Origin of the sequence: Streptomyces blastmyceticus (assembly GCF_039521185.1) — a bacterium.
In the GTDB taxonomy this organism is placed as follows: Bacteria; Actinomycetota; Actinomycetes; order Streptomycetales; family Streptomycetaceae; genus Streptomyces; species Streptomyces blastmyceticus.
Window position 1 is genome coordinate 1 of record NZ_BAAABW010000036.1, and the last position, 57,033, is coordinate 57,033.

Sequence of the window (57,033 nt, forward strand, 5' to 3'; positions counted from 1 at the left end):
AGGACAGCGCGCGGAGCGTGCTTCGGGGGTCTGGGGGCTTGCCCCCAGTTTCGGGAAGGGGCGGGGTGGGGAACAAAGCCCGCCGCAGGCGGCAACGCACCCGCACCCTCGCACTCAGAACAGCGTCGATTCCTCCGGCGCCTCCAGCTCGCGCAAAAGCTCCGGCGCGTTGTTGCGGACGTCGCTGACCGCCGTCGACACCGGATACGCGCGCACCAGCGAAGACGGCGGCGGCGCCAGCAGCGACCGCAGGTCGGAAGGGTCCGTGCGGGAGGGGTCGAGCCAGGCGGCCCACCGGTCCGGCGGCAGGATCAGCGGCATGCGCGGATGGATCTCCGCCAGGGACCGCGGCCCCTCGCCGCCCGCCAGGGCGAACGGTTCCGGGGACGCCTCCGTCGTGATCACGGTGCAGGTCGCCCACCACGCCTGCGGATGGTCGGCGGGCAGCGTCGGATCGCGCCAGAACTCGTACAGCCCGGCCATGGCCATGACCGAGCCGTCCACCGGGGTCACGAAGTACGGCTGCTTGCGGGAGCGCTTCTTGCGGCCGCGCTCCTCCAGCTCGCGCTCGGCCGCGCCGGTGACCCACTCGTAGTAGCCGTCGGCGGGTATCAGGCAGCGGCGCGCCTCGAAGGCCCGCCGGTAGGACGGCTTCTCGTGGACGGTCTCCGCCCGCGCGTTGATCATCTTCGCGGCGCCCTCGGGCGATTTCGCCCAGGACGGAACCAATCCCCACCGCAGCGAGCGCAGCTGGCGAACCGGACCGCGCTCCCTGGCGTCTTTCAGAGGACGTTCGAGCACCACGGGCACGCTCTTCGTCGGCGCCACGTTCCAGTCCGGAGCGAGCGTCTCCTCCGGTTCCCACTTCTCGACGCCGAAGAGCCCCACGAGATCCTCGGGACTCCGGCTCGCCGCATATCGACCACACATGTTCGCCACCCTGCCACGGACCCCTGAGGAGCCGCGCACAAATGGACAGCACCAACGCCACCGCCCTGTGGGACCGGGTGGTCGGGACCCAGCCCGACCCCACGCTGTGGCTGGTGGTCGCCACCGGGGTCGTCGCGCTCGCCGCGGTCCTCCCGCGCCGGGTCTGGCTGGTCACCCGCAACGCCATCACGATCGCCCACGAGGGTGGCCACGGTCTCGTGGCCCTGCTCAGCGGCCGCCGCCTGGACGGCATCCGGCTGCACTCGGACACCTCGGGACTGACCGTCTCCCGGGGCAGGCCCACCGGCCTCGGCATGATCCTGACCGCGGCGGCGGGCTACACCGCCCCCTCGCTACTGGGCCTCGGCGGGGCCTGGCTGCTCGCGGCCGGGCACATCACGGCCCTGCTGTGGGGTGCCACGGCGCTGCTCGCCGCGCTGCTGGTGATGGTCCGCAACGCCTTCGGCGTGCTGACCGTGGTGCTCACCGGCGCCGCCTTCGTCCTGGTGTCCTGGCTGGCGGGCCCGGCGGTGCAGGCGCTGTTCGCGTACGGGGTCGTCTGGTTCATGCTGCTGGGCGGCGTCCGGCCGGCCTTCGAGCTCCAGGCGAAGCGGCGGCACGGCCGGTCCGGGGACTCCGACGCCGATCAGCTCGCCCGGCTCACGAACGTGCCCCCGGTGGTCTGGCTGCTGTTCTTCCACGTGGTCTCGCTGTGCTCGCTGACCGGCGGGGGCCGCTGGCTGCTCGGGCTGTGACCCGGTACGAGCCACTAAGGTAAAGACATGACCGAGAGCCCTGCGCCCACCGACCTCTGGCCTGCCCCCCTCGCGAGCGGGGCCGTCGACGCGACCGTCACCGTGCCGGGATCGAAATCGGTCACCAACCGCGCGCTGGTCCTGGCGGCCCTGGCCGCCGAGCCCGGCTGGGTCCGCCGACCGCTGCGCTCGCGTGACACGCTGCTGATGGCCGAGGCGCTGCGCGCCATGGGCGTGGGCATCGAGGAGACCGTCTCGTCGAGCTCCACGGGCGCCGGTTCCGGCGAGGCGTGGCGGGTGATCCCCGCGCGGCTGCACGGCCCGGCCACGGTCGACGTCGGCAACGCCGGCACGGTCATGCGCTTCCTGCCGCCCGTCGCCGCGCTGGCCGACGGCCCGATCCGCTTCGACGGCGACCCCCGCAGCTACGAGCGTCCGCTGCACGGCGTGATCGACGCGCTGCGCGCCCTGGGCGCGCGTATAGACGACAACGAGCGGGGCGCGCTGCCGCTGACCGTGCACGGCGGCGGGGCGCTGGACGGCGGGACGGTCGAGATCGACGCGTCCTCGTCCTCGCAGTTCGTGAGCGCCCTGCTGCTGTCCGCGCCGCGCTTCAACCAGGGCGTCGAGGTGCGTCACACCGGCGCCGTCCTGCCGTCGATGCCGCACATCCGGATGACCGTGGACATGCTGCGCATGGCGGGCGCCCAGGTCGACACCCCGGAGTCGGGCGGCGAGCCCAATGTGTGGCGGGTCTCCTCCAGCGCCCTCCTCGGCCGCGACATCGTCGTGGAGCCCGACCTGTCCAACGCCGCGCCGTTCCTGGCGGCGGCCCTGGTCACCGGCGGCCGGGTCACCATCCCCGACTGGCCCGAGCGCACCACCCAGCCGGGCGACGCGCTGCGGGAGATCTTCACCGCCATGGGCGGCACCTGCGAGCTGTCCGACGCGGGGCTGACCTTCACCGGCACGGGCCGGATCACCGGCATCGAGGCCGACCTGCACGAGGTCGGCGAGCTGACCCCGGTGATCGCGGCGGTCGCCGCGCTCGCCGACTCCGAGTCCGTGCTGAGCGGCATCGCGCACCTGCGGCTGCACGAGACGGACCGGCTGGCCGCGCTCGCCAAGGAGATCAACGAGCTCGGCGGCGACGTCACCGAGACCGAGGACGGCCTGCGCATCCGCCCGCGTCCGCTGCACGGCGGCGTCTTCCACACCTACGAGGACCACCGGCTGGCCACCGCGGCGGCCGTGATCGGCCTCGCGGTCGACGGCGTCCAGGTGGAGAACGTGGCGACGACCGCCAAGACCCTGCCGGACTTCCCGGAGCTGTGGACCGGGATGCTGGGGCCCGTCGCGGGGGCGACGACGGTGTCGAGAGCCTGAGAAGAGCGGAAGAGCACCATGCGCCGCTACGGCAAGAACCCCGACGAGGACGACATCCGCGTCCGCCCCAACCGCAAGGGCAACCGGCCCCGCACCAACATCCGCCCGAAGCACGAGGACGCCGCCGAGGGCTTCGTCCTCACCGTCGACCGGGGCCGGCTCCACGTCCTCGTCGAGGACCGCACCATCATCGCGATGAAGGCGCGTGAGCTGGGGCGCAAGGGAGCGGTGGTCGGGGACCGGGTCGCGGTGGTCGGCGACCTCAGCGGCGCCAAGGACACCCTGGCGCGGATCGTCCGGGTCGAGGAGCGCTCCTCCGTGCTGCGCCGTACGGCCGACGACGACGACCCCTTCGAGCGAGTCGTCGTCGCCAACGCCGACCAGCTCGCGATCGTCACCGCCCTCGCCGACCCCGAGCCGCGCCCCCGGCTGATCGACCGCTGTCTGGTCGCGGCGTACGACGCGGGCCTGGAGCCGCTGCTCGTGCTGACCAAGTCGGACCTGGCCTCGCCGGACAAGCTGCTGGAGTCGTACGGCGCGCTGGGCGTGCCCCATGTGGTCACCAGCCGTGAGGAGCTGGCGAGCGGCGGGGCCGCCGACCGGGTCCGGGAGCGGCTGACGGACCGCGTCACGGCCTTCGTCGGGCACTCCGGCGTCGGCAAGACCACGCTGGTCAACGCCCTCGTCGAACGGCAGCGGGCCACCGGCCACGTCAACGCCGTGACGGGCCGCGGGCGGCACACCACGACCTCGGCGCTGGCCCTGCCGCTGCCCGGCGACTCGGGCTGGGTCATCGACACCCCGGGCGTGCGCTCCTTCGGCCTGCACCATGTGGACCCCTCCCGCGTCATCCTCGCCTTCCCCGACCTGGTGCCGGGCACCGAGGACTGCCCGCGCGCGTGCAGCCACGACGAGCCGGACTGCGCGCTGGACCAGTGGGTCGAGGACGGTCACGCAGATCCCCAGCGGCTGTACTCCCTGCGGCGGCTGCTTGCCACGAGGGAGCGGCGCGAAGGCGATTGATCGCCTACGTTTGCGAGTGACCGCCTGCGACAAGTGCAACAAACACACCGGACGGAACGGCGGTCACCGAGACACGGGAGGCAAACTGATGGCGTGGCTGCTGGTCGTGGTCGCCGGTCTGCTGGAGACCGGCTTCGCCGTCTGTCTCAAGCTCTCGCACGGTTTCACCCGGCTGTGGCCGACGATTGCGTTCGCGTGCTTCGCCCTCGGCAGCTTCGGCCTGCTGACGATGTCCCTGAAGAAGCTCGACGTGGGCCCGGCGTACGCGGTGTGGACGGGCATCGGCGCGGCGGGCACGGCGATCTACGGCATGATCTTCCTGGGCGACCTGGTCTCGACCCTGAAGCTCGTCTCGATCGGCTTGGTGATCCTGGGCGTGATGGGCCTCCAGCTGTCGGGCTCGGCGCACTGAGGGCAGGGGTCCAGCCCGTCCGGCGTTTGAGGACGCGCCCGCAGGGCGCTCCGCCGCAGGCGGCAACGGACCCGCAGCCGGGGGTCTGGGGCACGAGCTCCAGTTACGGGAAGGGGCGGGGCTGGGGAAAATGACAGGCCACCTCCCCCACCGGCCGCTCCCGCTCGCAGCGGGCCTGCTCGTCACCCCCCAGCGCCGCAAACACAGCGCACCGCCCGACAAACCCGCACCCCTCCGCCCGCACCACGGCGCTCGGCGGATCCCCCGCCAGCAGGACGCGCGAGCGGGACCGCTCCGCCACAGGATCCGGCACCGGCACCGCCGACAGCAGCGCCTGCGTATAGGGGTGCCGAGGCCGGGCGAAGACCTCGTCGACGGTGCCCGACTCGACCGTACGCCCGAGGTACATGACACTCACCCGGTCCGCGATGTGCCGTACGACGGACAGGTCGTGGGAGACGAAGAGGTAGGCGAGCCCGAGCTCGTCCTTGAGTCTGCGCAGCAGGTTGAGGATGCCCGCCTGCACGGACACGTCCAGCGCGGACACCGGCTCGTCCAGGACCAGCAGCCGCGGTTCCACGGCGAGCGCGCGGGCGATGCCGATGCGCTGCCGCTGTCCGCCGGAGAACTCGTGCGGGAAGCGCGCCGCGTGTGCCGCCTCCAGGCCGACCAGGCGCAGGAGTTCGGGGATCCGGCGGGCCACCGTGCCCCGGTCGGCGCCCTGCGTGCGCAGGGGTTCGGCGACGATCTCGCCGACGGGCTGCCGGGGGTCGAGGCTGGCCATGGGGTCCTGGAAGACGATCTGCACGGAGCCGCGCAGCGCCTTGACCTGACGCTTCGTCAATTCCGAGGTCCGGTGGCCCAGTACCTCCACCTCGCCCGCCTCGGGGGCGGCCAGCCGGAGGATCTCCAGCAGCGTGGTGGACTTGCCTGACCCCGACTCCCCCACCAGGCCCAGCGTCTCGCCGTGCCGGATGTCGAGGTCCACGCCGTCCACCGCGTGGACGCTGCCGACCCGGCGCCTGAACGCGGCGCCCTTGAGGAGGGGGAAGGTCTTGGTGAGGCCCTCGACGCGCAGGACGGCGGGGAGTTCGTCGCGGGGCGTGACGGTGCGTACGGGCACGGGCTCGTCCACCGGATAGACGTCCGTGGCGGCCAGGCCGCGGGCGGCGATCTCCGGTGCCTTCACACAGGCCGTGCGGTGGTCCTCCGGGCCCGCGAGCTCGGGTTCGGCCGTGCGGCAGGTGTCGTCGGCGAGCGGGCAGCGGGGGGCGAACGCGCAGCCCCGCGGCAGGAGTCGGAGTTCGGGCGGCGCGCCCGGCACGGGGGTGAGCACCCGGCTCCCGGGCCGGGGCACGGCGCCGAGGAGGCCCATGGTGTACGGCATGCGGGGCGCGGCGAACAGCTCGGGCGCGGGGGCGCTCTCCACGATCCGGCCCGCGTACATCACCGCGACCCGGTCGGCCATGCCCGCGATCACCCCGAGGTCGTGGCTGACGAGCAGCAGGGCGGCGCCGGTCTCCCGCTGCGCGGTCCGCAGCACCTCCAGGACCTGGGCCTGCACGGTGACGTCGAGGGCCGTGGTGGGCTCGTCGGCGAGGATGACGTCGGGGTCGTTGGCGATGGCCATGGCGATCATCGCGCGCTGGCGCATGCCGCCGGAGAACTCGTGCGGGTAGGCGCGGGAGCGGTGCTCCGGGTCGGGGATGCCGACGAGGTCGAGGAGTTCGACGGCGCGGCGCCGGGCGTGGGCGCGGCCGACGTCCTGGTGGGTCCGTACGGCCTCGGCGATCTGGTCGCCGACGCGGTGGACGGGGGTGAGCGCGGAGAGGGGGTCCTGGAAGACCATGGCCATGCGGCGGCCGCGCAGCCGGGACAGCTCCCGGTCCCCCGCGCCGATCACCTCGGTGCCGCCGGCCCGCACCGAGCCGCGGACCCGTGCCGTACGGGGCAGCAGGCCCATGGCGGCGAGGGCGACGGTGGACTTGCCCGAGCCCGACTCGCCGACCAGGCCGAGGACTTCGCCGCGGCGCAGCGCGAGGTCCACGCCGCGTACGGCGGGGGCTCCGTCGAAGTCGACGTGCAGGCCGGTGATGTCGAGGACGGGCGGGTCCGCGTCAGCGTGCGGCGCGGTCATGGGTGGTTCCCTTCCGGCGCCGGCGGCGCCTGTGCTGTCCCGAGGTGGGGTCCAGTGCGTCGCGCAGGCCGTCGCCGAGGAAGTTCACGGCGAGGACGAAGACCACGAGGAGTCCGGCGGCGAAGAAGAACATCCACGGGTAGGTGACCGCGGCCCCGGAGCCGTCGGCGATGAGCGTGCCGAGGGAGACGTCGGGCGGCTGGACCCCGAACCCGAAGTACGAGAGACCGGTCTCGCTCATCACCGCGCCGCCGACGGCGATGGTGGCGTCGACGATCAGGAACGAGGAGACGTTGGGCAGGATGTGCCGGAAGATGATGCGCAGCGGGTGCACGCCCATGAGTTCGGCGGCGCGGACGAAGTCGCGCTCCTTGAGGGACCGGGTCATCGACCGGACGACGCGGGCGGTGATCATCCAGCCGAAGACGGCGAGCAGTCCGACGAAGGCGAGCCAGCCGGTGTCGCGCAGCCGGGGCGAGACGATGGCGATGATCAGGAACGCGGGGAAGACCAGCAGCAGGTCGATGAAGAAGGTGACGAGCCGGTCGGTCCAGCCGCCGAAGTAGCCCGCGCAGGCGCCGACGACGGAGGCGAGGACGGTCGCGAACAGCGCCACCAGCAGCCCGATCAGCAGGGACTTCTGGAGCCCGTGCAGCACCTGGGCGTAGACGTCCTGCCCGATGCGGTTGGTGCCCCACCAGTGGGTGGCGGAGGGGGCCTGCCGCAGCGCGCTGTAGTCGATGTCCGTGTGGCTCCAGTGGGTGAGGTACGGGCCGCCGAAGGCGAGCAGGAACAGCAGCAGGAGGACGGCGGCGCCGACGACGGCGTTGGTGCTGGCGGCGAAGCGGCGCAGGGCGACGCGGGTCCGCCCGGCGGGCGCGGGCGTCTCCGGGGCGGCGGTTTCAGGCGGGGTGGCGGTGGTCGTCATGGGCGTTCCTAGCTGGTCCGGACGCGGGGGTCGAGCGCGGCGTGGAGCACGTCGGCGAGGAAGCCGGAGAGCAGCACCATCACGGCGGCGAACACGTTCACCGCGACGACGGAGTTGACGTCGCTCTTGCCGATGGCGTCGATGAACCAGGAGCCCATGCCGTGCCAGCCGAAGATCTTCTCCGTGAAGGCTGCGCCGGTGAACAGCGCGAGGAAGCCGTAGGCGAAGAACGTCGACATGGGGACGAGCGCCGTCCGCAGCCCGTGCTTGAGCACCGCCCGGCCGCGCGTCAGCCCCTTGGCGCGGGCGGTGCGCAGGAAGTCGGAGCCGAGGACGTCGAGCATGGTGCCGCGCTGGTAGCGGCTGTACGCGGCGGCGGTGCCCAGCGCGATGGACAGGGTGGGCAGCAGCAGATGGACGGCGCGATCGCCGAGCAGGGTGGCGGTGGAGCCGGTGAGTCCGGGGGTCTTCTCGCCGGTGAAGGCGATGAGTTCGCTGCCCGCGCTCTGGTTGAGCCTCATCGCGCCGATCTTGAGCAGGACGGCGAGGAGAAAGGTGGGCGTGGAGAGCAGCAGGAACGCGAAGAGGGTGACGGCCCGGTCGGAGAAGCGGTACTGCCGTACGGCTCCCCAGGCGCCCGCCAGGATCCCCGCCAGGGTGCCGAGCACCGTGCCCGCGAGGAGCAGCCGCAGGCTGACCCCGATCCGGCGCCCGAACTCCTCGCCCACACTGCCGCTGTCGATGGTGCGCCCGAAGTCGCCGCGCACCGCGTGGGAGGCCCAGGTGGCAAAGCGGTCCATGAGCAGCGTGTGGTCGTTGATGCCGAGCGCGGTCAGCTGTGCCTCCACCGACGAGGCGGGCGGCGGCGGTTGGCGGCCCTCGAAGTAGCCGCGCGGGGACAGCGCGAGGGAGGAGAGGACGTACGACAGGAAGACTGCCACGGCCAGGAGAACGGCGTAGTAGCCCAGCCGTTTGGTCAGGTAGGCGAGCACGTTGCGTGACGCTATCCGGCGCATTCGACAACTTCGTTGCTCTCCATGTCCGCACTGTGTCGGGTGGGATAAATGCACTGGCCCGGGGCTTCGCGGGCCTGTCGGGGGCACGGCGACGTGCTTACGGTGACCGGGCTCCGCCCAGCCGCCGCGCGTGTCGCGCCGTGCGCACCGACGAGAGGAAACCCGCCATGATCAAGGCCGTCAGAGCCGCTGCCGTCGTCGCCACGACCGTCTCCGCCGCCCTGGTGCTCGCCGCCTGTGGCAGCGGCGGTGACGGCTCCTCCGACGACGGCGCGCAGGCGAAGGCGGCCCCCGCGGCCGGTGTGCAGGACCTCAATCCGCACCCGGTGGGCGACTTGAAGCAGGGCGGTGTCCACAAGGTGTCGATCGAGCAGTGGATCAACCAGTACAACTCCAACCAGACGGACGGCACCCAGGGCGACGCCACCGCGATCACCCAGCTGGTGGAGCCCGACCTCTTCACCTTCGACCCCAAGGGCGTGCCACGGGCCAACCCGGACTTCCTGGTCTCGGCCGCGGTGACCCAGGCCGACCCACAGGTCGTGACGTACGAGCTGAACCCGAAGGCCAAGTGGTCCGACGGGAAGCCGCTGGGCGTCGCGGACTTCGAGGCGCAGTGGAAGGCGCTGAACGGCACCGACGACCGCTTCCAGGTGGCGAGCACCAGCGGCTACGACCAGATCGGCAAGGTCGAGCAGGGCAAGGACGCCCACGAGGTGCGCATCACCTTCAAGACCCCGTACGCCGACTGGCAGGGCCTCTTCGACCCGCTGCTGCCCGCCTCCCTCAACGCCACCCCGGACAGCTTCAACAAGGGCTGGACGGGCCGGATCCCGGTGACGGCCAACGCCTGGAAGATCGGTGAGTACGACCGGACCGCGAAGACCGTCACCGCGGTGCCGAACCCGAACTGGTGGGGCGAGAAGCCCCGGCTGGACAAGTACATCTTCTGGGCCATCGACGGCACCGCCAAGGTCGACGCCTATCTCAACAAGGAGATCGACGACACCAGCGCCGCCTCGCCCGAGGCGTACAAGCGGCTGAAGCAGGACAAGGACACCGACTTCCGCATCGGCGCCCGCTGGGACCAGGTCACCCTCAGCCTCAACGGCGGCCGGGGCCCGCTCCAGGACGTGAAGGTCCGCCAGGCGGTCACGCTGGGCGTGGACCGGGAGGCGCTCGCGAACGTCGCGGGCAAGGACCTGCCGTTCCGGCCCAAGGTGGTCGGCAACCACTTCTTCATGCCGAACCAGGAGGGCTATCAGGACAACGCGGGCAGCTTCGCCAAGCGTGACGTGGAGCGAGCGAAGAAGCTGCTGGAGGAGGCGGGCTGGAAGGACGGGGGCGCCGGCAGGCCCCGTACCAAGGACGGCAGGCCGCTCTCCCTGGACTACGTCATGCCGTCGGACACCGCAGGGCTCGCCGAGGACCAGGCCAAGCTCACCCAGCAGATGCTCGGCGAGATCGGCGTCAAGGTCGAACTGCGCAAGGTGCCCGGTGACGACTACTTCGACAAGTACGTCCACCGGAGCAACTACGACCTGACGCAGTTCCGCCAGGTCGACCGGATCTACCGCTCCAGCTCCTACCAGGACTACCGCATGCCGCAGGGCGGGAACGCCTTCGGCAACTACGGCCGGGTCAGCTCGCCGGAGGTCGACAAGCTGCTCGTGGAGGCGTCCCGGACCACCGATTCGAAGCGGCAGATCGCGCTCTACAACGAGGCCGACGCCAAGGTGTGGGAGCTGGGCCACTCGCTGCCGCTCTACCAGCGCCCGCAGATCATGGCCGTCCGCAAGGGCCTGGCCAACACCGGCGCACCGGGCCTCGGTGACGAGAACCCCATCCACATCGGATGGCTCAAATAATGCGGTCGCCCTCCGCCGCGTCCTCCGCGCCGCCCTCCTCGTAGCTCAGAAGGGCGCGGACCAGACGGGCGACTTGTCCGGCCGCCTCCTCGTGCGAGGCGGCCGGGGCGAGCACATAGGACAGCGTCAGCCGGACGGCCGCCTCGCAGGCCCACAGCACCGCGTCCGCGGCGGGCTCCGGGCCCGCGCGCCGCAGGTCCGCCGTGACCGCGCGGGCCGCACGGTCACGGATGCCGTCGGCCAGCGCCCAGGGCGTGGGGGTGCCGCGCGCCGGGGCGGCCCCGGACGGGCCGCGCGGTGCGGGCACGGCGGGCGCCGCGACGGCCGGCAGCCGGTCGCCGCGGCAGCCGGTCAGCGCGGCCCGCACGAGGGGGTTGGCGCGGGCCGCGCGCAGGATCCAGCCGGCCGCCGCGGCGCAGCGGTCACCGGCGTCGGCACCGTCCTCCGCGTCCGCGAGGGCGCGTTCCACACCGGCCAGCAGGCCGTCCGCCTCGCGGCGCACCAGGGCGCGCGCCAGGCCGGCCTTGCTGCCGAACTCGTTGTAGAGCGTCTGCCGGGACACCCCGGCCGCGGCCGCGACGTCGACCATCCGGACCCCGTTCCAGGGCCGTCTGTCGAGCGCCGCGTAGGCCGCGTCCAGCAGGAGCTCTCGTGCCGCGGGCATCGTCGCCTCCCCGGCCGTGCGGCCGCACGGCGGTAGTGGCCACAGAATTGACGTGCGACCGGACGGTGTCAAGAGCCCCGGGCGGGCCGCCGGTGTCCTGAGGGCACCCACAGGTACTGTTCAGCCATGTCCGACTACCACGATGATCTGCGCCTGGCCCACGTCCTGGCGGACGCCGCCGACGCGGCGACCATGGACCGGTTCAAGGCCCTCGACCTGAAGGTCGAGACGAAACCGGACATGACTCCGGTGAGCGAGGCGGACAAGGCCGCCGAGGAGCTGATCCGCGGCCATCTCCAGCGCGCGCGGCCGCGGGACGCCGTGCTGGGCGAGGAGTTCGGCGCCGAGGGCACGGGCCCGCGCCGCTGGGTGATCGACCCCATCGACGGCACCAAGAACTATGTGCGCGGGGTGCCCGTCTGGGCCACCCTGATCTCCCTGACGGTGCAGGTCGAGGGCGGCTTCGAGCCGGTCGTCGGGGTGGTGTCGGCGCCCGCGCTGGGTCGCCGCTGGTGGGCCGCGAAGGGCTCGGGCGCCTTCACCGGGCGCAGCCTGCTCTCGGCGAGCCGCCTTCAGGTGTCGCGGGTCGGCCGGATCGAGGACGCGTCGTTCGCGTACTCCTCGCTGTCCGGCTGGGAGGAGCGGGGCCTGCTGCCCGGCTTCCTCGACCTGACGCGGGACTGCTGGCGGACGCGCGGCTACGGCGACTTCTGGCCGTACATGATGGTGGCCGAGGGCTCGGTGGACATCTGCGCGGAGCCGGAGCTGTCCCTGTGGGACATGGCGGCCAACGTGGTCATCGTCGAGGAGGCGGGCGGCCGCTTCACCGGCCTGGACGGCCGGCCGGGGCCGCACAGCGGTGACGCCGCGGCGTCGAACGGGCTGCTGCACGACGAGCTGCTGGGCTATCTGCGCACGTAGGCGCCCCCCTTGGGCGCGCGTCTGCCTCTGACATTAGGCGCGCGCTCCCGGTTCAAACACGGGCGCGGGAGCGGGAAGAAGCGGAATTCCGGCTCCACGCGCCTCTTGTTGTGTCCGCGCGGACATGTGACGATGAGGAGCCCCACGCTTGTGAACTTGTGAATTCCTTCTCGGAGTTCACTTCCGGTTCACAGTCGCCAAGGAGGTGGCTCCGACCATGCTCGTCCGCGACGCCATGAGCACGGTGGTCCTCACCGTCGGCCCCGCGCACACCCTTCGGCAGGCCGCGCGGCTGATGTCCGCGCGCAGGATCGGCGCAGCAGTCGTGCTCGACCCCGACACCAGCGGGATCGGCATCCTCACCGAGCGCGACATCCTCAACTCCGTCGGCGCGGGCCAGGACCCGGACCGCGAGACCGCCCACGCCCACACCACCACCGACGTCGTCTTCGCCGCACCCGAGTGGACGCTGGACGAGGCCGCGGCCGCCATGTCGCGCGGCGGCTTCCGGCACCTGATCGTCCTCGACGGCCACGGCCCGGTCGGCGTGGTGTCGGTGCGCGACATCATCCGCTGCTGGGCGCCCGCGCGGACCCGGGCGGGCGCGCTGTCGTTCTGACGGGCCGCCGGGCCCGGGACGGAACAGCCGGAGAGGCCGGAGCCCTTTGGCGTCCGGCCTCTCCGGTTCTTACGGCAAGCCGCTGGTGGGACAACCCCCGGCCGGCCCCACCGCCGATGACGGCGGATCAGCCGGCCTGCGGGGTCAGCCGCGCAGGGCCTGGACCGCGGCTTCCAGCCGCTTGCCGTAGTCGGGGTCCGCCTGGCGGAAGTTGTTGATCGCGCGCTCGGCGATGTCGTCGCGCGACACCTTGGCGATGAAGCCGGCGAGGTTGTCGATCAGACGGCCCTTCTCCTCCTCCGACATCAGGCGGTAGAGGTTGCCCGCCTGGACGAAGTCGTTGTCCTCGGCGTGCGAGGGGGCCTCGATGTTGCCCGTGGCGCCGGTGACGGTGACCGGCTGCCACAGCGGACGGCCGGTCTCCTTCGGACCGCCGAAGCTGTTGGGCTCGTAGTTCTTGGCGCGGCCGTGGCGGCCGTCGTACGCATAGCCGTCGCGGCCGTACGTGCGCGCCTCGGTGGCGTGCGGGCGGTTCACCGGCAGGTGGTCGGCGTTGATGCCGACGCGGTAGCGGTGGGCGTCGCCGTAGGCGAAGAGGCGGCCCTGGAGCATCTTGTCGGGCGACGGGCCGATGCCGGGGACGAAGTGCGCCGGGGAGAAGATGGACTGCTCGACCTCGGCGAAGATGTTCTCCGGGTTGCGGTTGAGCTCCAGCCTGCCGATCTCGATCGGCGGGTAGTCCTCGTGCGGCCAGACCTTGGTGAGGTCGAACGGGTTGAAGCGGTAGGTCGCGGCCTCGGCCGCGGGCATGATCTGCACCTGCACGGTCCAGGACGGGAAGTCGCCGCGCTCGATGGCCTCGCGCAGGTCGCGCTGGTGGCTGTCCGGGTCCTCGCCGGCGAGCTTGTTGGCCTCGGCCTGGGTGAGGTTCTTGATGCCCTGGTCGGTCTTGAAGTGGTACTTGACCCAGAAGACCTCGCCGGCCTCGTTGTTCCACTGGTAGGTGTGCGAGCCATAGCCGTTCATGTGGCGCAGCGTCGCGGGGATGCCGCGGTCGCCGAACAGCCAGGTCACCTGGTGCGTGGCCTCCGGCGACAGACCCCAGAAGTCCCAGACGTTGTCCGCCTCCTGCGAGCCGGTGTACGGGTCGCGCTTCTGGGTGTGGATGAAGTCGGGGAACTTGATGGCGTCCTGGATGAAGAACACCGGGGTGTTGTTGCCGACGAGGTCGTAGTTGCCCTCTTCGGTGTAGAACTTCAGCGCGAAGCCACGGGGGTCGCGCACCGCGTCGGCCGAGCCGAGGTTGCCGGCCACGGTGGAGAACCGCAGGAACGTCTCCGTCTGCTTGCCGACCTCGGAGAGGAACTTCGCCCGCGTCCACCGCGACACGTCGCGGGTCAGCGTGAAGGTGCCATACGCGCCGGCGCCACGGGCGTGCACGATGCGCTCCGGGATGCGCTCGCGGTTGAAGTGCGCGAGCTTCTCCAGCAGCAGCTGGTCCTGGACCAGAACCGGGCCGCCGATGCCCGCGGTCTCGCTGTTCTGGTTGTCCGCGACCGGAGCTCCGGACTCCGTGGTCAGCGGGCCCGCATTCGTCCTGGCCTCGTCCTGAACCGACACGTTCGCCTCCGTCTGAATCGTCCTGCCACCTTGGCCTGCGCCGAGATCGATCCTACATTGGACTCTGTCTAAGTCAAGATGCATCCCATGGCGATATCCGATCCAGGGGTGGACGAGGGCCGCTGCTACGCTGGTCCTATCTGACTGATAGGTGAATGGCATGAGTGACCTGCTGGAACGGCTCCGGGGACGCGGCTGGCGGCTGACCGCGCAGCGACGCGTCGTCGCCGAGGTCCTCGACGGGGACCACGTGCACTACACGGCGGACGAGGTGCACGCCAAGGCGACGCACCTGCTGCCGGAGATCTCGCGCGCGACGGTGTACAACACCCTCGGGGAGCTGGTCTCCCTGGGCGAGGTCCTGGAAGTGAGCACGGACGGCCGCGCCAAGCGCTACGACCCGAACGCCCACCACGCGCACCAGCACCTGGTGTGCTCCCGGTGCGGCACGATCCGCGACGTCCACCCCTCCGGCGACCTGCTCGCGGAGCTCCCGGCGGAGGAGCGCTTCGGCTTCCAGGTCGCGGCGGTCGAGGTCACCTACCGCGGCATCTGCCCGAACTGCGTGTCGTGAGCGGGCGCGGCCGCCCGAGTGGGGCCGCGCGAGCACGACAAAGGCCCGGATCCTGAGGATCCGGGCCTGAGCACATGAGTAGCGGGGACAGGATTTGAACCTGCGACCTCTGGGTTATGAGCCCAGCGAGCTACCGAGCTGCTCCACCCCGCGTCGGTAAAGCAACCTTAACCCGCTCGGCCCACAAGAAGCAAACGGCTCCGGCGTCCCCGTACGGGCACGTGCAGCCCCCTTCCGACTGGCGCGCCCCGCAGCCGCGAACCCTAGGCGCTCAGCTCCTGCTGGAGCGCGTCCCGCAGGCGCGCGGCCCGCTCCGAGACCTCCGCGGGACCCAGCTGCACGGCGCAGTCGCACCAGTGCCGCCCCTCGGTCAGGTCGCCGCGCCGCGCCGCCAGCAGGGCGAGCCGCAGCGCCGCGCGCCCGTGCCCGGCCTCCGCCGCCCGCGCCCACCAGAGCGCCGCCTCCGGTTCGCTGCCCTCCCGGGCGAGCAGCAGCCCGAGGTTGAAGGCGCCGTTGCGGCTGCCCGCCTCGGCCGCCTCGCGGTACCAGTGCGCGGCCTCGACCACGTCGCCCCGCTCGGCGACGAGCATGCCGAGCCGCACCTGGGCGCGCCGGTGGCCCTGCCGGGCGGCCCGTCCGTACCACTCCTCGCACTCCTCGTGCGCGTGGTCGTCGCGGTCGAGGAGCGCGCCCAGCCGGAAGGCGGCCTCGGAGCTGCCGCCGCGGACGGCGACCCTCAGGTGCCGCTCCGCGGCCTCCTCGTCGCCGTCCCGCAGGAAGGCGATGGCGACCTGGAGGGCCGCCTCGGTGTGCCCGGCGGCGGCCGCCCGCTCGTACCACTGGAGGGCCATGCGCTCCTCGTCGCGCCCGGCGTAGAGGATGCCCAGGTTGAACGCGGCGTCGACGCTGCCGGCCTCGGCCGCCTTGGAGAACCACGGCTCGGCCCCGGCCGCGTCGCCGCCCTGGAGCAGCAGCACGGCCAGCGCGTTGGCCGCCTCGCGGTGCCCGGCGTAGGCGGCGCGGCGGTACCACTGCTCGGCCTGGGCGGTGCGGCCCTGCTCGGCGCAGAGCAGCCCGAGGTTGTACGCGCCGTTGACGTCGCCGTGGTCGAGGGCCGTGCGGTACCAGCGCTCGGCCTCGCCGGACTCGCCGCGGTCGGCGTGCATGGCGCCCAGGGCGTTGGCGGCGTTGCCGTCGCCGTCCTGGGCCGCGCGGCGCCACCAGACGGCCGCGCTCTCGGAGTCACCGGCGTCGCGCAGCAGGAAGCCGAGCGCGCACGCGGCACGCGACTCGCCGTCCTTGGCGGACGTCAGATACCAGCGCGCGGCCTCCTGGGTCTCGCCGCGCCCCTCCAGCAGCGTGCCGAGGTGCAGGGCGGCGCGGCGGTGGCCGCGCGCGGCGGCCTGCCGGTACCACTGCTCGGCCTCGCGGGCCGGGCCGCCGTCGCGGCCGTCCGCGGCGGCGGCGCGCAGCTCGCGGACGGAGGTCTCCACGCCGCCGGGGCCGAGGCCGCCGGCGAGCCCGCCGGCGCGGGCGCGGGGCGCCCGGCCGTCCAGGATGCGGGCCAGGCGGTACGCGGCCTCGCGGTGCCCGCGCTCGGCGGCGGCCCGGAACCAGCGCTCGGCGCCGACGTCGCTGCGGTGCTCCAGCAGGTCGGCGAGGGCATAGGCCCCGAGTGCGTGCCCGGATTCAGCCGATTGGCGCAGCCAGTACTCGGCGGCGGGCTCGTCGCCGCGCTCGCGGTGGTAGCGGCCGAGCGCGTGCGCGGCGGCGGCGGAGCCGGCCACGGCGGCGATCCGCCACCAGCCCGCGGCCTCGTCGCCGTAGCCGCGCTGGTGCAGCAGCACGCCGAGGTTGTTGGCGGCGGAGCGGTCCCCGTCGGCGGTGGCGGCCCGCAGGTGGCGCTCGGCGCCGTCGAGGTCACCACGGCGCAGCAGGAGCGCGCCGAGCATGCTCAGGGCGGCCGGGTCGCCGGACTCCGCGGCCCGGCGGCGCGCGGTCTCCAACTCGAGGTCGGCGGGGTCGCCCGCGTCGGCGGTCGCCGCCGCCTCCGGCCCGTACGCCGTCAGATCCTGTTCGCTCCCGTCACCGGGAGCCTCTACAAGCCGACGTGTCTCCCACAGCCTCGTCCTGTCCCCCATAAGCCCCATCGTCGCACCACCCGCAACCCGCGTACACCTGGTATGCCGCAGCCAGTGAGGTCACTTCAGCGTTTTGTCGACTTCCCGACTTCCCGACACGACGGGGCTCCAAACTCTCCACAGAAGCCCCGCACACAACCCGCACACACCGCGCCCTCCCGGACACCTTGCGGTACGACCGACCGCCCGGGCCCGGGCACAGAGAAGGCCCGGAGTCCGAGGACTCCGGGCCTTGTCTTTGAGTAGCGGGGACAGGATTTGAACCTGCGACCTCTGGGTTATGAGCCCAGCGAGCTACCGAGCTGCTCCACCCCGCGCCGTTGTGTGACAACCGTACCACGACGGCGCGGGGAAGATCTCCCGAATGGGTGTCAGCTGCCCGGCTTGCCGCTCTTGTCGGAGCTCCCGGCCTCCGCCTTGGCGATCCGGTCGAGGGCGTCCTTCAGGTCCTTCTGCGCCTTGCCGTACGCACCCCAGTCCTTGTCCCCGAGCGCCTTCTGTCCGGCGTCGTAGGCGTCCTGGGCGTCCTTCACGGCCTGCTTCACCGTCTGGTTGGCGGGCGGCTGGTTGGACGGCTCCCCGGGCGGCTGTTTGGTGCCGTTGTCCGGCACCTTCCCGCCGAAGACCTCGTCGAGGGCCTCGTCGAGGGTGTCCTTGAAGGCGATCTTCTCGCCGTAGTTCACCAGGACCTTCTTGAGCAGGGGGTAATTCGTGCCCGCGCCCCGGAGGTAGACCGGCTCGACGTAGAGCAGCCCGCCGTCCAGGGGAACGGTCAGCAGATTGCCGTACTCGACCTCGGAGTCGCCCTTCTTCCAGATGTTGATGGCGTTGGCGACGGCCGCGTCACTGTTGAATTTGCTCTGCGCCTGCTGGGGACCCCAGACCGTGGTCTCGGACGGGAGTTTCAGCACTCTGATGGCGCCGTAGTCCGGGCTCTTCGCGTCGGCGTCGACGGCCATGAAGGCACCGAGGTTCGGCCGGCTCTTGGGCGTGAAGGTCGTCGTCAGCGAGAAGGTCTGCTTCTGCTGGTCCGGCATCTTCATGCTCAGGTAATACGGCGGTACCGCGTTGCCTTCCTTGGTGGTCGGGTCGTCCGGCACCTGCCAGCGCTCGCTGCCCGTGTAGAACGTGCCCGGGTCGGTCACGTGGTAGCGGGTCAGCAGCTCGCGCTGCACCTTGAACAGGTCCTGCGGATAGCGCAGGTGGTCCATCAGCGCGGGGCTGATCTCGCTCTTGGCCTTCACCGTGCCCGGGAACGACTTCATCCAGGTCTTCAGCACCGGGTCCTTGGTGTCCCACTGGTACAGGCTGACCTTGCCGTCATAGGCGTCGACGGTCGCCTTGACGGAATTGCGGATGTAGTTGACCTGGTTCTGCTGGGCCACCACCGCACGCTGTCCGGTCGTCAGCGAATCCGCCGTGGAGTCACCGAGCGTGGTGCGGGAGGCGTACGGATAGCCGTTCGTCGTGGTGTACGCGTCCACGATCCACTGGATCCGGCCGTCCACGACCGCCGGATAGGCGTCACCGTCGATGGTCAGCCAGGGGGCGACCGCCTCGACGCGCTCCTTGGGCGTGCGGTTGTAGAGAATCCGCGAACCCTCGCCGATGGCGCCCGCGTAGAGCATCTTCGGCTCGCCGAAGGCCACGGCGTAGGCGGCGCGGTTGACGGGGTTCGAGAGGTTCACACCGCTCTTGCCCTGATAGCTGTAGCTCTTCTCGCCCTGGTCGCTGGAGTAGTCCAGCTCCTTCTGGGGACCGCCCACGATCGAATACTGGGTGGTCTTCTCGCCGTAGTAGATCCGCTGCTCGTACTTCCCGAGCACGCCCTCGGTGGGCAGGTTCTTCTCCGTGAAGTCCGGCTCGCCCTCACTCGTGATGGACGTGCCCTTCGCGGTGATGGCGCCGTAGCCGTGGGTGTATTTGAAGTGGTCGTTGATCCAGTTGCGCTCGGGAATCCCCTTGATGTTCAGCTCGCGCAGACCGATGACCGTGTCCTGCTCCTTGCCGTCCTTCTTGTAACGGTCGACGTCGAGCGTGGACGGGAACTGGTAATAGCCACGGACCTGTTGCTGCTGCTGGAACGTGGGCGAGACGATATTGGGGTCCAGGAGCCGCAGGCTGGCCGTGGCGTTCACGTCCGCCCGCAGCTTGTCCTTGTCCTTCGGATCGCCCTTGCCCGCGTACTCCTTCACGTCGGTGCCGTCGATCCCGTAGGCCTCGCGGGTCGCCGTGATGTTCTTCTTGATGTACGGCGCTTCCTTGGCCTGCTCATTGGGCTGGACCTGGAACTTCTGCACGATCGCCGGATAGAGGCCGCCGATCAGCACCGCCGAGAGCACCATCAGGCCGAAACCGATGACCGGCAGCTGCCAGGTGCGGCGCCACAGCGTCGCGAAGAACAGCAGGGCGCAGATCAGCGCGATGATGAAGAGAATCGTCTTGGCCGGCAGATAGGCATTGGCGTCGACATAGCGCAGGCCGGTCCAGCCGTCGGTCGACTTCAGCCCGCTGGACTTCACCGCCAGGCCGTAGCGGTCCAGCCAGTACGCGATGGCCTTCAGGCCCACGAAGAGGCCGAGCAGCACGGACAGGTGCCCGGTGGCCGCGGAAGTGGCCCGGCCGCCGGGGCTGGTGAGCCGCAGCCCGCCGTAGAGGTAGTGCACCAGGGCGGCGGCGATCAGCGAGAGGACGACGGCGGCGAAGCCGAAGCTCAGCAGGAAGCGGTACCACGGCAGGTCGAAGGTGTAGAAGGAGATGTCCTTGTGGAACTGCGGGTCCTTCTGCCCGAACGGCACGCCGTTGATCCACAGGAGCCAGGTGCGCCACTGCCCGGCCGCGGACGCGCCCGCCACGAGCCCCACGAGCGTGGCGATCGCGAGCAGCGCCCATTTCTTGTACGGCGCGATGCTCATCCGGTAGCGGTCGAGGTTCTGCTGCTCCATCGACATCGCGCTGAGCGGCGGCCGCAGCCGGTGCGCCAGCCAGATGTTGATCCCCACCGCCAGGGTCATCAGCACCCCGAAGACGGCGAAGAGGCCGATCTTGGTGCCGAGGGTGGTGGTGAAGACCGAGGAGTACCGCACGGAGCGGTACCAGAGCCAGTCCGTCCAGAACCCGGCGAACATCACAAAGAGCATGACCAGCGCGGCCAGTACGCCCAAGGTCATCAGCAGGGTCCGGATCCGCCGGGACGGGCGGCCGACTCTGATCCGTGGCCCTGTCGGGCCTCCGCCGCGGTCCGGCATCTGGAAAGCCAAGGTGCGCACCTCGAAGTTCGCTGTGAGTGGAGCTGTCGATCAGGGCCCAGCGATCCTAGGGCCCAGTGTGGCAACTTACCGAGGCTTTACTCAGTTCCCATTTTTGGTCACTCTCAGGGCACGATATTGAGCATGTCCAGCACTTCCAGCATTCCCGACCCCGCCGACTCCTCCGGGCCCGCGCTGCCCAATACCCCGATGGCGGCCAGCCCGCTCACCCGTGCCGTGCTCGAGATCGACGAGTACGCGTCCACCCTGGGCTGGGATCAGCCCGCCCGGCTCTTCGCCCTGGTCGACACCGCCAAGCTGCGCGCCCAGGAGCCCGGTCTGGCCTCCCAGCTCGGCCTCGACGAGACCGCGCAGTCCGCGCTCACCCCGATCGAGCAGGACGAGGTGCCGGCCGGCACGGCCCTGGACAAGTTCCTCGGCACCATCGCCTGGCCGGACGCGGTCACCGGCTGCGCCCTGACCGTGGAGCGGCTCATGCTGCCGCCGTCCGCGGAGGGCACCGTGCCCAACGGGCTGAACGAGAAGCAGCTCGCCAAGTGGGTCGCGGCGCACCCGGACCGCCAGGAGGTCCGCATGACGGTCGCGGTGCTGCGCGACGGCGCCCGCGAGTCCGCGGTGCGGCTGCGCGAGAAGGACTCCCCCACGGAGGTCCTCACGGGCGCCGATCTCGTCCCGGGTCTCGCGGAGGCCCTGGCCGCCACCTTCGAGGACTAGCCCTCCCGGCTCCTCGACCGCCGGACGGGCTCGGCCCCCGAGCCCGTCCGGGGGGGGGAGGAAACGGCTACTTACCCGCCGTGCACTGCGCCAGCGCGGCCGTGTCGCCCTTGCGGATCTTCTCCAGGGCGCCGAGCGCGTCCTTCATCGTGTCGACCTTCACCAGGGTGAGGCCGGACGGCTTGTCCTTCGCGGCGGCCGCGCAGTTGTCCTTCGGCGTCAGGAAATACTGCGCGCCCTTGGAGCGCGCTCCCACCGTCTTCATCTCGACGCCACCGATCGGCCCGACCTTGCCGCTGTCGTCGATCGTGCCCGTACCGGCGACGAACTTGCCCCCGGTCAGGTCGTCCGGGGTGAGCTTGTCGACTATCCCGAGGGCGAACATCAGCCCGGCGCTCGGCCCGCCGACGTCCGCCAGCTTGATGTTGATCGAGAACGGGAAGGTGTGGTCGGTCCCGGCCTGGATGCCGACCACGGCCCGCTTGTCGTCGGTGGCCTTGGTGGTGGTGAGGGTGACGGTGTCCTCGCCCTTGGGCTGCCGCTTCTCCTTCTCCGCCGCGGCCGCCTCCTTGGCCGGGACGATCAGGAAGGCGACCTTCTCGCCGGGCTGGTGCTTGGTGACCAGCTTGGCGACGTCGCCGGGCTGCTTGATCTCCGTACCGTCGACGGCCTTGATCACGTCGCCCGCGTGCAGCTTGCCCTCCGCGGGGCTGCCCTTGACGACGGACGAGACGACGACACGGGTGCCGACCGGGATGTCCAGCTGCTTGAGGGCCGCGACCTTGGCGCTCTCCTGGGACTGGCTGAACTCCTCGGCCGTCTCCTGGTTGAGCTCGTCGGGGCTCTTGTCGTCGGGATAGAGCGTGCTGTGCGGGACCACGAGATTGTCGTGCCCGATCCAGCCGGCGATCGCCTCGACCAGATTCATGCGGTACTGCGAGCCGGTCACCCTGACCGTCGTCATGTTGAGGTTGCCGGTGGTCGGATAGGTCTTGTGCCCGGAGATCTGGAGCACCGGCTCGCCGCCGTGCTCACCGAGCGTGTTGACGGTCGGCCCCGGGGACATCTCGGAATACGGCACGGGGATCAACACGCCCGCGCAGAGCAGCGCGATCAGCATCAGGAGGGAGGCGAGCATCGTCGCTGTGCGGCGGGGCATGGAACGACAGTACGGGACGGGTCCGACAGTCCACCTTCGGGGCGGTCCGTACGGGGAAGCAGAGGGGGGCGCGCCTTGTGCGCAGGGGCGCCCGGTGGTGTCCGGGCGCGGTTTCGGACGGCGCTAGGAGACGCCGCTGCCCGTGTCCGAGCGCTCCATCGCCTCCCGGAAGCGCGCGTATCCGGCGAGCTCGGCGACGTCGCCCGATTTGCGGTTGCGGGCCGCCCAAGCTGCCCAGCTTCCCCACATGACGGCGACGATGACCGCGGCGACGGGAATGAGCAACCACACGAGCGCTGCCATGCCACCCTCCCGACCCCAGTGCACCACCATGACTGACTGATGAGCAGATTAATCGTCCGTTCCCTCAACGCTCACGTCAGGGGGGCGGTTACGCAACCGGGGGCGGTCCGTGAGGGGTTGACGCAAGTGACTGGAGGGGGCCGTGTGCCGTCAAGCGCGGGGCTTCACGCCCCCACCCACTCATCCGTCCCGTCCGCGAACGTCTGGTGCTTCCAGATGGGCACCTCGCGCTTGAGGTCGTCGATCAGCCGGCGGCAGGCCGCGAACGCCTCCGCACGGTGCGGACACGACACCGCCACCACGACGGCCAGGTCGCCGACGGAGAGCTCGCCGACCCGGTGGACGGCGGCCAGCGCGCGCACCGGGAAGTCCGCGGCGACCTTCTCGGCGATCCGGCGCATCTCCGCCTCCGCGGACGGATGCGCGGAATAGCCGAGTCCGGTGACGTCCGTGCCGCCGTCGTGGTCACGCACGGTACCCACGAACAGCGCGGTGCCGCCCGCGGCGTCGTCACCGGCCGCGGCGAAGACCTCGTCCACGGACAGGGGGGTGTCGCGGATCGCCAGCAGGCGGATCGGGTCCGTCGCGGCGAGCTCGCCGGGGTGCTCGTAGATGGCGTCCATACGGTCCATCGTGCCGCACCGGTGCGGACGTCCGGGCATGGGCGTTCGACAGGCTGTTCGTGCGCCCGTATGGACGCTTCTCCAGCCGTTCCCGGGCCCCCGGGCCGTACGGGCCCCCGGGCCGTACGGGCCCCCGGGCCGTACGGGCCCCCGGGCCGTACGGGCCCCCGGGCCGTACGGGCCCCCGGGCCGTACGGGCGCCTCCACGGCCCGTACAGGGCCGCTACAGCCTGCGGCGTGCCTTGCGGGCGCGGCGGACCAGGGCGGCGGTGCCCAGCAGTGCCACGGTCGCCCCCGCGGCGCCCGCGGCGGTGGCGTCCTTGCGGCCGAGCCGGCGGCCCGCGACCGTGTGCCGCCCGGCGACCTCCTCCAGCAGCTCCGCGAGGACCTCCTCGTTGGTCCAGCGGGGCCGCCAGCCGGCGTCGTGCAGCCTGCTCCCGCTGACGACCCACGGGTGCATCGTGTATTCCAGGTCGCCCGCGGGCGAGGGGGTCAGCCCCAGGCGGTGCAGCCGGGAGGCCGCGCCGAGCGCGACGGCCGAGGGCAGCTCCATGCGCCGGATGCCGGTGAGCTCCTCGACCTCCTCCTGCTCCAGCCAGCCGTCGCAGCCCACTGCCAGCTCGCCCTCGGCCTTCTCCAGGGCGGCGAACTCCAGCGCGCTCACGAGGTCCTCCACGTGGCAGAACTGCCACGTCGGCCGGGACCCGGCGACGACCAGGAGGCGGGGGGATTCGAAGTAACGTGTCAGTGCCGTGTCGGTGCCGCCGACGAGGACGGCGGGACGCAGCACCGTGACGTTCAGCCCGGGGTGCGCGCGAGGCGCCCTCCGGGCGAGCCGCTCTATCTCGAGCAGGTCGCCCACACCCGTGGCCTCCGCGGTCGCCCGCAGCTCCGCGTCCTCGGCGAGCGGCACGTCGTTGTCCGGCAACGCGCCGTAGACCATCGCGGAGGTGCACAGCACCACGCGGTGCACCCCTGCGGCCGCAGCGGCCGTCAGCACGGTCTGGGTGCCCCGCACGTTGTAGGCGGTGCGGGCCGCCGGGTCGCTCTCCAGGTCGAGGTCGAGCGCGAGGTGCACGACGACGTCGGCGCCCCGCAGCTTCTCGGCGATCACCGGGTCCCGTACGTCCAGGACGTGCCACTGCGCCTCGGACACGTCACCGCGGCGCTCGTCGATGGCGACGACCTGCTTGATCTCCTCGGAGGCGGCGAGCCGCTGCGTGAGCAGCGCGCCGACGCCGCGGGCGGCGCCGGTGACCGCGACGACCGGCCGACGGCGGGCATGCGGGCTCGTACTGTCACGCGCGGAACCGTTTCGCGCTGCGCGAACTTCTCGGTCAGGGGAACTCACCGGGCATCTCCAGCGGTTGTCTTCAGTACGTACGGGTCATGACACGTACGTACCAGGTGACGTCCATCCTGCCGCAGGCCCGGGGTCGGCGAAGCACCAAGCCCGGATACGGGCGGGGGTGTCTACGCTGGGTGGTGATGTCGGGCATTCGCCGTCGGTCCTGAAGCCGGCGGCCCTACGAGCCGAGGAAACCCGTGAGTGACAACCCATTCGGATTCGGTCTGCCGCCGGAGGAGCCGGAGAACGGCGGCGACGGCAAGAAGAAGGGCGATGGCCAGGGCGGCCAGGGACCCGCGAATCCGTTCGGGTTCGGCGGCCCCGCGGGCGGTGGGGACAACCCCTTCGCCGCGATGTTCGGTTCCCTGAACCCGAACGACCTGGGCGCGGCCTTCCAGCAGCTCGGGCAGATGCTCTCCTACGAGGGCGGCCCGGTGAACTGGGACATGGCCAAGGACATCGCGCGCCAGACCGTCGCGCAGGGCACCGCCGACGGCTCCAAGGACGCCAGCGTCACGTCCGGCGAGCGGGCCGCGGTCGAGGAGGCCGTGCGCCTGGCGGACCTGTGGCTGGACGGCGTGACGTCGCTGCCGTCGGGCTCGGGCACGGCGGTGGCCTGGAGCCGCGCCGAGTGGGTCGAGGCCACCCTGCCGGTGTGGAAGGACCTGGTCGACCCGGTCGCCGAGCGCGTCGGCGCGGCCATGGGCGATGTGCTGCCCGAGGAGATGCAGGCCATGGCGGGCCCGCTGCTCGGCATGATGCGGTCCATGGGCGGCGCCATGTTCGGCACGCAGATCGGCCAGGCCGTGGGCGTGCTGGCGGGCGAGGTCGTCGGTTCCACCGACATCGGCCTGCCGCTCGGCCCCGCGGGCAAGGCCGCGCTGCTGCCGGTGAACATCGAGGCCTTCGGCTCCGGCCTCGGCGTCCCGCAGGACGAGGTGCGGCTGTATCTGGCCCTGCGCGAGGCCGCGCACCAGCGTCTCTTCGCCCACGTGCCGTGGCTGCGCTCGCACCTCTTCGGTGCCGTCGAGGGCTACGCCCGGGGCATCAAGGTCGACACCTCCAAGCTGGAGGACGTGGTCGGCCAGCTCGACCCCTCGCACCCCGAGCAGCTGCAGGACGCCCTCCAGCAGGGCATGTTCCAGCCGCAGGACACCCCCGAGCAGAAGGCCGCCCTGGCCCGCCTGGAGACCGCGCTCGCGCTGGTCGAGGGCTGGGTGGACGCGGTCGTGCACGCGGCCGCCGAACCGCACCTGCCGTCGGCGGGCGCGCTGCGCGAGACCCTGCGCAGGCGGCGTGCGTCCGGTGGCCCGGCGGAGCAGACCTTCGCCACGCTGATCGGCCTGGAGCTGCGTCCGCGCCGGCTGCGCGACGCCTCCCGGCTGTGGGCGTCGCTGACCGACGCGCGTGGCCTGGAGGGCCGTGACGGCCTCTGGGAGCACCCGGACATGCTGCCGACGGCCGCCGACCTCGACGACCCCGACGGGTTCGTCCACCGCGAGCACCTGGACTTCTCCGAGATCGACAAGATGCTGGGCGAGGCGGCCGGTGGCGCCGCGAAGCCGGATCTGACGAAGGACTCCGGCACGGAGTCCGGTGCGGGCGACGACTCCGGCGAGGGCGACGACAAGAAGTGAGCCTGCACGAGAACGCCGTCCTCGTCCTGAAGGAGTACGAGGACCAGCAGGAGCTGCGCGGGCTCTATCTGGACCACCTCGCCGGGCACCCGGACGGCATGTGGAAGGCCTGCGGCGCCGGGCACGTCACGGCGAGCGCGCTGGTGATCGACCCGGCGCGCGGCCAGGTGCTGCTCACGCTGCACCGCAAGCTGCGGATGTGGCTCCAGATGGGCGGCCACTGCGAGCCGGGCGACGGCACGCTCATGGCGGCCGCGCTCCGGGAGGCCACGGAGGAGTCGGGGATCGCGGGTCTGACGCTGCTGCCGGGCGGTCCGGTGCGGCTCGACCGGCATCCGATCCCGGCGCCCTGCCACTGGCATCTGGACGTGCAGTACGCGGCGCTCGTCCCGGAGGGCGCGGTCGAGGCCATCAGCGACGAGTCGCTGGACCTGCGGTGGTTCCCGTACGACGAGGTGGCCGGGGTCGCGGACGACTCGGTCGTCCAGCTGCTGGAGCGGACGCTGGCGCGGTTGTCGTAGCGAACTGATGCGTGTGTAAGGGGCGGTCGCCAAGGCGGCCGCCCCTTACACATGGGCTCAGCGGTTGGACCAGCTGTTGCCCTGGTTCTGGGCGTGCGCGCCCTGCTGGCCGATGCCGTACTGGGCCATGAGCCCCTGGCCGATCTCCGCGCCCTGCGGCGGGAGCAGTTCGCTGGGCTGGACGAGGGCCATGCCGTGGCCCTGGAAGTTCAGTTCCCAGCCCTCGCCCGTGCTGCCCCGGCGCCGCCAGACGCCCGACGAGGACGTGGGTGCCTGCATCTGGACGACCAGGGAGGTCGACCAGGCGACGACGGCGTCCGCGTCGGCGTTGACGTACTTGTCCGGGGTGACCTGGAGCATCAGCGGCTGACCGGAGGTCATCAGGGCGACCTTGCCCTGTCCGCTGATGACGAGGTTGTATGCGCCGGTGCCGGAGATCCCGAACTGGCTGTCCACCGCGATGGTGTCCCAGTGCAGGGTGGAGTCCAGCGCGAGGACGTAGGCGCTGTCGACGGTGAGGCCGTTGTGGTCCACGTCGACCACGTGGATGTGCTGGGCGAGGTTGGCGAAAAAGACCGTGCCCTGCCCCGAGCAGCGCATCAGGTCCAGGCCCTCGCCGGTGCGCGCCTGGGAGTTGTGCTGGCCGCGGGACTGGTACTCGCCGTCGAACTCCATCATGCCCTGGTAGGCGACCATGGAGCCCTTCCGGGCGAGGACGTCGTCGTGGCCGGTGAGGGAGACCCGCAGCAACTGCGGGTTCTGCAGGGCGTAGCGCTCCTGCGTCTGTGCTTCGGTGTGGCCGAAAAGCGGGCTCTGCATGCTGTCTTCGCTCCCCCTCAGCCCCGCGCCCGGAGCCGGTCGGTACTGTCCTCGCTGGGCTGTACGACCACGAATCCCTGGCCGGAGAAGCCCAGTTGATAGGCCTCACCACTGCCCCGGCCGATCATGGAGGAGGCCTTGAAGCTGCGCTTCCCCTTCATCTTGAGGCCGGTGGACCAGGCGACGAGCGCGTCGGGGTCCACATAGGTCTCGTCGTCACCACGGCCGCAGTCGACGACGATCGGGGTGCCGCGGGAGGTGAGCGCCACCCACCCGGTGCCGGAGACGGCCACGTTGAACAGGCCCTGGCCCGCGAACTTCGCCATCCCCTTCACCCGCTGCACGCCCCACTGCAAGTGGGCGTCGAACGCGAGGATGTTGGTGCCGTTGACGGAGAGCGAGTCCCCGTCGAGCTGGAGGCAGACGACGTCCGCGCCGTAGTCGGCGAGGTAGAGCAGCCCGTCGCCGTGGCACTTCATCAGCGGCATGCCCTCACCGGTGAGCCACTGGGAGGCCATCTGCCGGAGGGCCGGCGGGTTCGCCTCGTACTGGACGTAGCCCTCGTACGCGATCATCGAGCCCGTCCGGGCGAACAGGTCGTGGCCGGACTGCATGGCGACCTTCAGCATGTTGCTGCCGTGGTTCTCCATGCGCGCTGCGACGGGGGTCGGGGCATGGCCCGCGAACGGTGTCTGATGCATGGTCATTTCGGGCTCCCTCAGACCTCGTAGGGCTGGACGACGATGAAATTGCCGGGCGCGCCGCGGAACTGGAGGTTCACGGTCTCTCCGCTGTGGCCCGGGTAGGAGTTGCGGCGCAGCCGCACCTGGCTGGAAATGATCACCTGTGCGGCGGCGGACCAGGCGACGATGGCGTTGCTGTCCGCGTAGGTCGTCGGGGTGACCGGCAGCACCACGGGAACCCCGTGGGTCTTGACGACGACGGTGCCGTGCCCTTGGAACTGCATGGTGAACAGGGCGCCGCCGGGGATGCCGTGGCCCTCGATCCGGCGGACTTCGTGCTGGAGCGACTCGTCGAAGGCGAGCACCGCGTCCGCGGATACGCAGATGGCGTCGCCCTGGAGCTCGATCGGGTGCACATGGGAGGCGTTCTCGGCCAGGAAGACCTGTCCGCGGCCGGTGCAGCGCATCAGCTGCATCTCCTGGCCGGTGACGTTGCCCATGATGCGCCCGGCGAAGCCCGCGCCCTTGTAGCCGAAGTCGACCTTGCCCTGGTAGAGCACCATGCTGCCCTGCCGGGCCAGCACGGGCTGCTGGTCGACGCCGAGGTCGACGCGGATGAGCTTGGAGTTCTGGAGCGTCCACCGCTGCCCGGTGGGCACTTCGCGGTACTTCTCGAAGGCCGCCTGGACACCGCCCGACGCGGGGGCACCGGGCACGGCCTGGCCGTACGGCGCGGGCTGGCCGGGGTAGGGCACGCCCTGCTGGGGCGCCGCCTGCGGAGGCACGCCGTAGGGCTGCTGCGGCGGGCCGGGGTGTCCGTACCCGCCCGGCTGCTGCATGCCGTACGGAGCGTGCTGACCAGGCACTCCCGGCGGACCGGGCGGGTGCGGGGGCCGGCCGCCGAGCGCGCCGCCACCGTGCTCCGCGAAGTAACCGGGCGGGGCGATCGGCGCGGCGAGCGTGGGCGCCGCGTGCATCTGCGGGGAGGGCGGCGCCGGGGGCGGGAAGCCCTGCTGCTGCGGCGGCGGGGTCTGGTGCTGGTACGGCGGTGCGGGCGCCGGGGGCGGGGTCTGGAAGGGGGCCTGCGGCGCGCTCGGGGCCGGGGGCGGTCCCTGCTGGGCCGGGGCCGCGAAGGCGGGAGGCGCTGCGGCCTGCGCCGGGGGCGCGAAGGCGGGGGCGGGGGCGGCCGCCGGGGCCGGTGCCTGGTCGGGCTCGGGCTCCTCCTCCAGCACCTCGCCGCCGAAGTTCTTGAGGAGCGCTTCCAGTCCGCCGTCGAAGCCCTGTCCCACGGCGGCGAACCGCCAGAAGTCCTTCATATAGAAGTCGGCGAGCATCACCGCGCGTTCGGTGCTGAATTCCGCGCCGGTGAAGGAGTAGCGCGCGACTTCCTCGCCGCCGGCGACGACGCGGAGATACCCGGGCCCGATCTGCGACATCTGGCCGGCGCCGTCGAGGGTGGCCGTGAAGGTCAGTTTCCGCACCTGCGCGGGAATCCGGTCGAGCGTGACCCGGAAGGATTCCGTGTCACCGGCCTGCGCGCCGAGTTGCTGAATGGCACCCTCGGGCGACTCCGGCTGGTTGAAGAAGATGAAGTAACGGTCGTCGGACAGCCGCTCCTGGGCATCGAGGCCGAAGCAGCTGATGTCGAAGGTCAGACCGGCGCCGGCGATCTGCACACCCACGTACAGATCGGTCCCCGCCGTCAGATCACTGATCTTGGCCTTGTGGCCGCGCTGGAATTCCCTGGCCATGCGTAACGACCGTCCCCCATCCGAACGTGTGATGAATGCGTCGCGTCAGGCTAACGGCTGAGCCGGACCCCTACGGCTCCGGGCCGTTCACACCCGGCCGAAAACGCGTTCGCGCTATTCGCTGCGCGCCGCGGGAAGATGGGGCAACCGGTCGGCGGCGACCACACCTTCGAGGTATCCACGGGCACGCTCGGTCCGCGGATACGCCTCCAGGAGCCGCCAGAATCCGGGGCCGTGCCCGGGGACGAGCAGATGCGCCAACTCGTGGAGCAGGACGTAGTCCACGACGTACTCCGGCATGCCCTTCAGCCGGTGCGAGAGGCGGATGCTGCCCTCGGCCGGGGTGCACGACCCCCAGCGGGTGTTCTGATTGGTCACCCAGCGGACCGTCTCCGGGCGGGCCCGGCCGCCGAGATACTGCGCCGAGAGCCGCCCCGCCCGGTCGGCGAGCTCGGCGTCGCCGAGCATCCGCTTGCTCTCCTGGGCCGCGAGCTTGTCGAGCATCACGGTCACCCAGCGCTGCTCCTCCGCCTCCGACATCCGGGCGGGGATCAGCACGACGGTCCGGTCCCCCTCGCGGTACGCGGAGACCGTTCTGCGGCGGCGCGCGCTCCGTCTGACCTCGACCGCACTGGTATCCGATCCGCTGGTCAGCGGGCTCGGAATGCTGCGCGGTGGTCTTGCGGCACTGTGCAGAGGATCGACGGGCACGCCCCGACGTTACCCGCTGGCGGCGCGTGAAGTCCCGCCCATCGCTCCTTGTCGGGGGAAAGACACCGGAGAGTGCACGGCTTGTACGACAATCACCCGCCGCTTGTGGATAACTTCGCGCGGCGCACCGCCGGGAGGCCCACTCTGGAGGCCGACGGAGGGGGAAGACCATGCAGAGGAACGCAACGCCGTGCGCGGACACCACGCGGGACGGTGTCACGCGAGGCAGTGCCACGGGGCCCGGCTCCCCGCGGACGGCTCCGGGCGCCGGGGGTGCGGGCTCCGAGCGGCCGGGCCCCGCCCGGCCGGAGTGCGCGCACCCGATGCTCAAACCCGCGCTGCGGCGGAGCTGGCGCAATCGGGACACGGTGCAGTTCGGCGTGGCTCCCGCGCACGCGGTGGCGGTCGGGCCGGTGGACACGGCGACGGGCAGCTTCCTGCCCCTGCTGGACGGGACGCGCGGCATGCCGCTGCTCAGGGAGGAGGCCAGAGCCGTCGGCCTGCCCGAGGGGCGGGCCGATGCCCTGGTCGAGCGGTTGACGCGGGCCGGGCTGCTCGACGACCCGCGGGCCGGGGGCGGAGGCGCCGCCGCCTTGCGCGACCAGGGCCCGGCGCTGGAGCGGCTGCGGCCGGATCTGGCCTCCCTGTCCGTGCTCCACGCCGGCGCGGGGGCGGCGATGGGGATCATGGCCGCCCGCCGTGCTCTGCGGGTGCAGGTGCGCGGCGCCGGGCGGGTGGGCGCGGCCGTCGCGGCACTGCTGTCGACATCGGGGGTGGGGCAGGTCGACGTCCAGGACGGCGGCTGTGTGGAGCCGTGGGACGTGGGCCCGGGCGGCGTGGGTCCCGAGCGGATCGGGGAGCGTCGCGACGGCGCCGCGCGGCGGGTGGTCAGGCAGGCCGCGCCGGGTCCGCGGCCGCGCGCCCGGGGTGACGCCGGCGCCGAGCCCCCGCTGGCCCTGGTGGTGTTCGCCCCGCGTGACGGGCTCGCCGCCTATGCCCCCGACCCGGCGGCCGCGGAAGAGCTCGTCCTGTCCGGAACTCCCCATATGTACGCGGGCGTCCTGGAAGCCACCGGAGTGGTGGGGCCGTTGGTGCTGCCCGGCGGGTCGGCGTGCGCGGGCTGCGTGGAGCTCGGGCGGGCCGATCGGGATCCGGCCTGGCCCCGGATGCTCGCCCAGTGGCGGTCCGGCCGGGGCTCGGGGGTACCGTCGTGCGACATGGCACTGGCCACGGTGGTGGCGGGGCTGACCGTGGGGCGGGCGCTGTCCTTCCTCGACGGCGGGTCCCCGGCGAGCGCGGGGGTGCGGCTGGAGCTGGCCCTGCCGGGCCCGGCCTGGTCCCCGCGGCCCGTCGAGCCGCATCCGCGGTGCCCATGCGGCGCGGCAGGATCTCCGGATCCCGGATATGCCTCGGCCGCGGGGGCACCGCACGGGACAATGAACAGGTAACCGCCGTCCGCGGCGTGGCTGTTCAGCTAGTTGGAGGGGCGCATGTCCGATCTACCCCGCAAGGCGGTCACACGTACCGCCAAGTTGGCCGCGCTGCCGTTGGGGTTCGCGGGGCGCACGGCGCTAGGGCTCGGCAAACGCATCGGCGGCCGGTCCGCGGAGCTGATCGCCACGGAGCTGCAGCAGCGCACGGCCGAGCAGTTGTTCGCGACCCTGGGCCAGCTCAAGGGGGGTGCGATGAAGCTGGGTCAGGCGCTGTCCGTCTTCGAGTCGGCGCTCCCGGAGCAGGTCGCGGGGCCCTATCGGGCGGCGCTGACCAAGCTTCAGGAGGCGGCCCCTCCGATGCCGACGAAGTCGGTGCACGCGGCGCTGGCGGAGCGGCTCGGCCCGGACTGGCGCGAGCTGTTCGAGGAGTTCGACGACCAGCCCGCGGCGGCCGCGTCGATCGGGCAGGTGCACCGGGCGGTCTGGCACGACGGGCGCGAGGTCGCCGTGAAGGTGCAGTATCCGGGCGCGGGCGAGGCACTGCTGTCCGACCTCACCCAATTGGGGCGCTTCGCCCGGCTGCTGGGGCCGCTGATCCCGGGCATGGACCTCAAGCCGCTCATCTCCGAGCTCCGCGACCGGGTGGCCGAGGAGCTGGACTACGAGCTGGAGGCCGGCGCACAGGCAGCGCACGCCCGGGAGTTCGCAAGCGATCCGGATGTGACCGTCCCGGAGGTGGTGCACCAGAGCGACCAGGTGCTGGTCACGGAGTGGATGGAAGGAGTGCCGCTGTCCGAGGTGATAGCGGACGGCACCCAGGAGCAGCGGGACCGTGCCGGTCAGCTGCTGGCGCGCTTCCTCTTCTCGGGCGCGGCGCGCACCGGGTTGCTGCACGCCGATCCGCACCCGGGCAATTTCCGGCTGCTGACCGGGGACGCCCCCGACGGCCCGCCGGAGAAGTGGCGGCTGGGCGTGCTGGACTTCGGCACGGTGGACCGGCTGCCGCAGGGGCTGCCGCCGACGATCGGCACGGCGCTGCGGCTGACGCTGGACGGCGAGGCGGAGGCGGTCCACGAGCTGCTGCGGGACGAGGGGTTCGTCAAACCGGAGATCGAGCTGGACCCCGGGGCGGTGCTGGATTATCTGCTGCCGATCATCGAGCCCGCCCAGGTGGCGGAGTTCACCTTCACCCGCGGCTGGATGCGCGCCCAGGCGACGCGGATCGCCGATCCGCGCTCGCCCGCCTATCAGCTGGGGCGGCAGCTCAATCTGCCACCGGCCTATCTGCTGATACACCGGGTGACGACCAGCACCATCGGGGTGCTGTGCCAGCTGGGTGCGACCGTGCGGCTGAGAGACGAGATGGAGGCGTGGGTGCCCGGCTTCGCGGCGGCGGACGAGAGTCAGGAGACGCCCGCCTGACGGGCCGGGGGCGGGCCCTCACCACCAGGACGAGTCGAGTCGGCTCTCGATCGCTCTGAGGTTGGCGCGGGCGCAGTCGTCGCAGAAGTAGCGGCGGCTGCCGTTCTCGACGGAGCAGGTCCAGGTCGGCGGCGTACCGTCGGCGGCGGTGCCACAGCGAGCGCACGTCACGGGCGTGGCGGTCTCGGTGGCCTCAGGGTCCAACTGCACTGATTCATGCGTCTTCTGGTCCACTCCCAGACGATATCCCCGTGGACGCGCCGGGAGGGCACAACGCACCCAACGCCCCGCGGGGCCGGTCCGTTCGGACCGGCCCCGCGGGGATCGGGATGAGCTCCGGGTGAGCCCTGAGCCTGGACTGTGGCCCGGCTCAGTGCATCACGGCCATGGCCAGCGCGCGGCGGGCACGCAGCGAGGCGCGCTCGGCGCGGCGCTGCATCCGGCGGGCGGTGACCAGCCGGACGGCCCTTCGCTCGGCCTCGGCCACCCGGAGGCGTTCGTGCATATGAGCACGGGCCAGGGCTTCTGGGATGAGTTGCATTTCGAGGTTCCTGTTCTGGCGCGGGGCGGTCGCGCCGTGGGTGTCACGGGTGAGGGCTTCGGGGCCGAATGGCTCGGCGGAGGGGCGGTTCATCGTCGGATCCTGCTTCTTGGGGTCGTGCGTGGTGGGGCGGTCGATGGTGCCGAAGACGCTCATGCGGCGACCGGGTTCTTGCGCGGACGGCCACGGGGCCGCTTGCGGGCCACCACGACGCCCTGGACGAAGAGCTCGCCGCCCCAGACACCCCACGGCTCGCGCCGGTCCAGGGCACCGGCCAGGCAGGCCTCGCGGAGCGGGCAGGTCTGGCAGAGCGACTTGGCGTACTCCACGTCGGCCGGGGTCTCGGCGAAGAAGACCTCCGGGTCGTAGCTGCGGCAGGGGACGGGCGTGCCCAGGTTCTCGATGGCGTCGTCGAGGTCGGTGAGGGCGGTGAGCGGGGTCAAGGAGTCCTCCGTGGGGACAGGCGGGGGGATCAGGTCGGTCGCTACTGACGGGGTGTGTGCCTTGAGTTGCACGGTGTTTGTTCCTCGTCTTGTCTTCCGGCTTGTGGCCGGGCTGGTTCCCCCCGCACGGGCGAGGGGGCAAACAAAAGGGCCGCGGATCCCGGTGTGGGTTCCGCGGCCCTGGAAGGTGCCGACCTGATCATGCCGATCAGGCTGGATCTCTCCAGGGTTCGAGCCCACGGAAGGCCCACATCGTGAGGTGCTGCTGCGCGTTCAGGGATCCGGCGCCGTCGGTCGCCGCTTCAATGGCATAGGCCTGGGCCTGTGCCGCTGCTGCTGCCCTTACCTCGGACGCCTTGGTCGGTCGCTCATTGACCGGGGCAAAGCCTGCGGTGGACAGACCGGTGCCCTGGAACAGGGAGAGAGAGCCGACAGAGAGGCCGAGGGGACGGGTGGCGACGACCGGGCGATCGGTCATTTTGTTGCTGGTCTTGAAGCTGATCATTGGTCTTCGCCTCCTCTCGGCGTCTTGGGGACCGGTCGAAACCGGTCCGGGCGGTTCAGTACAGCACGGATCCACCGGAACTCGAAAGAGCCGCTGTCTCCGTGTTCGGAAGGCTATGGGTATGCCGTCCGCGTGCGCAAACTATTTTTCCGGAGTTTCTTCCGGGGCATCTTCCGAGGTCACTCCGGACGCGTCCGCCGATGCCGGTTCCCTGCCCGCGCACAGGGCCAGGACGTCGGCGCCGAACTTGTCGAGCTTCCGTCTTCCCACCCCTGAGATGCCCGCGAGCTCCGATTCGGTTCCCGGCACGGCCTCGGCGATCGCCAGCAGGGTCTTGTCGGTGAAGACGCAGAAGGCGGGCTGGCCCAGCAGGCCCGCCTGCCCGGCCCGCCAGTCGCGCAGCCGCTCGTGGAGCGCCTCGTCCAGGTCGCAGGGGCAGTCCTCGCAGCGCATCAGCTTGATCTCGCCCGCGTCCGTCAGGGTCTTGCCGCAGACCCGGCACCGCGCGGGCCCACGGCGCCTGCGCGGGCCGCCCCGCTCGACGCCCGCCGTGCCGCCGGTGAGGGCGGGCGCCCCTCCCCCGCCGGGGCGGGCGACGGAGCCGGGCCGCAGCCCGTTCAGGAAGCGGGTGGGGCGCCGGGTCGCGCGGCCGCCCGGGGTGCGGGACAGCGCCCACGACAGGGAGAGGTCGTGGCGGGCCCGGGTGACCCCCACATAGAGCAGGCGGCGCTCCTCCTCGACCTGTTCGTCGGTCTTGGCGTAGGTGATCGGCATCATGCCCTCGGCCAGGCCGACGAGGAAGACGGCGTCCCACTCCAGGCCCTTGGCCGCGTGGAGTGAGGCGAGAGTCACACCTTCGACGGTCGGCGCGTGCTGGGCGGCCGCCCGTTCGCCGAGTTCGGTGACGAGGTCGGCGAGGGTGGCCGCCGGTCTGGCCCGTACGAAGTCCTCCGAGAGCCGCACCAGGGCCGCCAGGGACTCCCAGCGGTCACGGACCGCCCCCGAGCCCGCGGGGGGCTCAGCGGTCCAGCCACGGGTGCCGAGCACGGCCCGCACCTGGGAGGGCACGTCGTCGACGTCGGCGAGCTGGGGGTCGGAGTGCCCTCCGGCGCGGGCGGCGCCCCGCAGCAGCAGGGTGGCCTCGCGGACCTCCGGGCGCTCGAAGAACCGCTCGGCGCCGCGCAGCTGATAGGGCACCCCGGCGTCGGCGAGGGCCTGCTCATAGACCTCGGACTGGGCGTTGATGCGGTAGAGGATCGCGATCTCGCTGGCCGGGACCCCGGAGTCGATGAGCTCGCGGACCCGGCGCGCGGTGCCCTCGGCCTCGGCGGGCTCGTCAGCGAACTCGGCGTAGCGGGGCTCGGGGCCCGCCGGGCGCTGGGAGACCAGCTCCAGCCGGTGTTCGGCGGCCCGGCCCCTGGCCTGCGAGAGGAGGCCGTTGGCGAGGTGGACCACCTGGGGGGTGGAGCGGTAGTCCCGGATGAGCTTCACGACGGTCGCGCGCGGGTGGCGGGTGCGGAAGTTCAGCAGGTGGTCGGGGGTGGCCCCGGTGAAGGAGTAGATGGTCTGGCTGGCGTCGCCGACCACGCAGAGGTTGTCGCGGTCGCCCAGCCACAGCTCCAGCAGCCGCTGCTGGAGCGGGCTGACGTCCTGGTACTCGTCGACCACGAAGTGCTGGTACTGGCGGCGCACCGTCTCCGCGATGTCGTGCCGGTCCTGGAGGACGCCGACGGTCAGCAGCAGGACGTCCTCGAAGTCGATCACGCCGCGGTCGCGCTTGAGCTGCTCGTACATCCCGTAGATCAGGCCGATCTCGGCGGGATCGCGGGGGGCTTCCCGGCCGGCCTTGGCAGCGGCAGGGGCGTAGTCCTCGGGGACGGTCTGGGTGACCTTCGACCACTCGATCTCGCCCGTCACGTCGCGCAGTTCGTTGCGGTCGAGCCGGACCCGGCAGCGCGCCGCGGCCTCCGCGACCAGCTGGACCTTCCGCTCGACCAGGCGCGGCACCTCGCCGCCCACGGCCTTGGGCCAGAAATACTGGAGCTGGCGCAGCGCGGCAGAGTGGAACGTGCGTGCCTGGACGCCGCCCGCGCCCAGCTGGCGGAGCCGGCCGCGCATCTCTCCGGCGGCGCGGTTGGTGAAGGTGACGGCAAGCACACTCGCGGGCTGGAGCACCCCGGAGCGGACGCCGTAGGCGATGCGGTGGGTGATCGCGCGCGTCTTGCCCGTGCCCGCTCCGGCCAGCACGCACACCGGACCGCTGAGGGCCGTCGCGACCTCGCGCTGCTCGGGGTCGAGCCCGTCGAGCACGGCGTCGGCAGAGTCCGGGACCTGCGGGAAGAGGGTTGCTGTCACCCCGCCATGCTGCCAGGTCGGCGAGGGCGACCGGGAATGTCGTCCACAGGCACGGCCGACCGGTCGTATTAATGGCCGGGCCCCCATGGAGCGGCGACAGCCCCGTCGCGGCGACCGCCCGGGAATGGTCCTGTACGAGTGCGCGTTCTACTCCTGGCACCACACCCACCACCGAAGGAGCACGAGGCGCATGTCGGGCACCGTGACGATGTACAGCACCACCTGGTGCGGCTACTGCCGTCGGCTGAAGAGCCAGCTGGACCGCGAGGGAATCGCGTACAACGAGATCAACATCGAGCACGACGCCGACTCCGCGGCCTTCGTGGAAAAGGCGAACGACGGCAACCAGACGGTCCCGACCGTCCTGGTGGTCTCCCCCAAGGGCACCGAGCTGGTCATGACGAACCCGAGCCTTGCCCAGGTGAAGGAAGCTCTGGCCGCCTGACCCCGGCACGGCCGCGGGGCACCGGCTCGTGAGAGCGGTGCCCCGGACGGCTCAGCTCGGGCTCTGCGGCAGCGGTTCGCCGTACCAGAGCTCCAGGAGGCGGGCCGCGATGGAGATGCCGGTGGGCGGCAGCACCTCGCCGGAGGCGAAGGCCGCCCGCAGCTCCTCCCGCGAGAACCAGCGGGCCTCGTGGATCTCCTCGCCGTCCACCTGGATGTCCGCGGAGGTGGCCCGCGCCATGAAGCCCAGCATCAGGCTGGACGGGAAGGGCCAGGGCTGGCTGGCGACGTACTCCACGTCACCGACGACCACGCCCGCTTCCTCGGCGACCTCCCGCCGCACGGCCTGCTCGATGGACTCGCCCGGCTCGACGAAGCCCGCGAGCGTCGAGAAGCGGCCCTCCGGCCAGTGCATCTGCCGGCCCAGCAGCGCCCGGTCCTCCTTGTCGGTGACGAGCATGATGACGGCCGGGTCGGTGCGGGGGTAGTGCTCCGCGCCGCAGGCGGGACAGCGGCGGATGTGGCCCGCGGCCGCCACCACCGTGCGCTCGCCGCAGCGCGAGCAGAAGCGGTGCAGGCGCTGCCAGTTCTCCAGGGCCACCGCGTGCACCAGCAGCCCGGCGTCGCGCGGCGACAGCAGCAGCCCCGCCTCGCGCAGCCCGGCCGGACGCGCCGACTGGTCCATGCGCCCGGGCAGCGTGTCCTTCTGGAGCGCGAAGTAGGCGACGCCCTTCTCGTCCTCGCCCAGGAAATAGCGGTGCGTCTCGGTGACCGGCGCCTCGAAGGCCGGGGTCATCACCAGCTCGGTGCGGCCGTCGGGGGTGTCGTCGATCAGCACCTGCCCGCCGGAGACCACGAAGACCCTCGTGGAGGGGTGGCTCCACGCGGCGGCGAGCCATGCCTCGTCGAGGCGGTGGTGCGCGGCGCGGTCGATGCCGCTGTCGCCGCTGAGCGTGATGGGCCGGGCGGCTGACAGATCGGTCCAGGTGGTCACGGCTGCTTCCAACTCCCCCTACGGATGGTGGTGTACGTCAGGAACGCGAGCTACCGGTCGCTGCTTCCGGCCAGGTCGGACCAGAGGTAGGCGCTGGTCTCGACGCCCTTCATGAGGAGGTCCAGCTCGACCTTCTCGTTCGGCGCGTGCCAGCCGTCCGACGGCACGGAGATGCCGAGGAACAGCACCGGCACGCCGAGCACGTCCTGGAGGTCGGCGGCCGGGCCCGAGCCGCCCTCGCGCGTGAAGCGGATCTTCTGCCCGAAGGCGCGGCCCATGGCCCGGACGACCGACTGGAGGTACGGGTGGTCGAGCGGGGTCAGGCAGGGGCGGGTCACACCCCAGAAGTTGATCTCGTGGCGGATACCCTCCGGCAGGCTGTCGGCCACCCACTTGCGCACGGCCTGCTGCACGCCGTCGGTGTCCTGGCCCGCGACGAGCCGGAAGGACAGCTTGAGCTGCGCGGTGGACGGCACGATCGTCTTGCCGCCGGGACCCTGGTAGCCGCCGCCCATGCCGTTGACCTCGGCGGTGGGGCGGGCCCAGATCCGCTCCAGGGTGGTGTAGCCCTTCTCGCCGAGAGCGGCGCGGGAGTGCGCGATGCGCAGCCACTGCTTCTCGTCGAAGGGCAGCTCGGCGAAGAGCTCGCGCTCGCGGTCGGTCAGCTCCACGACGCCGTCGTAGAAACCGGGGATCGCGACCCTGCGGTCCTCGTCGTGCAGGGCGGCGACCAGGCGCGCGGCCTCGGTGGCCGGGTTGGGCACGGCACCGCCGAAGGAGCCCGAGTGGATGTCCTGCCCCGGCCCGTACAGGTCGATCTGGCAGTCCGTGAGGCCGCGCATACCCGTGCAGACGGTCGGGGTGTCCTCGGACCACATGCCGGTGTCGGAGACGATCACGGTGTCGCACGCGAGGCGGTCGGCGCGGGCGCGGACGAGGGCCGGGAAGTGCGGCGAACCGGACTCCTCCTCACCCTCGATGATCAGCTTGAGGTTGACCGCGGGAGCGGTGCGGCCGGTCGCGGCGAGGTGGGCCCGCAGGCCCAGCGTGTGGAAGAAGACCTGGCCCTTGTCGTCCGCGGCACCGCGGGCGTGGAGCCGGCCGTCCTTGAGGACGGGCTCGAAGGGCTCGGTGTCCCAGCCGTCCTCGCGGGCGGCGGGCTGCACGTCGTGGTGGCCGTAGACCAGGACCGTCGGGGCGCCGGCATCGCCGGAGGGCCACTCGGCGAACACGGCCGGGGCGCCGTCGGTCTCCCAGACCTCGACGGTCGGGAAGCCGGTCGCGGTGAGCTTCCCGGCCAGCCAGTCGGCACTGCGGCGCACATCGGAGGCGCGGCCGGGATCCGCCGACACGGAGGGGATGCGGAGCCACTCGACCAGGTCGTCGAGGAAGGCGTCGCGGTGCTCTTCGATATACGCGCGGACAGCGCTGTCCGGGGTGTCGCTCATGACATCGAGCCTATCCGGCCACGCGGCGTGACCATGACCGGGCTTGCTCATGCGCCCTCCCCGAGCAGGACCTCTTCGAGCCCGGCGCGGTCCGGCAGGCCCTCGGGGCGGACGGTCTCGCCGTCGCGCACGTACACGAAGGCGGCCGTGACGGCGGACAGCGGCAGACCGTGCTGTTCCGCCCAGGCGACGCGGTAGATCGCGAGCTGGAGGGGGTCCGCGTCGTGGGTGCGGCTCGTCTTCCAGTCGACGATCTCGTACGTGTCGCCGTGGGGGCCGTGCTCGCGGTAGACGGCGTCAATGCGGCCGCGGATCACTCGGCCCGAGAGGGTGAGCTGGACCGGCGCCTCCACGCGGTACGGCGTGCGGTGGGCGTACGGGGTGCGCTCGAAGGCGGCCTTGAGCGCGGCGAGGTCCCGTTCGTCGGCGATCTCCGGGGCGTCCGTGCCGTCCTCGGCGGCGCCCGGCAGCTCGTCGGGGCCCAGCATCGGGAGGGGCAGCGCCTCGAACCGGGACTCGATCCAGGCGTGGAAGCGGGTGCCCCTGCGGGCGGCGGGCTGCGGGGGGCGCGGCATGGGCCGGGCCAGCTCGTGCGCGAACCCGTCCGGGTCGGCGGCGAGCCGCACCAGCTGCGAGGCGCTCAGGGCCCCGGGCAGGACCACCTCGCGCACGCTCGCGCGTGCCCGGCGCAGCTCCCCGGCCAGCGCCTCCAGATCCCGGTCCCACGACCCGACGAGCCGGGCCTCCTCGGGCACGAGCGAGTGGCCCGCGGGCGGCTCGTCGAAGTGGTGGTCCGGGTGGCCGGGTTCGGGGTCGCGGTCCAGGTGGTCCGGGGTGCGGTGACCGGCGGCGTCGGCCGACCGCGCGGGGTCGCCCTCCGCCCGTACGGGCTCGGACTCGCGGGCCACGGCGCCGTCGTCCGGCCGCACGCGCGCGTGCCCGGCGCGTACGGGTTCGCCCGCGCCGTCCTCGTCCGGTGCCTGCCGGGGGGCGGGCAGGGGCGGCTGCGGGCGCGTCGTCGGCAGTGCGTCCCAGTCCGTGAGGTCCTCGTCGGCCGGCGGTGGGCCCTCGTCGTAGGCGTCCGGGTGGTCCTCGTCCTCCGGCGGTGGCCAGTCCGGGTCGTGGGCCGGCTCCGGGTCGGGGCCGGTGGGGCGCGGGGGCTCGTCCTGCCGGGCCGCCATGCGGTCGAGGTGGGCGAGGACCGCGTCGGCCGCGGCGCGGCGGCGGGTCAGCGAGGCCGGGTCGAGGGGCAGCGGCCAGGAGTGGTCCGTCTCCGGCTCGGCCAGGGCGGGGTTCTCCGCGCCCTCCTCGGGTGCGTCGGCCCAGACCTCGATCTCGCCGTTGCCCGCCTCGCAATGCGCGCGCAGGGCCTGGAGGAAGTCGGACGGGCCGCGCGGCTGCTTCTGGCTGGGGCCCCACCAGTGGCCGGAGCCGAGGAGCAGGGACCGGGGGCGGGTGAAGGTGACGTAGCCGAGGCGGAGTTCCTCGGTCCGCTGGTGTTCCTTCATGGCGGCCTTGAACGCGGCCAGGCCCTTGCCGTCCCAGGCCCCGACGTCGGGCAGCGTGTCCGCGTCGCCGCGCAGGGCGTGCGGCAGCACCTTGGCCTGGGCGGTCCAGGACTCGCGGGACTGCTCGCTGGGGAAGGTCCTGGTGACGAGCCCGGGGACGGCGACCACGTCCCACTCCAGGCCCTTGGACTTGTGCGCGGTGAGGACCTTGACGGTGTTCTCCCCGCCGGGCAGGGAGCTGTCGAGGCCCTTCTCGTACTGCGCGGCGGTGCGCAGGAAGCCGAGGAAGGCGAGCAGGCCGGCCTCGCCGTCGACGGCGGCGAAGCCCGCCGCGATGTCCAGGAAGTGCGAGAGCGTCTCGCGCCTGCGGGCGGCCAGCGCGTGCGGGGAGGCGGACAGCTCGACCTCAAGGCCGGTGGCGGCGAGCACCCGGTGGAGGACGTCCATGAGCGGGTCGGCCAGCGAGCGCCGCAGGTCGCGGAGTTCGGCGGCGAGGCGGGCGAAGCGGACGCGGGCCTCGGACGAGAAGGGCAGGCCGGCGTCCTGGCCCGCTCCGGGCTCCGCCCGGGAGGGGCCACCGGCCGTCAGGAAGCTGTCGAGGGCGTCGGCGAGGGAGACGACCTCGGCCGGGTCGACGCCCTCGACGGCCTCGGCGAGCCTGCGCTCGGGGTCCGTCCCGGCGCCGCCGTGGGGCACGAGCGTCCGGGCGAGGCGGCCGAGCAGCGCGAGGTCGCGCGGGCCGATGCGCCAGCGCGGGCCGATCAGCAGCCGCACGAGCGCGGCGTTGGCGGTGGGGTCCTGGAGGACCTCGCAGACGGCGACGAGGTCGGCGATCTCGGGCAGGTGCAGCAGCCCGGACAGGCCGACGACCTCCACGGGGACGTCCCGCTCGACGAGCGCGCCCTGGATCTGCGCGAAGTCGACGGCGGTGCGGCACAGGACGGCGATGTCGCCGGGCCGGGTGCCCGTGCGCACCAGGTGGGCGAGGGAATCGGCGAGCCACTGGAGCTCCTCGGCGTGGGTGGGCAGCAGGGCGCAGCGCACCACGCCGTCCCGCTCGGCGCCGGGGGCGGGCCGCAGGGCCTCCACGCCCGCGTGGCGCGCGCGCAGCGGGGCGGCCAGGCCGTTGGCGAGGTCGAGGAGGCGGCCGCCGCTGCGGCGGTTCTCGCTGAGCGCGAACCGCCGGGCGGGGCTGCCGTCGGCGTACGGGAAGTGGAGCGGGAAGTCGTCCAGGTTGGCCACGGAGGCGCCGCGCCAGCCGTAGATGGCCTGGCAGGGGTCGCCCACGGCGGTGACGGCGTGGCCGGTGCCGCCGCCGAAGAGGCCGGAGAGGAGCAGCCGCTGGGCGACGGAGGTGTCCTGGTACTCGTCGAGGAGGACGACGGCGAACTGCTCGCGCAGGATCTGCCCGACCTCCGGCCTGCTGCGGGCCAGCTCGGCGGAGAGGGCGATCTGGTCGCCGAAGTCGAGGAGGTCGCGCTTGCGCTTCTCCTCGCGGTACGCCTCGACCAGGTGGAGGAGTTCGAGCCGGGCGCGGGCGGTGTCGGGCACGCGCCGCAGGTCGGCGTTGGAGAGCTTGGCCCCTTCGAGGGCGGTCAGCAGCCCGGTGTCGTGCTCCCGGAGCGCCGCGGGTGCGACGAGGTGCTCGGCGAGCTCGCCGTCGAGGGCGAGGAGGTCGGGGACGAGGTCGCCGAAGGAGCGGGTGAGCGCGGGATACGGGCCCGGGGAGGTGCGCAGGACGCGGGCGGCGAGCTGGAAGCGGGTGGCGTCGGCGAGCAGCCGGGCGCTGGGCTCCAGGCCGATGCGCAGGCCGTGCTCCTTCAGGAGGCGGCCGGCGAACGCGTGGTAGGTGGAGATCTGCGGCTCGCCGGGGGCCTGGTCGGCGTCGCCGGGCGTGGGGTCGGGGTCGGTGACCCCGGCCTCGACGAGGGCCTTGCGCACGCGCTCGGACAGCTCGCCCGCGGCCTTGTTGGTGAACGTCAGGCCGAGGACCTGCTCGGGGGCGACCTGCCCGGTGCCGACGAGCCAGACGACGCGGGCGGCCATGACGGTGGTCTTGCCGGACCCGGCGCCGGCCACGATGACCTGCGGGGCGGGCGGCGCGGTGATGCAGGCCGTCTGCTCCGGGGTGAACGGGATGCCCAGCAGCTCCTTGAGCTGCTCGGGGTCGGTCAGGCGCGGGGTCACCAGAAAACGCTAACCGGCGCCACTGACAATCCGGCACTGCCGCAGGTCGGGGCCGGTCCGGAGCACCTGCCCCCGCTCACTCCACCACCTGCCGGCCCTCCGGCTGCGCCGTGCAGGAGGCCCGGAACGAGCAGTGCGTGCAGTGCGCGCCGGGCCGTGGGGCGAAACGCTCCTCCAGGACCCGGCCCGCCGCCTCGGCGAGGAGGTCGCCGATCCACGCGGCGCCGTCCAGCGGTTCCTGCGCCTGCACCTTGGGGACGGTGTCCCCGCCGTTCTTCTTGATCGCGCCCTGCCGCAGCTGGACGAGTTCGGCGCCGCCCGCGGCGGGCCGTTCGCCGTCGAAGAGGTCGTCGACGGCGCCCTGTTCGACCGCGAGCTGGTAGACGGCGAGCTGCGGGTGGCGGGCGACGTCGTCCGCGGACACCGCGCCCTTGCCGGTCTTGAAGTCGACGACGTAGGCGCGGCCGTGGGTGTCGGTCTCCACGCGGTCCATGGAGCCGCGGATGCGCACCAGGTGGTCGGCGGCCTTGAGGGTGACCTCGAAGGGGTGTTCCGTGGCGACGGGCGCCCGCCCGCCGCGCTCCATCACGTGCCAGCGCAGGAAGCGTTCCAGGGCCGCGCGGGCGTTCTCCTTCTCCTGGACCGACTTCCAGGGCGCGTCGAAGGCCAGCGCGTCCCACACGGAGTCGAGGCGCTCCATGAGGACGGCGAGATCGGCCGGGGTGCGGCCGGAGGCGACCTCGTCGGCGAGCACGTGCACGACGTTGCCGAAGCCCTGGGCGGCGGTGGAGGGGGCGTCCGCCTTCACCTCGCGGCCGAGGAACCACTGGAGCGAGCAGGTCCCCGCCGTGCCCGCCAGCTGGCCGACGGCCGAGCCGGACAGGGCGAGGGGTCGCGTGCGGTCGCGCAGCGGCACCTCGCTGTGCGTCGGCTCGTACAGCCCCCACCAGCGGTACGGGTGGGCGGCCGGCACGAGCGGCTGGCCCTCGTCGTCGCGCAGCGCGGCGAGCCGGGCGAGGCGTTCCGCTGCGGCCGCCCGCAGCGCGTCCGACGCCTGCGGGTCCACCGTGGTGGCGCGCAGCTCGGCGACCAGCGCGGCGACGGCCAGGGGGCGGCGCGGGCGCTGGGTGACGTCCACGGGCTCGGTGCCCAGCTCGGCCAGGAAGCGGGAGGGCTGGTCGCCGTCCTCGGCGGCCGCCTTGACGGCGGTGACGACCAGGCGCTCGCGCGCACGCGTGGCCGCCACGTAGAACAGGCGGCGCTCCTCCGCCAGCAGCGCGCCGGGGCTGAGCGGTTCGGCGAGGCCGTCGCGCCCGATGCGGTCGGCCTCCAGGAGCGAGCCGCGGCGCCGCAGGTCGGGCCAGAGGCCCTCCTGGACGCCCGCGACGACCACGAGCCGCCACTCCAGGCCCTTGGAGCGGTGCGCGGTCATCAGGCGTACGGCGTCGGGGCGTACGGCCTTGCGGGTGAGCGTGTCCGCCGCTATGTCCTGGGCCTCCAGCTCGTCCAGGAAGTTCAGGGCGCCCCGGCCGCCGGTGCGTTCCTCGGCGCGTGCGGCGGTCTCGAAGAGGGCGCAGACGGCGTCCAGGTCGCGGTCGGCGTTGCGGCCCGCGGCGCCGCCGCGGCGGGCGGCGCGCTCCAGCCGCTGCGGCCAGGGGGTGCCGTTCCACAGCTCCCACAGGGCCGTCTCGGCCGTGCCCCCGGTCGCGAGGAGTTCGCGGGCCGTGCGGAGGAGCGCGCCCAGGCGCTGTGCGCCCCTGGCGTACGCCGTGTCGTGGGTGGCGAGGCGCTCGGGCTGCGCGAGGGCGCCTGCGATCAGGTCGTCCGAAGGGCGCGGCACGGGGCGGCCCGCGGCCCGCTCCTCGTCCCTGAGGGCCCGGCCCAGCCGGCGGAGGTCCGCCGCGTCCATGCCGCCCAGGGGGGACGTGAGGAGGGCGAGGGCGGTCTCGGCGTCGAGCCAGGGCCGCGGGTCGTCGGCCGGCGGTTCCGCGGCCGTCTCCCCCGGAGGGGTCCCGTGGGGTCCGGCCGCCGGTTCGGCCACTGCACGCAGCGCCGTCAGCAGGGGGGCCACCGCCGGTTCGTGGCGCAGCGGGACGTCGTCGCCGTCGACCTCCACGGGGACGCCCGCCGAGGTCAGGGCGCGCCGCAGGCCCGGCATGGAGCGGGAACCCGCGCGCACGAGGACGGACATGTCGTGCCAGGGGACGCCGTCCTCCAGGTGCGCGCGGCGCAGGATGTCGGCGATGTTGTCGGTCTCGGCGCCCGCGGTCGGGTAGGTGTACGCCTCCACCCGGCCGCCCTCGCGCACGGCGCCGAGCTCCCGGTGTGCGCGCACGGCCTGTGCCGGGAGGCGGGTGAGGGGCATCCGGCGGGTGAGCAGCCGGGTGGCGGCGAGGAGGTCCGCGGCGGAGCGGCGCGAGGTGGTGAGGACCTCGACGGGTGCCGGTGTGCCGTCCCGGCGCGGGAAGGCGTCCGGGAAGTCGAGGATGCCGTTGATGTCGGCGCCCCGGAAGGCGTAGATCGACTGGTCGGGGTCGCCGAAGGCGACCAGCGTCCGGCCGTCGCCCGCGAGGGCGCGCAGCAGCCGCACCTGGGCCGCGTCGGTGTCCTGGTACTCGTCCACGAAGACGGCGTCGTAGGCCTGCGCGAGGCCGGCGCCGATCTCGGACCGCCCGGTGAGGAGCACGGCGCGGTGGACGAGCTCGGCGTAGTCGAGCACGCCGCGCATGTCGAGCAGGTCGAGGTATTCGGCGAGGAAGGAGGCTGCGGCGCCCCAGTCGGGGCGGCCGGTGCGGGCCGCGAAGGCGCCGAGCGCGTCCGGGCCGAGCCCCAGTTCGCGGCTGCGGGCGAGCACCGCGCGCACCTCGTCGGCGAAGCCCCGCGTGGTCAGGCAGGCGCGCAGCTCGTCGGGCCAGCGCACCGCACCGCGCCCCTCGCGCTCCAGGTCGGCCTGTCCGGCGAGCAGCTCGCGCACGACGGCGTCCTGCTCGGGGCCGGACAGCAGCCGCAGCGGGTCGACGAACAGGTCGGCGTCCTGGTGGGCGCGGACCAGGGCGTAGCAGTACGAGTGGAAGGTCGTGGCCTGCGGTCCCCGGGCGCCGCCGAGCCGGGCGGCCATCCGGTCGCGGAGCTCGACGGCCGCCTTGCGGCTGAAGGTGAGGACGAGGATGCGCTCCGGGTCGGTGCCCCGCCGCACCCGGTCCGCGACGGCCTCGACGAGGGTCGTCGTCTTGCCCGTGCCGGGGCCCGCGAGGACCAGCAGCGGCCCTTCCCTGTGGTCAACCACGGCGCGCTGCCGTGCGTCCAGCTCAGGAGGGGCCGTGGGGCCCGGCCGGGTCCGCAGGAGGCGGTACGCGCCCTGGGAGGGCTGCCGTGCCTGCCGCGGCGGGCGGACGGCACCGGGCGCGCCGGTCGTACCGGCCGTGCCGGGGGAAGGGGAGGAGCTCACGTGGGTTGCCGGTCCTGGTGGGGGTGCGGGGTGCCGTGCGGCGGGGTGCGCCGTACGGCCGGGAGGGGGTCCCGGGCGTGACGGCGGTTCTCGACGCTACGCCAGACGGCACGCGGGGCGCAGGGCGTACCGCGGGCCGGCGCACGGTCGTGCGGCTCTCACCCGTTCGGGTCGGCCCTTGGGCGCACTGGCCGCGGTGTGGTTCGGGGGTCCCCGGACGGCCGATGCTGTCAGGTGTGAGGAGTCACACCGGCCGGGCCGCCGTCCTCGGCGGTGCCGTCCCAGCGCGCCAGCGCCATGGTGAGCCGCGGCACGTGCCCCTGGGCCGAGCGGCCGGCCTCGCGCAGCGGTGTGCCCTCCTCGCGGTAGTGGGCGAGCGCGCGCAGTTCGTGGCCGGGCAGCAGGGCGCCGTCCGAGCGGACCACCCGCCACCAGGGCACCGCGCCGCCGTAGAGCGCCATGACGCGCCCCACCTGGCGGGGTCCGCCCTCGCCCAGCCACTCGGCGACGTCGCCGTAGGTCATCACCCGGCCGGGCGGAATCCGCTCCGCCACCGCCAGCACCCGTTCCGCGTATTCGGGGAGCTCGGCAGCCTCTCCCCGGCCCGTGCGTACGTCCTCGCTCACCCGGCCCATCCTGCCGCACCCCGTCCGCGCCCGGCCGGGCGGCCGCCCTCCTGCGGCACCTCCTGCCCGTACGGCAAGATCACCCAGAGTGCGTATCCGTACTACAGGGCGTACGATCCGGAGTCCGCGCCCCCGAACCACACCCTGATGCCCCCTCGCCCGGCGGGGCCATGCCACCATCTTCCGGGCGGTGACTGGTGATACGAGACCAAGACGAGCAGACGGAGCGACAGCAGGGCGCGGAGCCTCAGGGAGGCGACCGCGCCCCCGAAGCGCTGTCCGGCTCCGGCGACCCGGCGGCCGGGGACCCGGAAGGGCCCCATGCCGAGCGGGCGGCACCGGCGTCCCCCGAGGGGGCGCGCGGCGGGTACGGCTGCGAGGACGGCGAGGCGCACATCGACCAGGTGTCGGGTGACGAGCCGCTGCTGCCCGCCCGCGTCCACCGCCCGGCGGACCTGGTGCGGCTCTTCCTGGGCATCGTCGGCATCGCCCTCGTCCTCGCCCTCGCGGCCTTCGCCCACGGCACCACCCAGGGCCTGGAGAAGGACATCGGCGACAGCACCGGCCGCGCGCCGCAGCTGCTGGCGAGCTTCGCGGGGCTCGCCGCCAACATCGCCATCTTCATCGTCCCGGTGGCGTTCGCCATCGAGCGGCTCATCAAGCGCGACGGGCTGCGCATCGCCGACGGCGTCCTGGCCGCCGTACTGGCGCACGGTGTGTCCCTCGCCACCGACCTCTGGGTGGCCGACACCGCGCCCGCCTCGATCCGTGACGCGCTGACCCAGCAGGCGCCCACCGGCGGCCTCACCGACCCGGTGCACGGCTATCTCGCCCCCGTGATCGCCTATATGACGGCCGTCGGGATGTCGCGACGGCCGCGCTGGCGGGTCGTGATGTGGGCCGTGCTGCTGCTGGACGCCTTCGCCGTGCTGGTGAACGGCTACACCACACCGTTCTCGATCGTCACCACCGTGCTGATCGGCTGGACCGTCGCCTACGGCACGCTCTACGCCGTCGGCTCGCCGAACGTCCGGCCCACCGGCCGCCACCTCCTCGCCGGGCTGCGCCGCGTCGGCTTCAAGCCGGTCACCGCGCTGCGCGCGGAGGACAGCGCCGACGCCGTGGGCACCGAGCCGTCGCACCCCCACGACCGGGGCCGCCGCTACATCGTCACCCTGGAGGACGGCCCGCCGCTCGACGTCACGGTCGTCGACCGCGAACAGCAGGCGCAGGGCTTCTTCTACCGCCTCTGGCAGCGGCTGGCGCTGCGCGGCATCACCCAGCCCCGCAGCCTCCAGTCCCTCCGGCAGGCACTCGAACAGGAGGCGCTGCTCGCCTACGCGGCCATCGCCGCGGGCGCCAACGCCCCCAAGCTGATCGCCACCTCCGAGCTCGGCCCGGACGCCGTGATGCTCGTCTACGAGCACATCGGCGGCCGCACCCTCGGCGCGGTCCCCACCGAGGAGATCACCGACGAGCTGATGGCCGGCGCCTGGCGCCAGGTGCAGGCCCTGCAGTCGCGGCGGATCGCCCACCGCAGGCTCGACGGCGACGCCCTCCTGGTGGATCGTTCCGGCAATGTCGTCCTGACCGACCTGCGCGGCGGGGAGATCGCCGCGGGCGACCTGGTGCTGCGCATGGACGTCGCGCAGCTGCTGGTGACCCTCGGCCTGCGGGTCGGCGCGGAGCGGGCGGTGGCCACGGGCGTGGACGTGCTCGGCCCGGACGCCGTCGCCGACAGCCTGCCGCTGCTCCAGCCGCTGGCGCTCACCCGCATCAGCCGCGCGACCCTGCGGCAGCTCGCCCGGGAGCGCTCGCAGCGGGAGCGGGAGACCGTCCTGGAGGCCGCGCGCGCGGCCAAGGAGGCCAAGGAGGCCCGGGCCGCCGAGGCAGGCTCTGAGGAGATGCCGGCGGAGGACCGCAAGGCGCTCAAGGCCGAGCGGCAGGCCCAGAAGAAGGCCATGGAAGAGGCCCTGGAGGCGGGGCGCGAGGAGGACCTGCTCGCGCAGATCCGCCGCCAGGTGCTGCTGATCCGGCCGCAGGCCCCGATAGAGCCCGTGCGCCTGGAGCGCATCAAGCTGCGCACGCTGCTCAGCTTCGTGGCCGGCGCCTTCGCCGCGTACTTCCTCCTCTCGCAGTTCACCCACGTCCAGTTCGGCGACCTCGTCGACAAGGCGAACTGGGCCTGGGTCGCGGTCGCCGTGGCCTTCCAGGTGCTGACGTACGTCGCCGCCACGATGAGCCTGCTGGGCTTCGTGCCGGAGAAGGTGGCGTTCGGACGCGCGGTCCTGGCGCAGGTCGCGGGCTCGTTCGTGAAGGTCGTCGCCCCGGCGGCGGTGGGCGGCGTGGCGCTCAACACGCGCTTCCTCCAGCGCGCGGGCATCCGCCCCGGCCTGGCCGTGGCGAGCGTCGGCGCCTCCCAGCTCTTCGGTCTGGCCTGTCACATCCTGCTGCTGCTGTCCTTCGGCTATGTGACCGGTACGGAGCGCAGCTCGTCGCTCGGCCCCTCGCGGACGATCATCGGCGGGCTGCTGACGGCGGCCGTGCTCGTGCTCGTCGTGGCGGCCGTGCCGGTGCTGCGGAAGTTCGTCTCCACGCGGGTGCGGTCCCTGTTCGCGGGCGTCGTGCCGCGCATGCTGGACGTGCTCCAGCGGCCGCAGAAGCTCTTCGCGGGCATCGGCGGCATGCTGCTGCTGACGGCGGCGAACGTGATGTGCCTCGACGCCTCGATCCGCGCGTTCGGCGGCGATCTGAGCTACGCGAGCATCGCGGTGGTCTTCCTGACGGCCAACGCGCTGGGGTCGGCCGCGCCGACGCCGGGCGGTGTCGGAGCGGTCGAGATCGCGCTGACCGGTGTGCTGACGATCGCGGGGCTGCCGGCGGAACAGGCCACTCCGGCGGTGCTTCTGTTCCGTTTGATGACACTGTGGCTGCCGGTGCTGCCGGGGTGGATCTCGTTCAGCTACCTGACCCGCAAGGGAGCGATCTAGCGCCCAACGGCGCCGCATCTGCAAGGCGGACCCGCCCATCGGCCTTGCACATGCGAGCCGCCTGCTCATACCGTGCGCTCATGCAGACCTACACCATCGGCCAGGCCGCCAGGCTGCTCGGTGTCAGTCCCGACACCGTGCGGCGGTGGGCGGACGCCGGGCGGATACCCACGTCGCGGGACGAGACGGGGAAGCGGCTCATCGGCGGGTCCGATCTGGCGGCCTACTCGGTGGCGCTCGCGGCGGAGGCGAACGAGGGCGAGGAGACGGCGTACACCACCGCCCGCAACGCCTTCCCCGGCATCATCACCGCCGTCAAGCTCGGCGACGTCGCCGCCCAGGTGGAGATCCAGGCCGGCCCGCACCGCCTCGTCTCCCTGCTGACCAGGGAGGCCGTGGAGGAGCTCGGCCTCGCCGTCGGCATGGAGGCCGTGGCCCGGGTGAAGGCCACCAACGTGCACATCGACCGCGCTTGACCCGGCACCTGGAGAACCCGATGCACCGCACGCCCGTACGCGCCGCCCTCGCCGCCGCGCTCCTCGTCCCGCTCGTGGCCGCCTGCGGCGGCGGTGCGGACAAGAAGGACACCACGTCCTCCACGACGCTCACCGTGCTCGCCGCCGCGTCCCTGACGGACGTCTTCAAGCAGGCCGGGGCGGCGTACGAGAAGGCGCACCCGGGCACCACGGTGAAGTTCTCCTTCGCCGGTTCGCAGGAGCTCGCCTCGCAGGTGCGCCAGGGCGTGCCCGCCGACGCGCTGGTGACCGCCGACACCACGACCATGGACGGCCTGAAGTCCGACACGGACAAGCCGGCGGTCATCGCCAAGAACCGGCTCACCATCGCGACCGCCCAGGGCAATCCGAAGGGCGTCAAGGGCCTTTCCGACCTCTCCAGGAGCGACCTGAAGGTCGTGCTGGCCGCGCCCGAGGTGCCGGTGGGCCGCTACAGCAAGAAGGTGCTCGACCAGCAGCACGTCTCGCTCAAGCCGGTGTCCCAGGAGCCGAACGTCCGGGCCGTCCTCAGCAAGGTCTCGCTCGGTGAGGCGGACGCGGGGATCGTCTATCTCACGGACGCGGCGGCGGCCAAGGGCAAGGTCACCACGGTCACCGTCCCGGACGCGCAGAACGCCGTCGCCTCCTACCCGGCCGCGACCCTCAAGAGCTCGAAGCACACCAAGGACGCCGCGGACTTCGTGAAGTGGCTCGGCTCGGACGAGGCGCAGAAGCTGCTGCGCGCGGCGGGCTTCCAGCAGCCGTGACCGGTGGTACGCGCCCAGGGCGCACGCCCTGGGCGCTCGGGCTGCCCGCCGCGCTGGCGGTGGGCTTCCTCCTCCTGCCCCTGGCCGGGATCCTGGCCCGTACGCCCTGGGCCACCCTCCCCTCCCGCCTCGGCTCGCACGAGGTCACCGAGGCGCTCGGGCTGTCCCTCCTGGTCTCCGGCTGGGCCCTGCTGCTGTCCCTGCTCCTCGGCGTCCCGCTCGCGTGGCTGCTCGCCCGCGTGGACTTCCCCGGCAAGGCGCTCGTGCGCTGTCTGGTGATGCTGCCGATGGTGCTGCCCCCGACAGTCGCGGGCGTGGCCCTGCTCCAGGGCTACGGCCGCAGGGGCGTGCTGGGCCCCTGGCTGGAGTCCTGGTTCGGCGTCACGCTGCCGTTCTCGACGGCGGGCGCGGTGATGGCCTCCACCTTCGTGGCGATGCCGTTCCTGGTGATCAGTCTGGAGGGCGCGCTGGCGGGCCTGCACCCCCGCTACGAGGAGACGGCGACATCCCTGGGGGCGACCCCGCTGCGGGTCTTCCGCACCGTCACCCTCCCCATGGTCCTGCCGGGCCTGGTCGCGGGCGCGGCCCTGAGCTGGGCGAGGGCGCTGGGCGAGTTCGGCGCGACGATCACCTTCGCGGGCAACCTCCCGGGCACCACGCAGACCCTCCCCCTCCAGGTCTATCTGCTCCTCCAGGACGACCCGGAGGGCGCGACGGCGGTATCGCTGCTCCTGCTGGCGATCGCGACAGCGGTTCTGCTGTCGCTGAGAGGCCGCTGGCTGACGACGAAGAAGCAGACAGTTCCGCAGCAGCCGTCAGGCCTCCCCGGGCGGCCGGAACGGCCGACAGGGTCCGTGGATCAGAGCGCCCCGGAGGGACTGGACCGCCCCGGCCCCGTACCGCTCCCCCTGCGCACCACGGTCACCGGCGCGACAACAGCGGACATCGACGCGCAGCCGGGCACCACCATCGCCGTCGTGGGCCCCAACGGCGCAGGAAAGACAACGCTCCTGAGAGCCCTCCTGGGGCTCACGGACAGAGCCGCGGCGCGCCCTCTGACCATTGGCGACACGGACGCGTCCAAACTTCCCCCGCACCGGAGGCGCATCGCGTGGGTCCCCCAGGACGGCGCCCTCTTCCCGCACCTCACCACCCTGGCCAACACCGCCTACGGCCTGCGCGCCCAGGGCGTCCCCAGGAAGGACGCGCACCGCGAGGCCCGCCACTGGCTGGCCCGGCTGGAGGTGGGCGACCTCGCCCACCGCCGCCCCGGCGAACTCAGCGGCGGCCAGGCCCAGCGCGTGGCCCTGGCCAGGGCCCTGGCCGCGCGCCCCCGTCTCCTGCTGCTGGACGAGCCGCTGGCCGCGCTGGACCAGTCGACGCGCGCCCGGGTCCGCCACACGCTGCGCACCCACCTCGCGGACTTCCCGGGCGTCTGCCTGATCGTCACCCACGACCCCGTGGAGGCCGTGTCGCTGGCCGACCGGATCCTCGTCCTGGAGGACGGCCGCACGGTTCAGTACGCGTCACCGGCGGAGCTGACCCGGCACCCCCGTTCCCCCTGGGTGGCGCGGATGCTGGGGCGCAACGCCTGGCAGGGCACGTCCACGGCGGAGGGCACCCTGCTGCTCGACGGCGGGGCGAGCCTGGTCGCGGCGGACCCGCTGCCCGGGAAGGCCGCGAACGGGCTCGCCGTCGTCGGTCCGGAGGCGGTGTCCCTGCACGTGGAGCGGCCGGCCGGGAGCCCCCGGAACGTCTGGCGGGGAACGGTCCGCGAGATCACGGCTCAAGGCGGGCGGCTGCGCGTCCTGGTGGCGGGCGAGCCGGACGTGGTCGCGGAGATCACGCCGTCGTCGGCGGCGGACCTGGCGCTGAAGGAGGGCATGCCGGTGTGGGTGAGCGTCAAGGCCACCGAGGTCACGTTCGTGGCCCTGTGAGCCCCGTACGGCGGCTCCGGCACAGCCTCCGGGCCGGCGCGCACGGCCCGCACACAGTGGCGCACTACTAACCCGTACGCCCGCACCGCGCGCGCCCCTCACCGCCCGCCCGGACGATGGCAGTCCAACGCCTGCCGTCGACCCCCGGGAGTGCCGCCGTGTCCAGATCCGCAAGGGCCGGGGGGCTGCTCACCGCCGTGTTGCTGACGATGGCGGCGGTCACGACGGCCGCCGGTTGCGGCGGCGGGGACGACAAGCCGGTGGCGGACGTCTCGGACCGCCAGAAGCTCGCCTGGAAGGCGTGTCCGGCGCCGAGCGGCAGCCAGGGCGGGACGGCGAACAAGGCGCCCGGCAACGACTGGGAGTGCGCGACCCTGCGGGCGCCGCTCGACTACGCCGCCCCCAAGGGCGAGACGATCGACATCGCGATGATCCGCGCGAAGGCCACGGACCCGGCGCACCGCATCGGCTCGCTGGTCTTCAACTTCGGCGGCCCCGGCGGCTCCGGGGTCACCACGCTCCCGGCGTTCGCCGACGACTACAAGAAGCTGCGCACGCGCTACGACCTGGTGAGCTTCGACCCGCGCGGAGTGGGCCGCAGCAGCGGGGTCACCTGTCTGGGCGACAAGGAACTGGACGCCTATTACGCGGCCGACGCCACCCCGGACACCAAGGAGAAACAAAGGGCCCTGGTCGACCGGGTGGCGCAGTACGCCACCGCGTGCGCGAAGCACTCGGGGAAAATCCTGCCGTACGTGGGCACGACGAACGCCGCCCGCGACATGGATCTGATGCGCCAGGTGCTGGGCGAGGAGAAGCTGCACTACTTCGGGGTGTCCTACGGCACCGAACTGGGCGGCGTCTACGCCCACTTGTTCCCGGACAGGGTGGGCCGCGCCCTCTTCGACGGGGTCGTGGACCCGACGAGCGACCCCGTGCAGGGCGCCCTCGGCCAGGCGAAGGGCTTCCAACTGGCCCTGGGCAACTACATGGAGGCCTGCGTGAAGACCTCCGACAACTGCCCCACCGAGCAGCAGATCGGCGATCTGCTGCGGCGGCTGGAGAAGAAGCCGATCCCCGGCTCGGGCGGCCGCCTGCTGACGCGGTCCCTCGCCACCGGCGGGATCGCCCAGTCGCTCTACTCCAAGGACTTCTGGGACTACCTCACCGAGGGTCTGGAGGACGCAGGGAACGGCGACGGCAGGCTGCTGCTCTCCCTGTCCGACTCCATGAACGGGCGGGGCCAGGACGGGCGTTACAGCTCGCTCCAGTCCTCCCTCAACGCCATCACGTGCGCCGACTCCGCGCAGCGCTACACCACGGCCGAGGTCGAGGGGAAGGTGCCGGAGTTCCGCAAGGCGTCGGCCGTCTTCGGCGACTTCATGGCCTGGAGCCTCACCCAGTGCACGGGCTGGCCCGTCAAGGGCGAGTGGCAGACGCCCGACGTGAGCGCCAAGGGGGCGGCGCCCATCCTCGTCGTCGGCAACACCGGTGACCCCGCGACCCCTTACGAGGGAGCGCAGCGGATGGCGCAGCAGCTCGGCACGGGCGTCGGCGTGGAGCTGACCTTCCGCGGCCAGGGGCACGGCGCCTACGACAGCGGCAACGCGTGCGTCAAGGGGGCTGTGGACGCCTACCTGTTGGAGGGTACGGTCCCTCAAGCCGGTAAGATCTGCTCATAGCACACATAGCACATATCACCGGTGGCCCGAACGGCATGGATCGAATGTCAGTGGCCCGCACTACGATCGCCCGCACAGCAGTTCCGTGACGGACGGTCGGGGGACAAGGTGTCGTACAGCACGCTTCGCGACGGCGGCCGGACCGGCCGCAGGAGCCGGGTCCTGACCGGCGTCCTGGCCATCGCCGCGCTGGTGGCCGCCCTCGTGGCGCTCTGGCAGACCCAGTCCACCCCGCTCGCCCGGCGCTCGTACTGCTGGGGCGCCTGGCCCGAGGACGGCGGCCTCTTCCACCGCGGCGCCCACGACCGCACCGCGCGGGAGAGCGCCCCCGCGCCCGGCCGCCCCAGCGGCCTGTGCACGCTGCGCTGGCGCGGCGGCCAGGGCTCCGGGGCGTACGAGCAGCGGGTCGAGCTCCGCCTCGGTACCGGCCCCGGCGAGGCCGTGGCGCGCCGGGCGTGGCTCGACGGCCTCTTCGAAGGGGGCGACACCGCGCTCCCGGGCCGGCTGCCCGGCTTCACGGCCGCCGGCTCCGGCGCCCTGGTGCTGCCCGCGAGCTGCGACGTGGCCGGCAGGCCGTCCGTCGTGACGTTCACCAGCTCCTACACGGACACCGCCGGGCGCGGCGACCACCCGGGCTTCCCCGACGGCGCGTCCCCGGCGAACACGGGCGCGTTATTGGTGAGCGCAGCCAACCGCGCCGCCGAGGCGACGGGTTGTTCGTCGGCGCCACCCATGAGACTGCGCGCACGGGCGATGACGACGAGGCCCGTACGAGTGAACCCTGGCGCGTCGCCGGGGCGTTGCGCCATCCCCGGGCTCGGGGTCGAGGGGGCCGCCGCGGACGGGTCGGACGACCGGCTGACCGACACCGTCGGCAGCGTCCACGACGACTTCCAGACCTGCGCGGTCTCGGGCGACGGGCAGTGGGCCGCCCGCTTCACCATGGTCGGCAGGCCCAGGATCGTCGCCCTCTTCGACGGCCTCACCGGGGACAGCCCGCCCGCCCCCGGCTGGCGGGCGCACGGCCGCATCGACGCGACCGGCGCGCTCATACGGGCCGACTGCGACGGCCGCGCCACGGTGTTCACCATGCGGACGGGCCCGGGCCGCACCCACACCGGCCTGGACGACCCGCGCCGGTCGTTCCCCGTCTTCGTCGACGCGGTGGGCGAGCGCATAGGCTGCGCGCGCCTGCGCGCCCGCTGAGCGCTCCCTCTCCCGCGGGGACGCCGGGCCCGCCGCCTCGTAGAGTCGGTGGAATGACTCCCCTACGGCCA

Annotated in this window: 47 protein-coding genes and 2 tRNA genes (1 of these 49 only partly in view); 21 read left to right on the plus strand and 28 right to left on the minus strand. The window is 72.7% G+C overall.

Annotated features, from left to right (window positions below; genetic code table 11):
- Positions 1 to 114: 114 nt before the first annotated feature.
- Complete coding sequence (locus ABD269_RS30830; RefSeq protein ID WP_344123269.1) at positions 115 to 930, minus strand: SOS response-associated peptidase; 816 nt, start codon at positions 928 to 930, stop codon at positions 115 to 117.
- Between the two features lie 41 nt (positions 931 to 971).
- Between ABD269_RS30830 and ABD269_RS30835 the strand changes: the two genes are divergently transcribed.
- The 4 genes from ABD269_RS30835 to ABD269_RS30850 all read left to right on the plus strand — a co-directional run bounded on the left by ABD269_RS30835 (position 972) and on the right by ABD269_RS30850 (position 4,506).
- A complete protein-coding gene (locus tag ABD269_RS30835; RefSeq protein WP_301892513.1) occupies positions 972 to 1,685 on the plus strand; it encodes a M50 family metallopeptidase in 714 nt (237 codons plus the stop codon).
- Positions 1,686 to 1,712: 27 nt separating this feature from the next.
- Positions 1,713 to 3,071 (plus strand): 3-phosphoshikimate 1-carboxyvinyltransferase, encoded by a 1,359-nt coding sequence (gene aroA, locus ABD269_RS30840; protein ID WP_301892515.1) that lies wholly within the window; start codon positions 1,713 to 1,715, stop codon positions 3,069 to 3,071.
- Between the two features lie 18 nt (positions 3,072 to 3,089).
- Complete coding sequence (gene rsgA / locus ABD269_RS30845; RefSeq protein ID WP_116213794.1) at positions 3,090 to 4,094, plus strand: ribosome small subunit-dependent GTPase A; 1,005 nt, start codon at positions 3,090 to 3,092, stop codon at positions 4,092 to 4,094.
- 88 nt (positions 4,095 to 4,182) lie between these two features.
- A complete protein-coding gene (locus ABD269_RS30850; protein WP_116213793.1) occupies positions 4,183 to 4,506 on the plus strand; it encodes a DMT family transporter in 324 nt (107 codons plus the stop codon).
- Positions 4,507 to 4,609: 103 nt separating this feature from the next.
- Here the strand turns inward: ABD269_RS30850 and ABD269_RS30855 are convergent, their stop codons facing one another.
- The 3 genes from ABD269_RS30855 to ABD269_RS30865 are packed head-to-tail and all read right to left on the minus strand — an operon-like array spanning position 4,610 to position 8,563.
- Positions 4,610 to 6,643 carry an ABC transporter ATP-binding protein gene (locus ABD269_RS30855; protein ID WP_344123274.1) on the minus strand — a complete coding sequence of 678 codons (2,034 nt, stop codon included), beginning with the start codon at positions 6,641 to 6,643 and terminating at the stop codon, positions 4,610 to 4,612.
- Positions 6,624 to 7,571 (minus strand): ABC transporter permease, encoded by a 948-nt coding sequence (locus tag ABD269_RS30860; RefSeq protein ID WP_344123276.1) that lies wholly within the window; start codon positions 7,569 to 7,571, stop codon positions 6,624 to 6,626. The genes ABD269_RS30855 and ABD269_RS30860 overlap by 20 nt, the downstream gene beginning before the upstream one ends.
- A gap of 8 nt (positions 7,572 to 7,579) precedes the next feature.
- Positions 7,580 to 8,563: an ABC transporter permease gene (locus tag ABD269_RS30865; protein ID WP_344123279.1), complete on the minus strand. Its 984-nt coding sequence runs from the start codon at positions 8,561 to 8,563 to the stop codon at positions 7,580 to 7,582.
- 191 nt (positions 8,564 to 8,754) lie between these two features.
- Here ABD269_RS30865 and ABD269_RS30870 point away from each other — a divergent pair, with 191 nt between their 5' ends.
- Positions 8,755 to 10,455 carry an ABC transporter family substrate-binding protein gene (locus ABD269_RS30870; protein WP_344123281.1) on the plus strand — a complete coding sequence of 567 codons (1,701 nt, stop codon included), beginning with the start codon at positions 8,755 to 8,757 and terminating at the stop codon, positions 10,453 to 10,455.
- Here the strand turns inward: ABD269_RS30870 and ABD269_RS30875 are convergent.
- Positions 10,448 to 11,119 (minus strand): TetR/AcrR family transcriptional regulator, encoded by a 672-nt coding sequence (locus ABD269_RS30875; protein ID WP_344123283.1) that lies wholly within the window; start codon positions 11,117 to 11,119, stop codon positions 10,448 to 10,450. The two genes, ABD269_RS30870 and ABD269_RS30875, sit on opposite strands and share 8 nt — an antisense overlap.
- 126 nt (positions 11,120 to 11,245) lie before the next feature.
- Here ABD269_RS30875 and hisN point away from each other — a divergent pair, with 126 nt between their 5' ends.
- Both hisN and ABD269_RS30885 read left to right on the plus strand, forming a co-directional pair.
- On the plus strand, positions 11,246 to 12,040 hold the full coding sequence (hisN, locus tag ABD269_RS30880) for a histidinol-phosphatase (protein ID WP_301892525.1): 795 nt from the start codon (positions 11,246 to 11,248) through the stop codon (positions 12,038 to 12,040).
- 217 nt (positions 12,041 to 12,257) lie between these two features.
- A complete protein-coding gene (locus tag ABD269_RS30885) occupies positions 12,258 to 12,659 on the plus strand; it encodes a CBS domain-containing protein (RefSeq protein WP_344123286.1) in 402 nt (133 codons plus the stop codon).
- A gap of 144 nt (positions 12,660 to 12,803) precedes the next feature.
- Here the strand turns inward: ABD269_RS30885 and ABD269_RS30890 are convergent, their stop codons facing one another.
- Positions 12,804 to 14,279 carry a catalase gene (locus ABD269_RS30890; RefSeq protein WP_344123288.1) on the minus strand — a complete coding sequence of 492 codons (1,476 nt, stop codon included), beginning with the start codon at positions 14,277 to 14,279 and terminating at the stop codon, positions 12,804 to 12,806.
- 160 nt (positions 14,280 to 14,439) lie between these two features.
- Here ABD269_RS30890 and ABD269_RS30895 point away from each other — a divergent pair, with 160 nt between their 5' ends.
- Positions 14,440 to 14,853 (plus strand): Fur family transcriptional regulator, encoded by a 414-nt coding sequence (locus tag ABD269_RS30895; protein WP_301892530.1) that lies wholly within the window; start codon positions 14,440 to 14,442, stop codon positions 14,851 to 14,853.
- Between the two features lie 79 nt (positions 14,854 to 14,932).
- On the opposite strand, the gene ABD269_RS30900 is transcribed toward ABD269_RS30895, so the two are convergent.
- The 4 genes from ABD269_RS30900 to ABD269_RS30915 form a co-directional block, all read right to left on the minus strand.
- Positions 14,933 to 15,006: transfer RNA gene (locus tag ABD269_RS30900), tRNA-Met, on the minus strand.
- A gap of 110 nt (positions 15,007 to 15,116) precedes the next feature.
- The gene (locus ABD269_RS30905) at positions 15,117 to 17,003 is read right to left on the minus strand and encodes a tetratricopeptide repeat protein (RefSeq protein WP_344123290.1); all 1,887 of its coding nucleotides are present in this window, start codon (positions 17,001 to 17,003) and stop codon (positions 15,117 to 15,119) included.
- Positions 17,004 to 17,237: 234 nt separating this feature from the next.
- A tRNA-Met gene (locus tag ABD269_RS30910) sits at positions 17,238 to 17,311 on the minus strand.
- Between the two features lie 54 nt (positions 17,312 to 17,365).
- Entirely contained in the window at positions 17,366 to 20,242 is a 2,877-nt protein-coding gene (locus ABD269_RS30915; protein ID WP_344123462.1) for a UPF0182 family membrane protein, read from the minus strand.
- A 144-nt stretch (positions 20,243 to 20,386) separates the two neighbouring features.
- Between ABD269_RS30915 and ABD269_RS30920 the strand changes: the two genes are divergently transcribed.
- Positions 20,387 to 20,977, plus strand: a complete 591-nt coding sequence (locus tag ABD269_RS30920; protein WP_425573017.1) for a PPA1309 family protein — start codon at positions 20,387 to 20,389, stop codon at positions 20,975 to 20,977.
- 67 nt (positions 20,978 to 21,044) lie between these two features.
- Here the strand turns inward: ABD269_RS30920 and ABD269_RS30925 are convergent, their stop codons facing one another.
- The 4 genes from ABD269_RS30925 to ABD269_RS30940 all read right to left on the minus strand — a co-directional run bounded on the left by ABD269_RS30925 (position 21,045) and on the right by ABD269_RS30940 (position 24,413).
- The gene (locus tag ABD269_RS30925) at positions 21,045 to 22,136 is read right to left on the minus strand and encodes a YlbL family protein (protein WP_344123292.1); all 1,092 of its coding nucleotides are present in this window, start codon (positions 22,134 to 22,136) and stop codon (positions 21,045 to 21,047) included.
- Between the two features lie 123 nt (positions 22,137 to 22,259).
- A complete protein-coding gene (locus tag ABD269_RS30930; RefSeq protein WP_116215901.1) occupies positions 22,260 to 22,439 on the minus strand; it encodes a hypothetical protein in 180 nt (59 codons plus the stop codon).
- A 164-nt stretch (positions 22,440 to 22,603) separates the two neighbouring features.
- On the minus strand, positions 22,604 to 23,071 hold the full coding sequence (locus ABD269_RS30935; RefSeq protein ID WP_425573018.1) for a molybdenum cofactor biosynthesis protein MoaE: 468 nt from the start codon (positions 23,069 to 23,071) through the stop codon (positions 22,604 to 22,606).
- A 214-nt stretch (positions 23,072 to 23,285) separates the two neighbouring features.
- A complete protein-coding gene (locus ABD269_RS30940; protein WP_116213782.1) occupies positions 23,286 to 24,413 on the minus strand; it encodes an SDR family oxidoreductase in 1,128 nt (375 codons plus the stop codon).
- Between the two features lie 194 nt (positions 24,414 to 24,607).
- On the opposite strand from ABD269_RS30940, the gene ABD269_RS30945 reads away from it, so the two are divergent.
- The gene (locus ABD269_RS30945; protein ID WP_344123298.1) at positions 24,608 to 26,047 is read left to right on the plus strand and encodes a zinc-dependent metalloprotease; all 1,440 of its coding nucleotides are present in this window, start codon (positions 24,608 to 24,610) and stop codon (positions 26,045 to 26,047) included.
- Entirely contained in the window at positions 26,044 to 26,568 is a 525-nt protein-coding gene (locus ABD269_RS30950; protein WP_344123300.1) for an NUDIX hydrolase, read from the plus strand. Before ABD269_RS30945 ends, ABD269_RS30950 begins: the two co-directional genes overlap by 4 nt.
- Positions 26,569 to 26,625: 57 nt before the next feature.
- On the opposite strand, the gene ABD269_RS30955 is transcribed toward ABD269_RS30950, so the two are convergent.
- The 4 genes from ABD269_RS30955 to ABD269_RS30970 all read right to left on the minus strand — a co-directional run bounded on the left by ABD269_RS30955 (position 26,626) and on the right by ABD269_RS30970 (position 30,532).
- Positions 26,626 to 27,387 (minus strand): AIM24 family protein, encoded by a 762-nt coding sequence (locus ABD269_RS30955; RefSeq protein ID WP_344123302.1) that lies wholly within the window; start codon positions 27,385 to 27,387, stop codon positions 26,626 to 26,628.
- A gap of 17 nt (positions 27,388 to 27,404) precedes the next feature.
- Positions 27,405 to 28,088 (minus strand): AIM24 family protein, encoded by a 684-nt coding sequence (locus ABD269_RS30960; protein ID WP_301894332.1) that lies wholly within the window; start codon positions 28,086 to 28,088, stop codon positions 27,405 to 27,407.
- A 17-nt stretch (positions 28,089 to 28,105) separates the two neighbouring features.
- The gene (locus tag ABD269_RS30965) at positions 28,106 to 29,821 is read right to left on the minus strand and encodes a TerD family protein (RefSeq protein ID WP_344123304.1); all 1,716 of its coding nucleotides are present in this window, start codon (positions 29,819 to 29,821) and stop codon (positions 28,106 to 28,108) included.
- 114 nt (positions 29,822 to 29,935) lie between these two features.
- Entirely contained in the window at positions 29,936 to 30,532 is a 597-nt protein-coding gene (locus ABD269_RS30970; protein ID WP_301892542.1) for a M48 metallopeptidase family protein, read from the minus strand.
- A 323-nt stretch (positions 30,533 to 30,855) separates the two neighbouring features.
- Here ABD269_RS30970 and ABD269_RS30975 point away from each other — a divergent pair, with 323 nt between their 5' ends.
- Together ABD269_RS30975 and ABD269_RS30980 are read left to right on the plus strand one after the other, a co-directional pair.
- Positions 30,856 to 31,980 (plus strand): ThiF family adenylyltransferase, encoded by a 1,125-nt coding sequence (locus tag ABD269_RS30975; RefSeq protein WP_344123465.1) that lies wholly within the window; start codon positions 30,856 to 30,858, stop codon positions 31,978 to 31,980.
- A gap of 42 nt (positions 31,981 to 32,022) precedes the next feature.
- Positions 32,023 to 33,387 (plus strand): ABC1 kinase family protein, encoded by a 1,365-nt coding sequence (locus ABD269_RS30980; protein WP_344123308.1) that lies wholly within the window; start codon positions 32,023 to 32,025, stop codon positions 33,385 to 33,387.
- 18 nt (positions 33,388 to 33,405) lie between these two features.
- On the opposite strand, the gene ABD269_RS30985 is transcribed toward ABD269_RS30980, so the two are convergent.
- From ABD269_RS30985 to ABD269_RS31005, 5 genes are all read right to left on the minus strand, one after another.
- Entirely contained in the window at positions 33,406 to 33,621 is a 216-nt protein-coding gene (locus ABD269_RS30985) for a hypothetical protein (RefSeq protein ID WP_425573019.1), read from the minus strand.
- 136 nt (positions 33,622 to 33,757) lie between these two features.
- Positions 33,758 to 34,084 carry a hypothetical protein gene (locus tag ABD269_RS30990; RefSeq protein WP_301892546.1) on the minus strand — a complete coding sequence of 109 codons (327 nt, stop codon included), beginning with the start codon at positions 34,082 to 34,084 and terminating at the stop codon, positions 33,758 to 33,760.
- Positions 34,081 to 34,443, minus strand: coding sequence for a WhiB family transcriptional regulator (locus tag ABD269_RS30995; protein ID WP_116213773.1), 363 nt, complete (start codon positions 34,441 to 34,443; stop codon positions 34,081 to 34,083). The genes ABD269_RS30990 and ABD269_RS30995 overlap by 4 nt, the downstream gene beginning before the upstream one ends.
- Before the next feature lie 136 nt (positions 34,444 to 34,579).
- Positions 34,580 to 34,876, minus strand: coding sequence for a hypothetical protein (locus tag ABD269_RS31000; protein ID WP_301892548.1), 297 nt, complete (start codon positions 34,874 to 34,876; stop codon positions 34,580 to 34,582).
- 141 nt (positions 34,877 to 35,017) lie between these two features.
- Positions 35,018 to 37,318 carry an ATP-dependent DNA helicase UvrD2 gene (locus tag ABD269_RS31005; RefSeq protein WP_344123311.1) on the minus strand — a complete coding sequence of 767 codons (2,301 nt, stop codon included), beginning with the start codon at positions 37,316 to 37,318 and terminating at the stop codon, positions 35,018 to 35,020.
- 103 nt (positions 37,319 to 37,421) lie between these two features.
- Between ABD269_RS31005 and ABD269_RS31010 the strand changes: the two genes are divergently transcribed.
- The gene (locus ABD269_RS31010) at positions 37,422 to 37,676 is read left to right on the plus strand and encodes a mycoredoxin (protein ID WP_116213770.1); all 255 of its coding nucleotides are present in this window, start codon (positions 37,422 to 37,424) and stop codon (positions 37,674 to 37,676) included.
- Between the two features lie 51 nt (positions 37,677 to 37,727).
- On the opposite strand, the gene nudC is transcribed toward ABD269_RS31010, so the two are convergent.
- The 5 genes from nudC to ABD269_RS31035 all read right to left on the minus strand — a co-directional run bounded on the left by nudC (position 37,728) and on the right by ABD269_RS31035 (position 47,895).
- Positions 37,728 to 38,669, minus strand: coding sequence for an NAD(+) diphosphatase (gene nudC / locus ABD269_RS31015; RefSeq protein ID WP_116213769.1), 942 nt, complete (start codon positions 38,667 to 38,669; stop codon positions 37,728 to 37,730).
- 50 nt (positions 38,670 to 38,719) lie between these two features.
- Positions 38,720 to 40,117, minus strand: coding sequence for a dipeptidase (locus tag ABD269_RS31020; RefSeq protein ID WP_344123314.1), 1,398 nt, complete (start codon positions 40,115 to 40,117; stop codon positions 38,720 to 38,722).
- Positions 40,118 to 40,164: 47 nt separating this feature from the next.
- A complete protein-coding gene (locus ABD269_RS31025; RefSeq protein WP_344123316.1) occupies positions 40,165 to 43,812 on the minus strand; it encodes an ATP-dependent helicase in 3,648 nt (1,215 codons plus the stop codon).
- 76 nt (positions 43,813 to 43,888) lie between these two features.
- A complete protein-coding gene (locus ABD269_RS31030; RefSeq protein ID WP_344123318.1) occupies positions 43,889 to 47,260 on the minus strand; it encodes an ATP-dependent helicase in 3,372 nt (1,123 codons plus the stop codon).
- 230 nt (positions 47,261 to 47,490) lie between these two features.
- The gene (locus tag ABD269_RS31035; protein ID WP_344123320.1) at positions 47,491 to 47,895 is read right to left on the minus strand and encodes an MGMT family protein; all 405 of its coding nucleotides are present in this window, start codon (positions 47,893 to 47,895) and stop codon (positions 47,491 to 47,493) included.
- A gap of 188 nt (positions 47,896 to 48,083) precedes the next feature.
- Here ABD269_RS31035 and ABD269_RS31040 point away from each other — a divergent pair, with 188 nt between their 5' ends.
- The 7 genes from ABD269_RS31040 to ABD269_RS31070 form a co-directional block, all read left to right on the plus strand.
- Positions 48,084 to 50,876, plus strand: a complete 2,793-nt coding sequence (locus tag ABD269_RS31040; protein WP_301892560.1) for a lysylphosphatidylglycerol synthase transmembrane domain-containing protein — start codon at positions 48,084 to 48,086, stop codon at positions 50,874 to 50,876.
- 80 nt (positions 50,877 to 50,956) lie between these two features.
- Positions 50,957 to 51,352: a TOBE domain-containing protein gene (locus tag ABD269_RS31045; RefSeq protein ID WP_116213764.1), complete on the plus strand. Its 396-nt coding sequence runs from the start codon at positions 50,957 to 50,959 to the stop codon at positions 51,350 to 51,352.
- 20 nt (positions 51,353 to 51,372) lie between these two features.
- On the plus strand, positions 51,373 to 52,137 hold the full coding sequence (gene modA, locus ABD269_RS31050; RefSeq protein WP_344123468.1) for a molybdate ABC transporter substrate-binding protein: 765 nt from the start codon (positions 51,373 to 51,375) through the stop codon (positions 52,135 to 52,137).
- Positions 52,134 to 54,074 carry an ABC transporter permease gene (locus ABD269_RS31055; protein ID WP_344123323.1) on the plus strand — a complete coding sequence of 647 codons (1,941 nt, stop codon included), beginning with the start codon at positions 52,134 to 52,136 and terminating at the stop codon, positions 54,072 to 54,074. Before modA ends, ABD269_RS31055 begins: the two co-directional genes overlap by 4 nt.
- Positions 54,075 to 54,190: 116 nt before the next feature.
- The gene (locus ABD269_RS31060) at positions 54,191 to 55,756 is read left to right on the plus strand and encodes an alpha/beta hydrolase (protein WP_425573020.1); all 1,566 of its coding nucleotides are present in this window, start codon (positions 54,191 to 54,193) and stop codon (positions 55,754 to 55,756) included.
- Positions 55,757 to 55,864: 108 nt separating this feature from the next.
- On the plus strand, positions 55,865 to 56,962 hold the full coding sequence (locus ABD269_RS31065) for a hypothetical protein (protein WP_344123325.1): 1,098 nt from the start codon (positions 55,865 to 55,867) through the stop codon (positions 56,960 to 56,962).
- Between the two features lie 53 nt (positions 56,963 to 57,015).
- A protein-coding gene (locus ABD269_RS31070; protein ID WP_344123327.1) for an alpha/beta hydrolase crosses the window boundary here: on the plus strand, positions 57,016 to 57,033 show its 5' end (the start). It continues 1,533 nt past the right edge of the window; only the first 18 of its 1,551 coding nucleotides appear in the window; it begins with the start codon at positions 57,016 to 57,018; its stop codon lies beyond the right edge, outside the window.

Coding starts and splice junctions, on each gene's coding strand:
- ABD269_RS31005 (WP_344123311.1), bottom strand. CDS start 37,318: ATGGGGGCCCGGCCATTAATACGACCGGTCGGCCGTGCCTGTGGACGA.
- ABD269_RS30935 (WP_425573018.1), bottom strand. CDS start 23,071: ATGGACCGTATGGACGCCATCTACGAGCACCCCGGCGAGCTCGCCGCG.
- ABD269_RS30915 (WP_344123462.1), bottom strand. CDS start 20,242: ATGCCGGACCGCGGCGGAGGCCCGACAGGGCCACGGATCAGAGTCGGC.
- ABD269_RS31035 (WP_344123320.1), bottom strand. CDS start 47,895: ATGGGCCGGGTGAGCGAGGACGTACGCACGGGCCGGGGAGAGGCTGCC.
- ABD269_RS30990 (WP_301892546.1), bottom strand. CDS start 34,084: ATGAGCGTCTTCGGCACCATCGACCGCCCCACCACGCACGACCCCAAG.
- ABD269_RS31020 (WP_344123314.1), bottom strand. CDS start 40,117: ATGAGCGACACCCCGGACAGCGCTGTCCGCGCGTATATCGAAGAGCAC.
- aroA (WP_301892515.1), top strand. CDS start 1,713: ATGACCGAGAGCCCTGCGCCCACCGACCTCTGGCCTGCCCCCCTCGCG.
- hisN (WP_301892525.1), top strand. CDS start 11,246: ATGTCCGACTACCACGATGATCTGCGCCTGGCCCACGTCCTGGCGGAC.
- ABD269_RS31010 (WP_116213770.1), top strand. CDS start 37,422: ATGTCGGGCACCGTGACGATGTACAGCACCACCTGGTGCGGCTACTGC.
- ABD269_RS30920 (WP_425573017.1), top strand. CDS start 20,387: ATGTCCAGCACTTCCAGCATTCCCGACCCCGCCGACTCCTCCGGGCCC.
- ABD269_RS30905 (WP_344123290.1), bottom strand. CDS start 17,003: ATGGGGCTTATGGGGGACAGGACGAGGCTGTGGGAGACACGTCGGCTT.
- ABD269_RS31060 (WP_425573020.1), top strand. CDS start 54,191: ATGGCAGTCCAACGCCTGCCGTCGACCCCCGGGAGTGCCGCCGTGTCC.
- ABD269_RS30895 (WP_301892530.1), top strand. CDS start 14,440: ATGAGTGACCTGCTGGAACGGCTCCGGGGACGCGGCTGGCGGCTGACC.
- ABD269_RS30925 (WP_344123292.1), bottom strand. CDS start 22,136: ATGCCCCGCCGCACAGCGACGATGCTCGCCTCCCTCCTGATGCTGATC.
- ABD269_RS30930 (WP_116215901.1), bottom strand. CDS start 22,439: ATGGCAGCGCTCGTGTGGTTGCTCATTCCCGTCGCCGCGGTCATCGTC.
- rsgA (WP_116213794.1), top strand. CDS start 3,090: ATGCGCCGCTACGGCAAGAACCCCGACGAGGACGACATCCGCGTCCGC.
- ABD269_RS30965 (WP_344123304.1), bottom strand. CDS start 29,821: ATGGCCAGGGAATTCCAGCGCGGCCACAAGGCCAAGATCAGTGATCTG.
- modA (WP_344123468.1), top strand. CDS start 51,373: ATGCACCGCACGCCCGTACGCGCCGCCCTCGCCGCCGCGCTCCTCGTC.
- ABD269_RS30955 (WP_344123302.1), bottom strand. CDS start 27,387: ATGCAGAGCCCGCTTTTCGGCCACACCGAAGCACAGACGCAGGAGCGC.
- ABD269_RS30830 (WP_344123269.1), bottom strand. CDS start 930: ATGTGTGGTCGATATGCGGCGAGCCGGAGTCCCGAGGATCTCGTGGGG.
- ABD269_RS30960 (WP_301894332.1), bottom strand. CDS start 28,088: ATGCATCAGACACCGTTCGCGGGCCATGCCCCGACCCCCGTCGCAGCG.
- ABD269_RS30875 (WP_344123283.1), bottom strand. CDS start 11,119: ATGCCCGCGGCACGAGAGCTCCTGCTGGACGCGGCCTACGCGGCGCTC.
- ABD269_RS31045 (WP_116213764.1), top strand. CDS start 50,957: ATGCAGACCTACACCATCGGCCAGGCCGCCAGGCTGCTCGGTGTCAGT.
- ABD269_RS30870 (WP_344123281.1), top strand. CDS start 8,755: ATGATCAAGGCCGTCAGAGCCGCTGCCGTCGTCGCCACGACCGTCTCC.
- ABD269_RS30855 (WP_344123274.1), bottom strand. CDS start 6,643: ATGACCGCGCCGCACGCTGACGCGGACCCGCCCGTCCTCGACATCACC.
- ABD269_RS30850 (WP_116213793.1), top strand. CDS start 4,183: ATGGCGTGGCTGCTGGTCGTGGTCGCCGGTCTGCTGGAGACCGGCTTC.
- ABD269_RS30835 (WP_301892513.1), top strand. CDS start 972: ATGGACAGCACCAACGCCACCGCCCTGTGGGACCGGGTGGTCGGGACC.
- ABD269_RS30975 (WP_344123465.1), top strand. CDS start 30,856: ATGCTCAAACCCGCGCTGCGGCGGAGCTGGCGCAATCGGGACACGGTG.
- ABD269_RS31000 (WP_301892548.1), bottom strand. CDS start 34,876: ATGATCAGCTTCAAGACCAGCAACAAAATGACCGATCGCCCGGTCGTC.
- ABD269_RS30885 (WP_344123286.1), top strand. CDS start 12,258: ATGCTCGTCCGCGACGCCATGAGCACGGTGGTCCTCACCGTCGGCCCC.
- ABD269_RS30980 (WP_344123308.1), top strand. CDS start 32,023: ATGTCCGATCTACCCCGCAAGGCGGTCACACGTACCGCCAAGTTGGCC.
- ABD269_RS30860 (WP_344123276.1), bottom strand. CDS start 7,571: ATGACGACCACCGCCACCCCGCCTGAAACCGCCGCCCCGGAGACGCCC.